The following is a 57,671-nucleotide window of genomic DNA, read 5'->3' on the forward strand; positions in this document are numbered from 1 at the left end:
ACCCCCCCCCCCCCCCCCCCCCACCCCCGCCCTCGGCGGGGGACGGCGGGGGCCCCCCGCGCGGGGGGGGGCGGCCCCCCCGCGTCGTCGCGCGTCAGAGCGGGAAGTTCACGTACTTCGTCTCGAGGTACTCCTCGATCCCCTCGGCGCCGCCCTCGCGGCCGAACCCGCTGGCCTTGACCCCGCCGAACGGGGCGGCCGCGTTGGACACGACCCCGGCGTTGAGGCCGACCATGCCGGTCTCCAGCGCCTCGGCCACCCGCATCGCGCGGTCCAGGCCCTGGGTGAAGGCGTACCCGATGAGCCCGTACTCGGTGTCGTTGGCCAGGGCGATGCCCTCCTCCTCGGTGTCGAAGACCACCACGGGGGCGACCGGGCCGAACGTCTCCTCGGTCAGCAGCCGGGCCCCGGCGGGCACGTCGGTGACGACGGTGGGCGCGTAGAAGTACCCCTGGTCCCCCACCGGCGCGCCGCCGACGACGACCCGCGCCCCGGCGGCCACGGCCTCGGTGACGCGCTGGGCGACGTCGTCGCGAGCGCGGCCGTCGATGAGCGGGCCGACCTGCGCGCCCTCCTCGGTGCCGCGGCCGACGACGAGGGACCCCATGCGCTCGGCGAGCTTGCGGGAGAACTCCTCGGCCACCGGGCGCTGGACGTAGAACCGGTTCGCGGCCGTGCAGGCCTCGCCCTGGTTGCGCATCTTGGCGAGCATCGCGCCCTCGACGGCCTTGTCCACGTCGGCGTCGTCGAACACCAGGAACGGGGCGTTGCCGCCCAGCTCCATGGAGATCCGCAGCAGCTGCTGGGCGGACTGCTCGACGAGCTTCTTCCCGACGGGGGTGGACCCCGTGAAGGTCAGCTTGCGCAGGCGCGGGTCGGCGATGAGCGGGGCGACGACCTTGCTCGTGGTCGACGTCGTGACGACGTTCACGACCCCGTCGGGGACCCCGGCGTCGGCGAGGGTCTGCGCCAGGTACAGGGTCGTCAGCGGCGTCTGGGTGGCGGGTTTGACCACGATGGTGCACCCGGCCGCCAGCGCGGGGGCGATCTTGCGGGTGCCCATGGCGAGCGGGAAGTTCCACGGCAGGATCGCCAGGACCGGGCCGACGGGCTGCTTCATGGTCAGCAGCCGCGAGCCGCCGACGGGGTTCTGCGAGTAGCGGCCGGCGATGCGCGGGGCCTCCTCGGAGAACCACCGGAAGAACTCGTTGCCGTAGGCGACCTCGCCCTTGGCCTCGGCCAGGGGTTTGCCCATCTCCAGCGTCATGAGCAGGGCGAAGTCGTCGGCGCGCTCGGCGACGAGGTCGAAGGCGCGGCGCAGGATCTCGGCGCGGACGCGGGTGGGGGTCCTGGCCCACGCCGGGGCGGCGGCCACGGCGGCGTCGAGGGCGGCGGTGCCGTCCTCGACCGTGCCGTCGGCGATCTCGACGAGGGTCTGGCCGGTGGCGGGGTCCTCGACGGCGACCCGCTTCCCGCCGGTCGCCTCGCGCCACCGCCCACCGATGAACAGGCCGGTGGGGACGGCGGCGAGCAGTTCCTTCTCACGGGTGCTCGTGCTCATGGGGTCGATCCTCTCGGGTCGGCGGCAGGGGTTCAGCGGGAGGCCGCGAAGACGCGGTCCAGCACGTCGAACGCCTGGTGCAGCAGGTCGTCGCCGATGCTCAGCGGGGGCAGGAAGCGCAGCACGTTGCCGTCGGTGCCGCAGGTCAGGACGATGACGCCCTGCTGGGCCGCCTCGGCCGCGACCTGCTTGGCCAGCGCGGCGTCCGGCTCGGTGGTGCCGGGGCGCACGAGTTCCACGGCGACCATCGCGCCGCGGCCGCGGACGTCCCCGACGCGCGGGTCGCGCTCGGCCAGGGCCCGCAGGCGGGTGAACAGCAGGTCCTCGATCTGCCGGGCCCGCTCGAGGAGGCCCTCGTCCTCGACGGTGCGCAGGGTGGCGAGCGCCGCGGCGGTGGCGAGCGGGTTGCCGCCGTAGGTGCCGCCGAGGCCGCCGGTGACGGGGGCGTCGACGATCTCGGCGCGGCCGGTGACGGCCGACAGCGGCAGACCGCCGGCGACGCCCTTGGCGATGGTGACGAGGTCGGGCTCGATGCCCTCGAGGTGGCTGGCGAACCAGGCTCCGGTGCGGGCGACGCCGGTCTGGACCTCGTCGGCGACGAGGACGACGCCGTTCTCCTTGGCCCAGGCGGCCAGGGCGGGCAGGAACCCGGGGGCCGGGACGACGAACCCGCCCTCGCCCTGGATCGGCTCGATGACGATCGCGGCGAGGTTCTGCGCACCGACCTGCTTCTCGATGACGGCGATGGCGCGCGCGGCGGCGGTGGGGCCGTCGAGGCCGTCGCGGAACGGGTAGCTCAGCGGCGCCCGGTAGACCTCGGGGGCGAAGGGCCCGAACCCGTTCTTGTACGGCATGTTCTTGGCCGTCATGGCCATGGTGAGGTTCGTGCGGCCGTGGTAGGCGTGGTCGAAGACGACGACGGCCTGCCGCCCGGTGTGCGCGCGGGCGATCTTCACGGCGTTCTCGACGGCCTCGGCGCCGGAGGTGAAGAAGGCGCTCTTCTTGGGGAAGTCGCCGGGGGTGAGGGCGGCCAGGCGCTCGGCGAGCTCCACGTAGGAGTCGTACGGGGTGATCATGAAGCAGGTGTGGGTGAACCGGGCCACCTGCTCGGTGACGGCGGCGACGACCGCGGGCGCGGCGTTCCCGACGGTCGTGACGGCGATGCCGGAGCCCAGGTCGGCGTAGGAGTTGCCGTCGACGTCGACGACGACGCCCCCACCGGCGGCCTCGGCGTAGAACGGCATCGAGGACCCCACCGCGGCCGAGACGGCGGCGCTGCGCCGGGCGGCGAGCTCGCGCGACCGCGGTCCGGGGACCTCGGTGACGAGCCGGATCTCCTGCGGGAGGGCGGGTCCGCCCTGGGTGGCGGGGCGCTGCTGCGCGTCGGGGCTGAGCGTCGTCATGACGCGACGGTAGGGCTCCGCGCCCCTCGACGTCTGTGTCCGGGACGCACAGTGCAGCCGTGCGTGACGGTGCATACTGCACAGCGTGGTGCAGCTCGCCGACCTCCTGGCCACCGGCGCCCTGCACCTGCGCCTGGTCGGGGGGGACCCCGCGGTGACGGTGCGCTGGGTCGCGACGAGCGAGCTGGACGACCCCACCCCGTTCCTCGAGGGCGGTGAGCTGCTGCTGACGACCGGCCTGCGCACGCCGCGGGCCGGCTGGAGCGGCTGGGTCGACCGGCTGGTCGCCGCGGGCGCGGCCGGCGTCGGTTTCGGCGTGGGGCTGTCCCACGCCCACGTGCCCCGCACCCTGGTGGCCGCCGCGGCCGCCGCGGACCTGGCCCTCGTGGAGGTCCCGGTCGCCACGCCGTTCATCGCCGTCTCCCGGCGCCTGGCGGACCTGCTGCGCCGCCACGAGCACGACGCGGAGGCCGCCGCCGCCCGCGTGGGCCGCGACCTGACCGCCGCCGCCGCCGGGCCGGACGGCCCCGCGGCCGTCCTGCGCCGCACCGCGCGGGCGGTCGGCGGGACGGCGTGGCTGCTGGACGACACCGGCGCGGTCCGGGCCGCGAGCGCCCCGGCCGCGCCCCCGGTGGCGGCGCTGGACGGGCTGCGCCGGGTCCGGGCCCAGGGCGCGCGGGCGGCGTGGACCGAGGTGAGCGCCACCGGGTCCCTCGTCCTGCGCGCCGCCGGCGGGTCCCGCTGGCTGCTGGTGGCCGGTGCGCCTGACCTGCCCCGCGCGGCGCGCTCGAGCATCGGCACGGCCGCGGCGCTGCTCGGGCTGCTGACGACCCGCCCGGAGGGCGGCGCGCAGGTGCGGGCCTGCGTCGTCGACCTCGTGGTGACCGGCCGGCCCGACGTGGCCGTGCGCCTGGCCGCCGCGACCGGCACCGCCGTGCCCGACCCCGTCGTCGTCGTCCGCTGGGCCGGGGTCCCCCCGCCGGGGCTGCTGGTGGGCGACCGGTACGCCCTCGCACCGCCCGGCGTGGACACGGCCGGCTGGCCGGGCCGGGCGGGGGTCGGCCGCCCCGGCCCGCTGGCCGGGGCCGACCCCTCCGAGGCCGACCGCGCCTTCGCCCGCACGAGCGCGGACCGCCCGGTCGTGCACGCCGACGCGCGCTCGCTGCCGGCGCTGCTGGACCCCGGCGCGCTGGCCGGGTGGGCTCGGCAGCGGCTGGCCGGGCTGGACGAGCACGGCCTGCGGCCGACGCTGGCGGCGTTCCTGGCCCACCACGGCGCCCGGCAGCAGGTCGCCGACGCGCTCGGCGTGCACCGCAACACCGTGCGGCAGCGGCTGCGCCACGTCGAGGAGGTCCTCGGCGTCCGGCTCGACGACCCCACCGACCGGGCCGAGCTGTGGCTGGCGCTGACCGCCACCGGTGGGAGCACGGGCACCGGCGCAGCGGGCTGAGCCGGCGCTGACAGACTGCGCCCGTGGCCCTCGACCCCGCCGACCTGCCCCCGTCCGCCCTGGAGTTCCTCACCGAGCGGCACCTGGCGACGATGACGACCCTGCGCCGCGACGGCTCCCCGCACGTCGTGCCCGTCGGGTTCACGTTCGACCCCGCGACCGGTGAGGCCCGCGTCATCACCTCCGGCGCGAGCCGCAAGGCCGTGCACGCCCGCCGCGGTTCGCGGTGCGTGGTGGCGCAGGTCGACGGCCGCCGCTGGCTGTCCCTGGAGGGCGTCGGGCGCGTGCTGGACGACCCGGCGTCGGTGCGCGACGCCGAGGAGCGCTACGCCCGGCGGTACCGGACGCCGCGGGAGAACCCGCAGCGGGTCGTGGTCGTCATCAGCGTCGACCGGGTGCTCGGGTCCGTGCCGCCGTGGGACTGACGCCCGCGGCGGGCCACCGGTGGGCGGTCGGGACGGTCAGCGGTCGAAGGTGACCATGAGCTCGACCACGCGGTCCAGGAAGGCGTCCACGGGCGCCTCGCGGTAGCCGCGGGCGCCGCGGCGGGGCCGGAAGAGGGCTCCGCGGACGTCGGCCGCGGTCAGCCGCGCCTCGCCCCGGAAGTGGTCGGCCAGCAGCTCGCACAGGTCGTCGACGTCGCGGGGGTGGTACCCGCGGCGCAGGCCCCGCGCGCGGGGGAACCGGTCGCCGCGGTCCTCCCGCAGGCGTCCGGCGATCGCCGCCCCCAGCGCCGCCCGGCGCTCGGTGTAGGGCCGCTGGTCGGCCTGGGCCAGCGCCTGCGCGCGCTCGCGGTGGGCCAGGACGTCCTCGACGTCGGCCAGCAGGTCGTCGGTGTCGGCGACGTCGTACCCGCCGAACTGCGCCCCGAAGCCGACGGCCCGGACCTGCGCGGACGCGACCCGCCCGGCCGGGACGGCCTTGCGGAGGTGGTCGAGGAACAGGTCGACGTCGGCGACGCGGTAGCCGCGCCGCAGCCGGGCGGCCCGGGCCGGGCGCTCGGCCAGCAGGCGGCTGAGCGAGACGCCCTCGAGCCCGGTGCTCACGCCGTCGGCTGCTCGGGGCCGATGGCGGCGAGCTGGCCGCAGGCGCCGTCGATCTCGCTACCGCGGGTGTCGCGGACGGTCGTGGGGATGCCGCGCGCCTCCAGCGCGGCGACGAACGCCTTCTCCACCGCCGGGTCGCTCGCGGTCCACTTCGACCCCGGCGTGGGGTTCAGCGGGATCGGGTTGACGTGGACCCAGCCGCGGCCGCGGGCGTTGAGCAGCTTGCCGAGGCGGTCACCGCGCCAGGCCTGGTCGTTGATGTCCTTGATCAGCGCGTACTCGATGCTGACGCGGCGGCCGGTGGCCTCGAAGTAGCGGCGCGCCGCGTCGAGGGCCTCACCGACGTTCCACCGCTGGTTGATGGGCACCAGGTCGTTGCGCAGCTCGTCGTCGGGGGCGTGCAGGCTCAGCGCGAGCGTCGCCGCGATCCCCTCCTGGGCGAACTTGTCGATGGCCGGCACCAGCCCGACGGTGGACATCGTGACCCCGCGCGCGGAGATCCCCAGGCCGTCCGGGGCGGGCTGGGTGAGGCGGCGCACCGCGGCGACGGCCGACTTGTAGTTGGCCAGCGCCTCGCCCATGCCCATGAAGACGACGTTGTTGACGCGCCCCTCGCCGCCGGGGACCTCACCGCGGGCCAGCGCCCGGGAGGCGGCCGTCACCTGCTCGACGATCTCGGCCGTCGACAGGTTGCGCGTCAGGCCCGCCTGGCCGGTGGCGCAGAACGGGCAGTTCATGCCGCAGCCGGCCTGGCTGGAGATGCAGATCGTGTCCCGGTTCTTGTACCGCATGAGCACCGACTCCACGAGGGCGCCGTCGTGTAGGCGGTACAGCGTCTTGACCGTGGTCCCGCGGTCGGCCGTGAGCGTGCGGACCTTCGTCAGCAGCGTCGGCAGCAGCGCGTCGGCGATCCTCGCCCGGCTCGCCGCGGGCAGGTCGGTCATCCTCGCCGGGTCGTCCTCGAGCCGCTCGAACCACTGGGTGGCGAGCTGCTTGCCGCGGAACGCCTTCTCCCCCAGCGCGACCATCGCCTCGCCGCGCTCGGCGGGCTCGAGGTCGACGAAGTGCCGCGGCGGCTTGCCGCGGCGGGGAGCCGCCATCACGAGCTTGCCGGGGCCGGCCGGGGCCAGCGGGAGCGGTTCGCGAGGGGGCGTCGGGAGGTCAGTGGGAGTCGACATCGTGACTCCATGGTAAGGGCGTTGCCGGGGCCTCAGGGGCCGACGAACCACACCAGCAGCAGGTGCACGACCGGCGCCGCGGGCAGCAGCGAGTCGAGGCGGTCCATGACGCCGCCGTGCCCGGGCAGCAGGGTGCCCATGTCCTTGATGCCGAGGTCGCGCTTGAGCATCGACTCCGACAGGTCCCCGCCGATGGCGATCACCACGGTGACGACGCCGACGACGACGCCCTGCCACCAGTGGGCGCCGAGCGCCAGCGGCAGCGCGAGCCCGCCGGCGAGCGCGCCGACCACGACGGAACCGGCCGTGCCCTCCCAGGACTTCTTGGGGCTGACCGAGGGGGCCATCGGGTGCTTGCCCCACAGCACCCCGGCGGCGTACCCCCCCACGTCGCTGCCGACCACGACCAGCACGAACACCAGCACCCGCCAGGCGCCCTCGGAGGCGGCGAGCATGAGCATGGCGAACCCGGCCAGCAACGGCCCGTAGGTGACGACGAAGACGCCCCCGGCGACGTCGCGGACGGCGGGGACGCGGACCGGTCCCCCGTGGTCGCCCCCGTCGTCGACGAGGCGGTAGACGACCACCGCGAGCACCGTGAGGGCGTAGGCGACGAACAGCGTCTCCCCCCCGCCCAGGTAAGCCCCGGGCAGCATCGCCAGGGTGCCCACCACGGGCGGCAGAACGGGGATGCGCAGGTGCCGGGCCCGGAAGGCGCGGACCATCTCGACCGTGCCGTACAGGACGGCGGCGCAGGCCAGGACGCCGAACGCCTCCCGGCGCACGAAGAGGCTGGCGACCAGCACGCCCCCCATGGCCACGCCCATGCCGATCGCGACGGGCAGGTTGCGCCCGGCCTTGCGCGGCGGCCTGCGCGTGGTGGGGGTCGTGTCGCTGGTCACGGGGGTGCTCAGACGGCGAGGAGCTCGGCTTCCTTGTTCTTCAGCAGCTCGTCGACGGCGTCGACGTGCTTCTTGGTCACCGACTCCAGCTCCTTCTCGGCGCGGCCGCCCTCGTCCTCGCCGACCTCGCCGTCCTTGACCAGGCGGTCGATCTCGTCCTTGGCGCGCCGGCGCACGTTGCGCAGCGAGACGCGGGCGTCCTCGGCCTTGGAGCGGGCCAGCTTGATGTAGTCCTTGCGGCGCTCCTCGGTCAGCTGCGGCAGCACGATCCGGATGACGTTGCCGTCGTTGCCGGGGTTGACGCCGAGGTCGGAGTTGCGCAGCGCCTTCTCGATCTCGCTCATGGCCCCGCGGTCGAACGGGGTGATGAGCACCGAGCGGGCCTCGGGGATCTGGAAGCTCGCCAGCTGCTGCAGCGGGGTGGGCGCGCCGTAGTAGTCCACCATGATCTTGAAGAACATCGCGGCGTTCGCCCGGCCGGTGCGGATCGCGCCGAAGTCCTCCTTGGCGACCTCGACGGCCTTTTCCATCTTCTCCTCGGCCTCGAGGAGGGTGTCGTCGATCACGGTGGTCCCTTCGTCCTTCGTCCCGGCGCGTCGTGTCCGCCCTGCAGGCCCGCGGACGACGTCAGTCCGCGATCACCTGCGTACCGATCCTCTCACCCCGCAGCGCGCGCGCCACGCCCTGGCCCTCCATCCCGAAGACGATCATGGGCAGGCGGTTGTCCATGCACAGGCTGAAGGCGGTGGTGTCGACGACGCGCAGGTTCTTCCGCAGCGCCTCGGAGTAGGTGATGGTGTCCAGCTTCGTCGCGTCCGGGTCCCGGCGCGGGTCGCCCGTGTAGACGCCGTCGACGCCGTTCTTGGCCATCAGGACGGCGTCGGCGCGGACCTCCAGCGCCCGCTGCGCCGCGACGGTGTCGGTGGAGAAGTACGGCATGCCGGCCCCGGCGCCGAAGATGACCACCCGGCCCTTCTCCATGTGCCGGATCGCGCGCCGCGGGATGTACGGCTCGGCGACCTGGCCCATCGTGATCGCCGTCTGCACGCGGGTGGAGACGTCGGCCTGCTCCAGGAAGTCCTGCAGGGCCAGGGCGTTCATGACCGTGCCCAGCATGCCCATGTAGTCGGCGCGGCTGCGTTCCATCCCGCGCTGGGACAGCTCCGCCCCGCGGAAGAAGTTGCCCCCGCCCACGACGATCGCGACCTGCACGCCCTGCTTGACCGGACCGGCGATCTCCCGGGCGACCTGCGCGATGACGTCGGGGTCGACGCCGACCCGGCCGTTGCCGAAGAACTCCCCCGAGAGCTTGAGCAGGACCCGCTCGTAGGCCGGTCGCGGTTCGACGGTCCCCGCTGCGAGGTCGACGGTCAGGCTGGGCTCGCTCACGCGGGGGCTCCTCGGGTGGTTGCTCTGCGGTCTGGGGCAGTCTGCCCCAGCGGGGTGGTGGAGGTCACGCTGCGTGCACCGCGACTGGTCCGGACGTGCGAACGGGGTGGGAGGACCGTGGTCCCCCCACCCCGTCAGCTCACGCGGGTGGTGCTCAGACGCCGGCGCGGAAGCGGGCGAAGGCGGTCACCTGGGCGCCGGCGTCGGCCAGCAGCTTGGTGATCGTCACCTTCTGGTCCTTCGCGAACGGCTGCTCCAGCAGCACGTTGTCCTTGAAGAAGCTGTTGACGCGACCCTCGACGATCTTGGGCAGCGCGGCCTCGGGCTTCTTCTCCTCGCGCGCGGTCTCCTCGGCGATGCGGCGCTCGGACTCGACCTTCTCGGCCGGGACCTCGTCACGCGTCAGGTACGTCGGGCTCATCGCGGCGGTGTGCATCGCGATGTCCTTGCCCAGGGCGTCGTTGTCGACGTCGAGGGCGACGAGCACGCCGATGGTCGGCGGCAGGTCGGTCGCGGTGCGGTGCAGGTACGCCGAGACGTGGGTGCCCTCGATGCGCGCCACGTTCGGGACGAGGATCTTCTCGCCCATGGTGGCGTTGGCCTCGTCGAGGACCGCCTGGACGGTCTTGCCGTCGAGCTCGGAGGCGAGCAGGGCGGCGGAGTCGGTCGCGCCGACGGCCACGGCCTGGGCCAGCACCTGCTCGGCCAGGGCGACGAAGCCCTCGGACTTGGCGACGAAGTCGGTCTCGCAGTTGAGCTGGACCATGACGCCCAGGCCGCCGTCGACGTGCACGGCCACCAGGCCGTTGGACGCGTCGCGGTCGGCGCGCTTGGCGACGCCCTTCTGGCCCTTGATGCGGAGCAGCTCGATGGCCTTCTCGACGTCGCCCTCGGTCTCCACGAGCGCGTTCTTGCAGTCGAGCATGCCGGCGCCGGTCTTCTCGCGCAGCGCCTTGACGTCAGCGGCGGTGTACGCAGCCACGGTCGTTCCTCTCGTCGGTTCCGTACCCGGTGCCCGGGGACAGCGGGGGTGTCTGGGGGCGGACGCACGGACGCCCCGGGCCTGGGAGGGCCCGGGGCGTCACCACAGGCGTCCTGTGTTCGTACCTGAGGGAGGTCAGGCCTGCGCGGTGGCTTCGGCCGGCTCGCCGGCCTCGGCCGCGGCCTCGGCGGGCTGGCCCTCGGCGGCCTGCGCCTGCGCGACCTCGGGGGCGGTGGAGCCCTCGGCGGTCACGGCGGACTCGGAGCCACCGGTCTGCTCGCCCTCGCTGCCGGCGAGCAGGTCCTGCTCCCAGGCGGCCAGCGGCTCGGCGTCGTCGGTCTTGCCGCCGTGGCGGACCTGCAGACCCGCGGCGACGGCGTCGGCGATGACCCGGGTCAGCAGCGTGACGGAGCGGATCGCGTCGTCGTTGCCGGGGATGCGGTAGTCGACGTCGTCCGGGTCGCAGTTGGAGTCCAGGATCGCGACGACCGGGATGTTCAGCTTCTTGGCCTCGTCGACCGCGAGGTGCTCCTTGTTGGTGTCGACGATCCACACCGCGGAGGGGACCTTGGTCATGTCCCGGATGCCGCCCAGGGTCTTGGTCAGCTTGTCGTACTCGCGACGCAGGACGAGCAGTTCCTTCTTGGTCAGACCGGAGGCGGCGACGTCGTCGAAGTCGACCTCCTCGAGCTCGCGCATGCGGGAGATGCGCTTGTTGACCGTCTGGAAGTTGGTCAGCATGCCGCCGAGCCAGCGCTGGTTGACGTAGGGCATGCCCACGCGGCTGGCCTGCTCGGCGATGGACTCCTGAGCCTGCTTCTTCGTGCCGATGAACAGGATGGTGCCGCCGTGGGCGACGGTCTCCTTGACGAAGTCGTAGGCGCGGTCGATGAACGACAGCGACTGCTGCAGGTCGATGATGTAGATGCCGTTGCGCTCGGTGAAGAGGAAGCGCTTCATCTTGGGGTTCCAGCGGCGGGTCTGGTGCCCGAAGTGCACACCGGACTCGAGCAGCTGGCGCATCGTCACGACGGCCATGGGTGGTCCTCCTCGCGCCGGCCCCCTGGTGGGGCCGATCGGTTGTCCCGCAGCGTGCCGGTCGGCTCGCCGCGCCTGGCCCCCCGAGCGCACCCGACCGCCGGGGTGACCCGGTGGACCGAGAGGGTGCTCCCCCCTGCGCGGGGGCAGGGAAGGGGGACGCGATGTCACCCGGACCGGGCCGTCGCCGAGGGAACGGCGAAGGACGCGCACCGGGTGCCCACCTATCCTACGACGCGTGAGCACCGGCCTCGACCGCAGCACCCCGTCGGCCCCCGCCGCCGGCCCGACCTCGCGGATGCGGCGCTTCGGCCCCACGGTCTTCGCCGAGATGTCGGCGCTGGCCCTGCGCACCGGCGCGGTGAACCTGGGCCAGGGCTTCCCCGACGCCGACGGCCCGGCCTCGCTGCTCGAGGACGCGGTGGCGGCCATCCGCTCGGGGCACAACCAGTACCCGCCGGGCGTGGGGGTGCCCGCCCTGCTGGAGGCCGTGGCCGAGCACCAGGAGCGGTTCCACGGCCTGCGGCTGGACCCCGGCTCGCAGGTGCTCGTCACGGCCGGGGCGACCGAGGCGATCGCCGCGAGCGTCCTGGCGCTGTGCGAACCCGGCGACGAGGTGGTCGTCCTGGAACCGGCCTACGACTCCTACCCCGCCGTCATCGCCCTGGCCGGCGCCGTGCAGCGGTCGGTCCCGCTGCTGCCGGGCCCGGACGGCTTCACCCTCGACCGCTCCCGGCTGGAGGCCGCGTTCGGCGACCGCACCCGGCTGGTGCTGCTCAACACCCCGCACAACCCGACCGGCACCGTCCTGGGCGCCGAGGACCTGGCCGCCGTGGCCGCGCTCGCCGTCCGCCACGACGCCGTCGTGGTGAGCGACGAGGTGTACGAGCACCTGGTCTTCGACGGCGGCACCCACACCCCGGTCGCGGCGCTGCCGGGGATGGCCGAGCGCACGCTGACGATCTCCTCGGCCGGCAAGACCTTCTCGGTCACCGGCTGGAAGGTCGGCTGGGTGACCGGCCCGGCCCCGCTGGTCGCCGCCGTCCGCACGGTCAAGCAGTTCCTCACCTACGTCAACGCCGGGCCGTTCCAGCCGGCCGTGGCCGCGGCCCTGGGGCTGCCCGACGAGTTCTACGCCGGTCTGGCCGCGGACCTGCAGCGCCGCCGGGACCTGCTGCTGGAGGGCCTGCGCTCGGCGGGGTTCGCCGTCGCGGCGCCGGCCGGGACGTACTTCGTCGTCGCCGACCCCCGTCCGCTGGGGTTCGCCGACGGCACCGACCTGTGCCGCCGGCTGCCGGAGCTGGCCGGGGTCGTCGGGGTGCCGGTGGCGGCGTTCTGCACCCCCGGGGGCGTGGCGGCGCAGGCCGTCGAGCCGCTGGTCCGGTTCACCTTCTGCAAGTCCGACGCCGTGCTGCACGAGGCCTGCGACCGGCTGCAGGCGCTGCGCCGGTGAGCGGGCCGTGAGCGCGACCGGCCCCGGCGGCCGGGAGGACCTGCGGGCGGCGCTGGAGGCGGAGCGGGCCGACGCGGTGGCCCGGGTCGCCGGGCTGGAGCGCGAGCTGGCCAGCGCCCTGGAGGTCGCCGCCGAGGGCACCGCGGACGACGAGCACGACCCCGAGGGCTCGACCACCGCCTTCGAGCGCGCCCAGGTCGCGGCGGTGCTGGAGCAGGTCCGCGCCCGCCTGGCCGCCCTGCGGGACGCCCTGGCCCGCCTGGAGGAGCCGGGGTTCGGCACGTGCGCGCGCTGCGGGTCGCCGATCCCGGCCGAGCGCCTGGCGGCCCGGCCGTGGGCGACGACGTGCGTGGGGTGCGCCGCCCGCTGACGCCTGGCGGTGCCGGTACCCGGTCCCGGGATTGACACGATTCACCGAGTTGCGGCGGGATCCTTGTGAAACGTGTCAAAGACTGCGTACGCTGCGGCCACCCCGACGGAGTGGAGTGATTGATGAACGACGCGACCGCGCCGGACCCCCAGACCCCCCCGACCTCCGCGCCCCTGCGCGAACGGGCGCTGGCGACCCTGCGCACCCAGACCATCGAACTGCCGTCGTGGGCGTTCGGGAACTCCGGCACCCGCTTCAAGGTGTTCGGCACCCCCGGGACCCCGCGCGACCCGTTCGAGAAGATCAGCGACGCCGCCCAGGTCCACCGCTTCACCGGCATCGCCCCGCGGGTGTCGCTGCACATCCCGTGGGACCTCGTCGACGACTACGGCAAGCTCGCCGCCCACGCCGCCGACTCCGGCGTGGCCATCGGCACGATCAACTCGAACCTGTTCCAGGACGACGACTACAAGTTCGGTTCCCTGACCCACCCGGACGCGCAGGTGCGCGCCAAGGCCGTCGCCCACCACGCGCGGTGCGTCGACGTCATGCGCGCCACCGGGTCCAAGGAACTGAAGCTGTGGCTGCCCGACGGCACCAACTACCCCGGCCAGGACGACCTGTACGCACGCCAGGAACGCCTCGCCGAGTCCCTGCAGCAGGTGTACGCCCTGCTCGACGACGACCACCGGCTGGTGCTGGAGTACAAGTTCTTCGAGCCGGCGTTCTACCACACCGACATCCCCGACTGGGGCACCTCGCTGCTGCACTGCCTGGCCCTGGGCGAGCGGGCCAAGGTCGTCCTCGACACCGGCCACCACGCCCCCGGGACGAACATCGAGTTCATCGTCGTGCAGCTGCTGCAGGCCGGGCGCCTGGGCGCGTTCGACTTCAACTCGCGGTTCTACGCCGACGACGACCTGATGGCCGGGGCCGCCGACCCGTTCCAGTTGTTCCGGATCATGCACGAGATCGTCCGCTCCGGCGCCCTGGCCTCGGCGCACGGGCCCGACGTCGCCTGGGACCCGGCCGGGCCGGGCGTGAACTTCATGCTCGACCAGTGCCACAACGTCGAGGAGAAGATCCCCGGCCAGATCCGCTCGGTCACCAACATCCAGCAGGCCACCGCCAAGGCCCTGCTGGTGGACCGCGAGGCGCTGGCCGCGGCGCAGCGCGCCGGGGACGTCCTGGGCGCCCACGACGTGTTCATGGACGCCTTCCACACCGACGTCCGGCCGCTGCTGGCCGAACTGCGCGAGTCGATGGGCCTGGACGCCGACCCGATGGCCGCCTTCAAGGCCTCGGGGTACCTCGAACGGACCGCCGCCGAGCGCATCGGCGGCCAGCAGGCGGGATGGGGAGCATGAGCAGCACGGTCCAGGACCTGATCGCCCGGTCGAACGCCCTGGGGGCGGACCCGCGGTTCACCAACTACGCCGGCGGGAACACCTCCGCCAAGGGCACCGCCGTCGACCCGGTGACGGGCGAGGACGTGGAACTGCTCTGGGTGAAGGGTTCCGGCGGGGACCTGGGGACCCTCACCGAGGAGGGGCTGGCCGTCCTGCGGCTGGACCGCGTCCGGGCGCTGCGCGGGATCTACCCCGGCGTGGAGCGCGAGGACGAGATGGTCGCCGCGTTCGACTACTGCCTGCACGGCAAGGGCGGCGCGGCGCCGTCCATCGACACCGCCATGCACGCCCTGGTCGACGCCGCGCACGTGGACCACCTGCACCCCGACGCCGGCATCGCGATCGCCTGCGCCGCCGACGGGGAGAAGCTCACCGAGCAGGTCTTCGGCGACAAGGTCGTCTGGGTGCCCTGGCGCCGTCCGGGTTTCCAGCTCGGCCTGGACATCGCCGCGATCAAGGAGGCCAACCCGCAGGCCGTCGGCACCGTCCTCGGCGGGCACGGCATCACCGCCTGGGGCGACACCAGCGAGGAGGCCGAGGCCAACTCCCGCTGGATCATCGAGACCGCCGAGACCTACCTCGCGCAGAACTCCGTCGCCGAACCCTTCGGCCCGGTGCTGGACGGCTACGGCCCGCTGCCCGAGGCTGAGCGCCGGGCCCGGGCCGCCGCCCTGGCCCCGGTGGTCCGCGGCATCGCCAGCCACGACAGGCCGCAGGTCGGGCACTTCACCGACTCCGGCGTGGTGCTGGACTTCCTGGCCCGCGAGCAGCACCCCCGGCTGGCGGCGCTGGGCACCTCCTGCCCGGACCACTTCCTGCGCACCAAGGTCAAACCCCTGGTGCTGGACCTGCCGGCCACCGCGACGGTCGAGGAGCAGGTCGAGCGGCTGAAGGAGCTGCACGAGGCCTACCGCGCGGACTACCAGGCCTACTACGACCGCCACGCCGACGAGAACTCCCCGGCGATCCGCGGCGCCGACCCGCTGATCGTCCTGGTCCCCGGGGTGGGGATGTTCTCCTACGGCAAGGACGCCCAGACCGCCCGCGTCGCCGGTGAGTTCTACGTCAACGCGATCAACGTCATGCGCGGCGCCGAGGGCGTCTCGACCTACGCCCCCATCGAGGAGGCGGAGAAGTTCCGCATCGAGTACTGGGCGCTGGAGGAGGCCAAGCTCGCCCGCATGCCGAAGCCGAAACCCCTGGCCACGCGCATCGCGCTGGTCACCGGCGCCGCCTCCGGCATCGGCAAGGCCATCGCCACCCGCCTGGCCGCCGAGGGCGCCTGCGTCGTCGTCGCCGACCTGGACCTGGCCAAGGCGCAGGCCGCGGCGGCCGAACTCGGCTCGACCGACGTCGCCGTCGGCGTCGCCGCCGACGTGTCGGACCCCGAGGCCGTCCGCGCCGCGGTCGACGAGGCCGTCCTCGCCTTCGGCGGGCTGGACCTCGTCGTCAACAACGCCGGGCTGTCCATCTCCAAACCGCTGCTGGAGACCACCGAGAAGGACTGGGACCTGCAGCACGACGTCATGGCCAAGGGGTCGTTCCTCGTCGCCCAGGCCGCCGCGCGGGTCCTCATCGCCCAGGGCCTGGGCGGGGACATCGTCTACATCGCCTCGAAGAACTCCGTGTTCGCCGGCCCGAACAACATCGCCTACTCCGCGGTCAAGGCCGACCAGGCCCACCAGGTGCGGCTGCTGGCCGCCGAGCTCGGCGAGCACGGCATCAAGGTCAACGGCGTCAACCCCGACGGGGTGGTGCGCGGGTCGGGCATCTTCGCCGGCGGCTGGGGCGCCCAGCGCGCCAAGACGTACGGCATCGCCGAGGACGACCTGGGCAAGTTCTACGCCCAGCGGACCCTGCTCAAGCGCGAGGTCCTGCCCGAGCACGTCGCCAACGCGGTGTTCGTCCTGACCGGCGGGGAACTGTCGCACACCACCGGACTGCACGTGCCGGTCGACGCCGGCGTCGCCGCCGCCTTCCTGCGATGAGCCCGGCGACGGAGGAGCAGGCGTTCGCGGCCGTCGACCTCGGGGCCACCAGCGGCCGCGTCATCCTCGGTCACCTCGCCGACGCCCCCGGCGGCGTGCGGCTGCGGCTGCGGCACGTGTCCCGCTTCGGCAACGGCCCGGTCCGCACCCGCGACCAGCTGCACTGGAACGTCCTGGAGCTGTACCGCCAGGTCCTCGCGGGCCTGGCTGCGGCCGAGCGGGCGCACCCCGGGCAGATCGCGAGCGTCGGGGTGGACTCCTGGGCCGTGGACTACGGCCTGCTGGCCGGGCAGCGGCTGCTGGGCGTGCCCTTCCACTACCGCGACGCGCGCAACGAGGCCGGGGTGGCGGCCGTCCACGCCCGGGTGGACGCCGCCGGGTTGTTCGCCCGCAACGGCCTGCAGCACCTCCCCTTCAACACGCTGTTCCAGCTGGCCACCGAGGGACCGCTGCTGGAGCTCGCCGACCGGTTCCTGCTGATCCCCGACCTCCTCGGGTTCTGGCTCACCGGGGCCGTGGTCGCCGAGCGCACCAACGCCTCCACCACGGGGCTGCTCGACGCGCGCACCGGGGAGTGGGACGTCGACCTCGCCCGGACCCTGGGGATCGGTCCGCACCTGCTGCCCCCGCTGGTCGACCCCGGGACGCGCGTCGGGCGCCTGTCGCCCGAGGTCGCCGACGCCGTGGGCCGGGACCTGGAGGTCGTGGCCGTCGGTTCGCACGACACCGCCTCGGCCGTCGTCGCCGTCCCGGCCACCGGGACCGGCTTCGCGTACATCTCCTGCGGCACGTGGGGGCTGGTGGGGCTGGAGCTGAAGGACCCCGTCCTGACCGACGAGGCCCGCGAGGCCGGTTTCACCAACGAGGGCGGGGTCGACGGGCGCACCCGGTTCCTGCGCAACGTCATGGGGTTGTGGCTGCTGAGCGAGTCCCTGCGGCACTGGGACCCCGCGGCCACCGACGCCCAGCGCTCGAGCCGGTTGTCGGACCTGCTCGCCGAGGCCGCCGCGATCACGGGGCCCGTGGCGGTCTTCGACGTCGACGACCCGGCGTTCCTGGCGCCCGGGGACATCCCGGCGCGCATCCGCAACTGGTGCCGCGCCCACGGCGAACCCGTCCCGGACTCCCCGGCGCAGACCGTGCGCAGCATCGTCGAGAGCCTGGCCGCGGCGTTCGCGCGGGCGGTCGCCGACGCCGCCCGGATCGCCGGCCACGAGGTGTCGGTGATCCACCTCGTCGGCGGGGGTTCGCTGAACACCCTGCTGTGCCAGGCGACCGCCGACCGCACCGGGCTGCCCGTGGTCGCCGGCCCCGTGGAGGCCACCGCCATGGGCAACCTGCTCGTGCAGGCCCGCGCCGCCGGCCGGCTCGGCCTGGAGCTGGAGGACCTGCGCGCCGTGGCCCGCAACTCCTCCGACGTCATCCGCTACGAACCGCGATCGAGGACCCGATGAGCCGCACCGTGAAGCGCCAGGTACCCAACGCCCGCGAGATCCTGGAGCTGGTCAGCTTCAAGAAGCCCGAGCTGAACGGGAAGAAGCGGCGTCTGGACGCGGCCCTCACCATCGAGGACCTGCGCCGCATCGCCAAGCGCCGCACCCCCAAGGCCGCCTTCGACTACACCGACGGATCGGCCGAGGGCGAGATCTCGCTGGCCCGGGCCCGCCAGGCCTTCAGCGACGTGGAGTTCCACCCCTCGATCCTCAGGGACGTCTCGAAGGTCGACACCTCCACCACCATCTTCGGCGGCCCGTCGGCCATGCCCTTCGGCATCGCCCCCACCGGTTTCACCCGCCTCATGCAGACCGAGGGCGAGGAGGCCGGCGCCGGGGCCGCGGGAGCGGCGGGCATCCCGTTCACCCTCTCCACGCTGGGCACCACCACCATCGAGCACGTCAAGGCGGCCAACCCCACCGGCCGCAACTGGTTCCAGCTCTACGTCATGCGCAAGCGCGAGATCTCCTACGGCCTCGTCGAGCGCGCCGCCCGCGCCGGGTTCGACACCCTCATGTTCACCGTCGACACCCCCGTGGCCGGAGCCCGGCTGCGGGACAAGCGCAACGGTTTCTCCATCCCCCCGCAGATCAGCCTGCCCACCGTGCTGGACACCGCCACCCGCCCGGCCTGGTGGTTCGACTTCCTCACCACCCGCAAGCTCGAGTTCGCCTCCCTCACCGAGACCGGGGGCACCGTCGGCGAACTGCTCGACTACGCCATGGACCCCTCGATCTCCTACGACGACCTCGCCGAGATCCGCGCGATGTGGCCCGGCAAGCTCGTCGTGAAAGGCGTCCAGAACGTCCCGGACTCGCGTAAGCTGGCCGACCTCGGGGTCGACGGGATCATCCTGTCGAACCACGGAGGCCGCCAGCTCGACCGCGCCCCCATCCCGTTCCACCTGCTGCCCGAGGTGGTCCGGGAAGTGGGCCGCGACACCGAGATCGCGATCGACACCGGCATCATGAACGGCGCCGACATCGTCGCCTCCATCGCCCTGGGCGCGAAGTTCACCCTCGTCGGGCGGGCCTACCTGTACGGCCTCATGGCCGGCGGCCGCGCCGGGGTCGACAAGGCCATCTCCATCCTGTCCGACCAGATCGTCCGCACCATGAAGCTCCTCGAGGTCACCACCCTCGACGAACTCACCCCCGCCCACGTCACGCAGCTGCAACGGCTCGCCCCGCGCGCCCTGTCCTGACCCCTCGTCCTGATCCGTCCTTCCCAGCCCCCGCCGCGCCGCGGGGCTGCCTCACCGTGGAGGTTCACGCAGTCGTGACACCCCAGGACTCCCCCGGGGGCCCGCCGGCCCTCGAACTCAGCGGCGTCTCGAAGTCGTTCGGGGCCGTCAAGGCCCTCGTCCGCGCCGACCTCACCGTGCACCCCGGTTCCATCCACGCCCTCATGGGTGAGAACGGCGCCGGCAAGTCGACCCTGGTGAAGATCGTCGCGGGCGTGCACCGGCGCGACACCGGCGAGTTCCGGCTGGCCGGCCGGCCGGTCGACTTCTCCTCCACCGCCGAGTCGAAGGCCGCGGGCATCGCGGTCATCTACCAGGAACCCACGCTGTTCCCCGACCTGTCGGTCACCGAGAACATCTTCATGGGCCGCCAGCCCACCAACCGCTGGCGCAAGCTGGACCGGCGCGCCATGCACCGCCAGGCCACCGCCCTGTTCGAGCGGCTCGGCGTGGCGATCGACCCCGACCGCCCCACGCTGGGCCTGTCGATCGCCGACCAGCAGCTCGTGGAGATCGCCAAGGCGGTCTCGCTGGACGCCCGGGTCCTCATCATGGACGAGCCCACGGCCGCCCTGTCCGGCACCGAGGTCGCGCGGCTGTTCACCATCGCCCGGGCCCTGCGGGACGAGGGCCGGGCGCTGGTGTTCATCTCGCACCGCTTCGACGAGGTCTTCGACCTGTGCGACACGATCACCGTGATGCGCGACGGCCAGTACGTGTCCACCGCCGCCACCGCCGACACCACCCCCGCGCAGATCGTCCGGGCGATGGTCGGGCGCGAGGTGGCCTCGCTGTTCCCCAAGACCGAGGGCACCACACCCGGCGACGTCGTCCTGCAGGTCGACGGGCTCACCAGCCCCGGCGTCTTCGAGGACGTCTCGATCACGGTGCGCGCCGGTGAGATCGTCGGTCTGGCCGGGCTCGTCGGGGCCGGGCGCAGCGAGGTCGCCCGCGCGGTCTTCGGCGTCGACACCTACCGGTCGGGGTCGGTGACCTTCGCCGGGCAGCGGCTGCGGCCGGGCAACCCCCGCGCGGCCATCGCCGCCGGGATCGCCTTCGTGCCCGAGGACCGCCGCAAGCAGGGCCTGCTGCTGGACATGTCGGTGTCCCGCAACATCACCCTCGTCCTGCGGCGCTCGCTGGCCAAGGCGGGCCTGCTGACCTCCGACCTGGAGTACCGCAGCGCGGCCGAGTGGGCCCGGCGGCTGCAGGTGAAGGCCGCCGACCTCGACAGCGAGGCCGGGACGATGTCGGGCGGCAACCAGCAGAAGGTCGTCATCGCCAAGTGGATGGCCATGCGGCCGAAGCTGCTCGTCATCGACGAGCCCACCCGCGGGATCGACGTCGGCACCAAGGCCGAGGTGCACCGCCTGCTCGACGAACTGGCCCAGCAGGGCCTGGCCATCCTGATGATCTCCAGCGAGCTACCGGAGGTGCTCGGCATGAGCGACCGGGTCTACGTCATGCGGGAGGGCTCCGTGACCGCCGAGCTCGCGCGCGCGGACGCCACCAGCGAGTCGGTCATGACCGCCGCGACGCGCAGCACCGAGGTGGCGGCGTGAGCCCGGCCACCTCCCAGCGCACCGGCCAGCGCACCGGCTGGCTGGGCCGGGTGGGGCGGCGCCGGGAGACGAGCGTCGCCCTGGCCGTCGTCCTCGTCGTGGTCGTCGCGACCGTCGCCAGCCCCAGCTTCGCCACCGGCGCCGACGGGTTCCGCAACCTGCTGCTGACCCCCGCCCTGCTCGTGCTGCTGGCCGTGGGGCAGGCCCTGGTCGTCGTCACCAAGAACATCGACCTGTCCGTCAGCGCGGTCCTAGGCCTGACGGCGTACGCCACCGGCTGGATGTTCGCGAACACGTCCCTGCCCGCCGTGGTCGTCGTCGTGCTCGCGCTGCTGCTCGGGCCCCTCCTCGGCCTGGTCAACGGCGTGCTCGTCAGCGTGGCGCGGGTCCCGTCCCTGGTCATCACCCTGGGGACGCTCTACGCGTTCCGCGGGGTCCTGGTCGCCTGGGCCGGCGCCGACCGCGTCAACGCCTCCGACCTGCCGTCGGCCTTCGTCTCCTTCGGCACCGGGACCGTGCTGGGCGTCCCGTTCATCACCCTCGTCGCCGTCCTCGTCCTGGCCGCGCTGGCCTACCTGCTGCACTCCACCCGCAGCGGGCGGGAGCTGTACGCCATCGGCTCGGACCCGCAGGCCGCGGTGCTGTACGGCCTGCCGGTGACCCGCCGGGTGCTGGCCGCGTTCGTCGCCTCCGGGGCGCTGGCCGGCCTGGCGGGGGTCCTGTACGCCGCCCGGTACGCCACCATCAGCTCCAGCGCCGGGGCGGGCCTGGAGCTGAACGCCGTGGCCGCCGCCGTCATCGGTGGCGTCGCCATCACCGGCGGCTCCGGGACCGTCGTCGGCGCCGCCCTCGGCGCGGTGCTGCTGACCACCATCAACCGGGCCCTGCCCACCGTGGGCATCGCCGACTTCTGGCAGCAGGCCGTCGTCGGTGCGCTGATCATCGGCGCGATCGTGCTGGACCGCCTGCTCGTCGTCCGCACCGCGCGGCGACTGGTCGCCGCCCGGCACCAGGACCACCACGGCGACCACCGCGGGAGCCCGCCACCGGCGGGGACGGCGGACGCGCAGCGACTCAAGGAGGTGGCACCGTGATGCCGACCCTGCAGGACCGGGGCGAGACGCAGCGCCCTCCCACCCCCGGCGCCCCCCGCACCGCGGTGCGGCTGCGCAAGGCGCTCCTGGGGCGCGACACCGCGATCCTCGCGCTGCTCGTCGTCGTCTGGCTGGTCGCCTCCGGCACGGTGGAGAACTTCAACCGCCCGCAGACCGTGTACTACCTGCTGCTGGACGTCTTCCCCATCCTGCTGATCGCGCTGCCCATGACGATGGTCGTGGTGACCGGCGAGATCGACCTGTCCGTGGCGAGCATGATGGGCCTGTCCAGCGTGGTCGTCGGCGTGCTGCACGAGGCCGGGGCCGGGATGCCGGTCGCGATCGGAACCGCCCTGGTCGTGGGGCTGCTCGGCGGCGCCCTCAACGGCTTCCTCGTCACCGTGGTCGGGCTGCCCTCGCTGGCGGTGACGGTCGGCACGCTGGCGCTGTACCGGGGGCTGGCCGTCGGGCTGCTCGGCACGACCGCCGTCACCGGGTTCCCCGAGCAGTGGAAGGACCTCGTCACCGACCGGCTCTTCGGCCGCGGCACCGCGATCCCCGGTGTGGTCCTGCTGTTCGTCGTGCTGGCCGTCGTGTTCGCCGTCGTGCTGCACTTCACCCCGGTCGGCCGCGCCGTGTACGCCATGGGGCTGAACACCGAGGCGTCGCTGTTCTCCGGGATCGGCGTGGGGCGCGTGAAGTTCTGGCTGTTCGTGGTGACCGGCCTGGTGTCCTCCCTGGCGGGGGTCTACTGGACGCTGCGCTACGACTCCGCCCGCGGCGACAACGCCACCGGCCTGGAGCTGTCCGTCGTGGCCGCCGTCCTCGTCGGCGGGGTGTCGATCTTCGGCGGCCGGGGCGCGCTGCCCGGCGTGATCGCCGGGGTCCTGCTCATCGGCGCGCTGCGCAGCGCCCTGCGGCTGGCCGACGTCTCCTCCGACGTCATCAACGTGGCCACCGGCGTCCTGCTGATCCTGTCCGTCCTGGTGCCCGCGGTCTCGGCCGCGCTGCGCCGCCACCGGCCCACCCGCCGCGCCGCGGCGTCCTGACCCACCCCACCCCCGACGCGGGAACCGTTCCCGCGCACCTCCCTGAAAGGGACCGACGATGACGTTCTCCCCCCTCACCTCCCCCACGTCCTCGCGCCGCCGTGCCCTGGCCTCGGTCGCGGTGCTCGCCGCCCTCGGCCTGGGCGCGTCGGCCTGCTCCTCCGACTCCGGCGACACCGGCTCGACCTCCGAGGGGTCGGGCTCCTCGGGGGACTACTCGATCGCCTTCCTGCCCAAGAACCTGGGCAACCCGTACTTCGACACCTCCGACCAGGCCGCCAAGAAGGCCATCGAGGGTTTCGGCGGGGAGTTCAAGGAGGTCGGCCCGTCCGAGGCCACCGCCGACGGCCAGGTCTCCTACATCAACACCCTCACCCAGCAGGGCGTGAACGCGATCGTCCTGTCCGCCAACGACGTCAACGCGCTGTGCGACTCCCTCAAGGAGGCCATGGACGCCGACATCAAGGTCATCACCTTCGACTCCGACGTCGACCCCTCCTGCCGCGACGCCTACGTCTCGGCCTCCAGCACCGACCTCATCGCCCAGAGCCAGGTCGACCTGGTCGCCGAGCAGATCGGCCAGGCCGGCGAGGTCGCCATCCTGTCGGCCAGCGCCAACGCCACCAACCAGAACGCCTGGATCGAGGCGATGAAGACCTACGCGGCGCAGAAGTACCCGAACCTGCAGATCGTCGACACCGTGTACGGCGACGACGACGACCAGACGTCCTTCGACAAGACCGAGGCGCTGCTGTCGACCCACCCGAACCTGAAGGGCATCATCTCCCCCACCACCGTCGGCATCGCCGCCGCCGCCCGCTACCTGAGCACCTCGCAGTACAAGGGCAAGGTCGCGCTCACGGGCCTGGGCACGCCCAACGACATGCGCCAGTACGTCGAGGACGGCACCGTGACCTCCTTCGCGCTGTGGAACCCCGCCGACCTGGGCGTCCTGGCCTCCTACACCGCCAAGGCCATGATCGACGGGGACATCACCGGTGAGGAGGGCGACACCTTCACCGCCGAGGGCCTGTCCAGCGACGAGACCGACTTCACCGTCGAGGCCGACGGGATCGTCACCCTCGGCGAGCCGTTCGTGTTCACCAAGGAGAACATCGGCCAGTTCGACTTCTGACCCGCGGCGCCCGGGCCACCGCCGGAGTCGTCCCGGGCTCCACAGGCTCCCCGCCTCCCCGGGCGGGAGCGTCCGGGACGGCACCGGCGTCCGCCCGGGCCAGGCTGGCGGGGTGCTGAACTCGGTGCTGCCGGCGGGTCTGGTCGTTCTCGCGGCGGCGGGGGTGGCCGCCGCGACGGTGACCGCCGCCCCCGTCCCGGCTCCGCCCCCGACGCCCGCAGGGGTCCGCGCGTGGAGCTGGCCGGTCCAGCCGCCGCGCGTGCTGCGCGGTTTCGAGGACGTGGGCCGGTACGAAGCCGGTCACCGCGGTGTCGACCTCGCCGCCGACCCGGGGCGGGCGGTGGCGGCGGTCGAGGCCGGGACGGTGTCGTTCGCCGGGCCGGTGGCCGGGCGCGGGGTCGTCGTCGTGCTGCACCCCGACGGCACGCGCACCACGTACGAACCGCTCGACCCGGCCGTCGGCCCGGGCGAGCAGGTGCGGGCCGGGGCCGTGCTGGGCGCGCTGGCCGCCGCACCGCAGCACTGCCCGGTCCCCTGCCTGCACCTGGGGCTGCGCCGGGGCGAGACCTACCTCGACCCGCTGACGCGGCTGCGGGCCGCCGCCCCCGTGCTGCTGCCCCTGGGCCGGGCGTGAGACCGGGTCAGCCGGCGTCGGCGAGCTTGCCGCGCAGCTGCAGGACGGCCTTGGTGTGCATCTGGCAGATGCGCGACTCGGTGACCCCCAGGACCCGTCCGATCTCGGCGAGCGTCAGGCCCTCGTAGTAGTAGAGGGTCACGACGATCTTCTCGCGCTCGGGCAGCTGGTTGATCGCCCGCGACAGCAGGAACTTCGTCTCCTCGCTCTCGAACGCGGCGACGGGGTCTTCGGCCTTGGTGTCCTCGAGGGTGTCGACGAGGGAGAGCTTGTCGCCCTTCTCCCCCGAGACGCTGAGCAGCTCGTCGAGCGCCACGACGTTGACGTAGGAGACCTGGCTGAAGATGTGGTGCAGGTCGGACAGCGCGATGCCCATCCGCTCGGCGACCTCCGCCTCGGTGGGGGTGCGGTGCAGCTCCCCCTCCAGGGTGGCGTAGGTCCGCTCGACCTCGCGGGCCTTGCTGCGCACCGACCGCGGGATCCAGTCGATGGCGCGCAGCTCGTCGATGATGGCGCCGCGGATGCGGGAGATCGCGTAGGTCTCGAACTTGATGGCGCGCTCGATGTCGAACTTCTCGATGGCGTCGATGAGCCCGAAGATGCCGTAGGAGACGAGGTCGGCCTGCTCGATGTTCGGGGGCAGCCCCACGCCGACGCGCCCGGCCACGTACTTGACCAGCGGCGAGTAGTGCATGATCAGCTTCTCGCGCACGTACGGGTCGGCGGTGGCCTTGAACTCCTCCCACATCGCCCGCAGGGCGGCCTCGGCGGCCTCCTGCTCCGGGGTCGAGGGGCCCTTGCCCTTGCGGCTGGTGAAGCGGGCGTTGGCCTGCGGCCGGCCCGCCGGCTGCACCTCGTCCGCGGGCTGGGCCGGCTGCTGGTCGGTCGTTCCGGTGGTGTCGATGCCGCGCTCCTGACCGTCGTGGACCACGCGCAGGTCCGACGGGGCCGTGGAGGCGCGCTCGCTCCCCGCTGCTGCTTCCACCGTGCTCCTCCCCCGGACCTCAGGCCCGTGGGTGGGCCTGACGGTGCGAACTCCGCAATCGCTCCACGGAGACGTGCGTGTAGATCTGCGTCGTTGACAGCGTAGCGTGACCAAGCAACTCCTGTACGCTACGAAGGTCAGCTCGTCCGTCCAGCATGTGCGTCGCCGCCGCGTGCCGCAGACCGTGCGGGGAGGTGTGCGGGGCCCCCGGCACCGCAGCCACCGCCCGGTTCACCACGGTGCGGACCTGCCGCTGGTCCAGCCTGCGCCCCCGGACGCCGAGGAACAAGGCCTCACCGGAGTCCGGACCGGCCAGGTGCGGGCGCCCGCGCTCCAGCCACGCCTGCACCGCCCGCAGCGCCGGCGTCCCGAACGGGACCGTCCGCTGCCGGTCCCCCTTGCCCAGCACCCGCGCGGTGCGGTGCTCCACGTCCAGGTCCGGGACGTCCAGCCCCACCAGCTCGGCCACCCGGCACCCCGTGGCGTACAGCAGCTCCAGGACCGCACCGTCGCGCAGCGCGACCGGGTCGGCGCCCGAGCCCTCCTCCCGCGCCCGCACCGCCGGTTCCAGCGCCGCCCGCACCTGCGACTGCGCCAGCACCCGGGGCAGCTCCCGGGACCGCTTGGGGGCCTGCAGGCGCAACCCCGGGTCGGCGGCGGCCCGCCCCGTCCGGTGCGCCCACGCCGTGAACGTGCGCACCGCCGCCGCCCGCCGCGCCAGCGTCGTGCGCCGCAGGTCGGCCGCCGCCCGCGTCTGCCAGGCCCGCAGGTCGGCCAGCCCCAGCAGGTCGAGGTCCAGCGTCCCGTCGTCGCCCGCGGGCACGGTCGTGGTGAGCAGGTCGCGCACGTCCGAGCAGTACGCGCGGACGGTGTGCTCGGACCGGTTGCGCTCGGCGCGCAGGTGGGTGGCGAACGCCGACAGCAGCCCGGTCAGGTCCTCGCGCCCCACCCCCGCACCGTCGCCCGCCCACCGGCGCGGCGCAAGCCGCCGCGCCGGTCGGAGCGGTTCAGTCGCCCTTGACGTTCACGACCTGCCGCAGCGTGTGCCGCACCTCCACCAGGTCGGCGGCGTCGGCCATGACCCGGTCGATGTCCTTGTAGGCGGCCGGGATCTCGTCGAGGAAGGCGTCGGTGTCGCGGTACTCGATGCCCCGCATGGCCTCCCGCAGCTGCTCACGGGTGAACGTGCGCCGCGCCGCGGACCGGCTGTACTCGCGCCCGGCGCCGTGCGGGGAGGAGTCCAGGGACATCCGGTTCCCCTTGCCCACCACGACGTAGCTCGCCGTGCCCATGGAACCGGGCACCAGGCCCGGCCGTCCCGCGTCGGCCCGGATCGCGCCCTTGCGCGACAGCCACACCTCACGGCCGAAGTGCCGTTCGCGCGAGGTGTAGTTGTGGTGGCAGTTGATCCGCTCGCGCTCCTCGACGTCGGCTCCCAGGAACTCCCCGAGGCGCGCGGCGACGCGGTCCATCATCTCCTCCCGGTTGAGCAGCGCGAAGTGCTGCGCCCACCGCAGGTCGGAGACGTACTCGTCGAACTCGGGCGTGCCCTCCACGAGGTACGCGAGGTCGCGGTCGGGCAGCGGGACGAACCACCGCGCGCACAGCTCCTGGGCCACCGCGATGTGGTGGGTGGCCAGCCTGTTCCCCGGCCCCCGGGAACCGGAGTGCAGGAACAGCCACACCGTGTCCGCCTCGTCCAGGGACACCTCGATGAAGTGGTTCCCCGACCCCAGGGTGCCCAGCGCCGTCCGCCACTTCGGGACCAGCTGCTCGCGGAACTGCGCGCGGTGCGGCTCCAGCGCCTCCAGGTCGGCCACGCGCGGCGCGGCGGTCACCGAGACGTCCCGGTTGGCGGCGCCGGCCGACAGCGGGACCGACCGCTCGATCGCCTCGCGCAGCACCGACAGGTCCCGGCCGGCCAGGTCGGCCGCCGTGAACTGCGTCCGGACCGCGATCATGCCGCAGCCGATGTCGACGCCCACGGCCGCCGGGATGATCGCCCCGTCGGTCGGGATGACCGAGCCGACCGTCGCCCCCTTGCCCAGGTGGGCGTCGGGCATCAACGCGATGTGCGGGTGGATGAAGGGCATGGTGGCGGCGGTCTCGGCCTGCCGGCGCGTCTTCTCCTCCAGGATCGACGCCCAGTTCACCAGCTTGCCCGTCAGCCGCTCCACGACTCGTCCCCTCTCCTCCAGCCTGCGCGGCAACGGTTTCCGCGCCAGGCACGAGGAACGACGATACGCACGCACCGACGGGGTTCCCAGCGCTTTTCACCCCACCGCCCCCCGCCGCCACCCCGCGTCGACCCGCAGGGCGTGACCGGACAGTTCCAACCGGCCCAGGATCGACTGGACCCCCGGCACGTCCAGCCCGCTGTCGCGCGCGAGCTGCTCCAGCCCCGCCGCGCCCCGGCGCGGCAGGCACTCGGCCACCCGCAGCTCGTCCCGTTCCAGCCCGTCGAAGGGGCGGGACTCCACCCGCGGGGCCCGCACCGGTTCACGGCCCAGGTCGCCCAGGAGCTCGGCGACCTCCTCCGCGCTCGTGACGCACACCGCACCGCGCTCGCGCAGCAACCGGTGGCACCCCGCGGAGGCCGCCGACGTCACCGGCCCGGGGACCGCGCCCACCGGCCGCAGCAGGCGTTCGGCCCGGTCGGCCGTCGACAGCGCCCCGGACCGCCAGGCCGCCTCCACCACGACGGTGCCGCGGGTCAACGCCGCGATGAGCCGGTTGCGCTCCAGGAACCGCCACCGCGTCGGCGTCGCCCCGGGCGGGACCTCCGAGACCAGCGCCCCCGTCCGCGCGAGCCGGGCCAGCAGCGCCGCGTTCCCCGCCGGGTAGCTGCGGTCCACCCCGCAGGCCAGGACCGCGACGCTCACCCCCTCCACCGCGAGCGCCGAGCGGTGCGCGGCGGCGTCGACGCCGAACGCCCCGCCGCTGACGACGGCGAACCCGCGGTCGGTCAGGCCCACCGCGAGCTCGGCGGCGACGTGCTGGCCGTAGGCCGTCGCGGCCCGTGAGCCGACGAGGGCGGCGCTGCGGCGGGTGACCTCGGCCAGGTCCACGGGACCGCGCACCCACAGGCAGAACGGCGCGCCGAGGGGCCGCTCCCCCGTGGTGTCGACGTCGAGGTCGGCCAGGGTGGTGGGCCACTCCGCGTCACCGGGGACGACGAGGCGGCCACCGGCGGCGCGGACGGCGGCGACGTCGGAGGCGGGGTCGGTCTCGTGCAGCCGGGTCTGCCAGCGCTCGGGCCCGCGGCCGGTGACGACGGCCTCCAGGGCGAGCGGGGCGCCGACCTCGGTGACGAGCCGGGCCGCGGCGGCGTCGCCGGGTTCGGCCAGGCGGCTCCAGGCGGCCCGGGCGAGGCGGTCGTCGTCCAGGGCGGCGCGCAGGGCCGCCGGGACGGGTCGCAGCGCGAGGGTCCGCTGGCCGGGAGCGGGCCGGCGGGTCACGCACCCACCCCCGTCGCGGCGGCCCCGCGCAGGGCCAGGGCGCGGCCGACGTCGTCGCGGTCCGGGGCCGCGGCGCCGCGCAGGTCGGCGACGGTCCAGGCCAGCCGCAGGACGCGGTCGAGGCCGCGCAGGGTGAGGACGCCCCGGTCGAGGGCGCGGTCGAGGTCGCGGGTGGTCTCGTGCGGCAGGCGCAGCGGACCGCGCAGCAACGGGCCCTTGAGCTCGCCGTTGGTGGTGATCCCGTGGCGCTGCAACCGTTCCCGCTGCACGCCGCGGGCCTGGGCGACCCGGGCGGCGACCACGGCCGTGGGCTCCCCCGCCTGCGGTTCGGCGACCTCGGCGCGGGTGACGGCGTGGACCTGCAGCTGGACGTCGACCCGGTCGAGCAGGGGGCCGGACAGCTTGGTGGCGTAGCGGCGGCGGGCCTGCGGGGTGCAGGTGCAGTCGACGCCCTTGCCGACGGCCCGCCCGCACGGGCAGGGGTTCGCGGCGAGCACGAGCTGGAACCGGGCGGGGTAGCGGGCGGTGCCGCGGGCGCGGTGCAGGACGAGCTCGCCGTGCTCGAGGGGCTGGCGCAGGGCGTCCAGGACGCGGGCCTCGAACTCGGGGGCCTCGTCGAGGAACAGCACGCCGCGGTGCGCGCGGGAGACCGCTCCCGGGCGCGGCACGCCGCTGCCCCCGCCGACGAGGGAGGCGACCGAGGCGGTGTGGTGCGGGTCCTCGTACGGCGGCCGGGTGATCAGTGCAGTCCCGGGCCGCCCCCGCAGCGTGCCCGCGATGGAGTGCACGGCCGTCACCTCCAGGGCGGCCTCCTCGTCGAGGTCGGGCAGCAGGCCGGGCAGGCGGGCGGCCAGCATCGTCTTGCCCGCCCCGGGTGGGCCGTTCATGAGCAGGTGGTGGCCGCCGGCGGCGGCGACCTCCAGGGCGAAGCGGGCCTCGGCCTGCCCGACGACGTCGGCGAGGTCGAGGGGGCGCCCGGTGCCGGTGCGCGGGGGCGGGACGAACGCGCGGGGCGGGTCGGGCAGGTCCAGCGGCGGGTCGCCGCGGTAGTCGGCGACGAGCTCGGCGAGCCAGCGCACCCCCCGCACGGCGATGCCGGGCACGAGGGCGGCCTCCTCGGCGGTGCTCTGCGGCACCACGACGCGCCGGACCCCGGCCCGGGCGGCGGCCAGCACGGCGGGCAGGACGCCGTCGACGGCGCGGACGCTGCCGTCGAGCCCCAGCTCGCCGAGGTGGACGGTCTCGGCCGAGGCCGCCGGGGGCAGGACACCGGCGGCGGTGAGGGTGGCGACGGCCACGCTGAGGTCGAACGCCGAGCCGTTCTTCGGCAGCGTCGCCGGTGACAGGTTGACCGTGATGCGCTGCGAGGGCAGCGGGAACCCGGAGTTGGCGGTGGCCGCGCGCACGCGGTCCTTGGCCTCGTTGAGCGAGGCGTCGGGCAGCCCGACGAGGACGAAGGCGGGCAGGCCGGCGGAGATGTCGGCCTCGACCTCCACGAGGTGCCCGTCGAGGCCGATCAGGCCCACGGCCAGGGAACGGGCCAGCGCCATCAGAGCACCCCGCGCAGGTGCTCGACGCGGGCCGGGCCGCGCTCGGCGGGGACGACGGCGACGACGTCGAAGCGGACCCCGCCGGGGGCGGCGCCGGGCCGGGCGCTGAGCCACTCGGCGGCGAGGTCCTGCAGCCGGGCCAGCTTGCGGGGGGTGACGGCTTCGGCCGGGGTCCCCGCGCGGGAGCTGCGGCGGGTCTTGACCTCGCAGACGACCAGGACGTCCCCGTCACGGGCGAGGATGTCGATCTCGCCGCGCCGGCACCGCCAGTTCCGCTCCACGACCGTCATGCCGGCCTCGGTCAGCCACCGTGCGGCCACCCGTTCCCCGTACCGTCCCACCGCGTCCTGCGCACGCACGTGCACCACCTCCGCGCCCAGCCTGCGGCGGGTGCGGCGGTGAGCGGACGCGGCGGGGCGGGCTGTGGACGGCGGGTGGGCTCAGGCGGCCCTGTGGAGACGGCGACGTCGTCGTCGGGCCGTCGTCCACAGCGAGGACGCGCCCCAGCGACCCCCCGGCAGTGGGGCGCGTCCCGCAGGTGCATCGGCGCAGCCCCGAGAAGCGTTACGCATCGCGTCATCCACCGCCTGGATGGACCGGGCCGTCCTCAGCGGTCGCGCAGCTCGGGGGTGTCCGGCACCTCGATGTCGCGCTTCTGCAGCTCCTCGACGTTGACGTCCTTGAACGTCACGACGCGCACGTCCCGCACGAACCGGGCGGGGCGGTAGACGTCCCACACCCACGCGTCGTGCAGCGTGACCTCGAAGTAGGTCTCGCCGTCGGCCGTCCGCACCTGCAGGTCCACCGAGTTCGCGAGGTAGAAGCGCCGCTCGGTCTCCACCACGTAGGAGAACAGCGACACGACGTCGCGGTACTCGCGGTAGAGCTGCAGCTCCATCTCGGTCTCGTAGTTCTCGAGGTCCTCTGCGCTCACGGGACCATCATGCCCGTCGGGCCACCGAGGTGTCGGAGGTGAGGTCCGCGAGCGCGTCGCCGGGGACCGGCGCCGTCCCCGGCAGCTGCACGGCCCCGGGCGCGGGCAGCGCGAGCCCGGGCAGCCGCCAGCTGCGCCGGTGCTGCGCGCAGGCGCCGTGCTCGGCCAGCGCCTGGAGGTGGTCGGGGGCGCTGTACCCCTTGTTGCCGGCCCACCCGTAACGGGGGAAGTCGGCGTGCCGGGCCGCCATGATCGCGTCGCGCGTGGTCTTGGCCAGGACGCTGGCCGCGGCGACGGACGCGCACGTCACGTCGGCCTTGATGCGGGTGGTCACCGGTGGCGCCGCGCACGGCAGGGCGGGGGCGGTCCCGTCCAGACCGTCCAGCCCGTCCAGCAGCGACGGTTCACGCGGGTCGCTGAGGTAGTCCTGGTTGCCGTCGAGGATCACCAGGTCGGGCAGGACGGGCAGCTGGGCCAGCGCGCGACGGCCGGCGAGCCGCATCGCGGCCGTGATGCCCACGGCGTCGATCTCGGCGGGTTCGGCGTGCCCGACGGCCCAGGCGACCGCCCAGCGCCGCACCTTCGGCGCCAGCGCCTCCCGGGCGGCGGGGGTGAGCAGCTTGGAGTCGCGCAGCCTGAGCGGTGCGGTCGGCGTGGACGCGTCGACGACGACCACGCCGAGGCTGACGGGCCCGGCCAGCGACCCGCGACCCACCTCGTCCACCCCGGCGACGAGGGTGTGACCGGCCCGGAGGAGCTGCCGTTCCAGGCGCAGGGAGGGCGCCGCGGCGGGTGAGGGCGTCCGGCGGGTGGGGCGGGAGCTCACGAGACCCCCGACGCCCCGCTGACGGAGTCGAAGTCGTCCGGGGTCCCCAGCCACGACCAGTGCGACAGCGGCCAGACGACGGCGTGGGCCCGCCCGACGACGAGGTCGACCGGCACGAAACCGCCGTGGGGCTTGTCTCGGTTGTAGCGGGAGTCGGCGGACTCGGCGCGGTTGTCGCCCATCACCCACAGCATCCCCTCGGGGACGGTGACGTCGAACTGGGTCGCGCTCGGCACGACGTCCCGGGCCAGGTAGGCGGACTCGTCGACCGGGGTGTCGTTCACCGTGAGCAGGCCGCCCGCGTCGCAGCACACGACGTGGTCGCCGGGCAGGCCGATGACCCGCTTGATGAGGTGGTCGTCGGAGTCCTCCGGCAGCAGGCCCACGAACGTGAGGGCGTCGGCGACGACCGTCCCGACCGCGCCGCGCTGGGTGGGGACCGTCTCGGGCAGCCACCCGCCGGGGTCGGAGAAGACGACGACGTCCCCGCGGTGCAGGTCGAAGGGGCCCGGCGTGAGCTTGCTGACGATGACCCGGTCGCCGATGTCCAGGGTCTGCTCCATGGACTGCGAGGGGATGAAGAAGGCCTGCAGCAGGAACGTCTTCACCACGAGCGAGACGACCAGCGCGACCGCGACGACCAGGACGGTCTCGCGGACGGCGGCGAACAGGCCGCTGGCGGCGGACCGCCTGCGCGGTGCGGGCTCTCCGGGTGCGTCCACGTCCTGCTCCGCCCCGCGCTCGGTGCTCACGACCCGTTCCCCCGTTCGACGGTCCCGGCCGCGCCCAGCGGCCAGGTGACGGCGACCACGCGCCCGATGACGTCGTCCACCGACACGGTGCCGCCACCGGGCGAGCCGAGGTGGGAGCGGGAGTCGACGGAGTCGCTGCGGTGGTCGCCCATCAACCACAGTCTCCCCTGCGGCACGGCGATGTCGAACTCGACCTCGCTCGCAGCGTCACCGGGGTGCACGTACGGCTCGTCCAGCGGTTCACCGTTCACGAGCAGCCGGCCCTGCTCGTCGCAGCAGGTGATCCGGTCCCCGGGCAGTCCCACGACACGCTTGACGTAATCGGCTTCTCCGGGCCGGAACCCGAGCAACCCGGCCGCGGCGGCCCCGAGCCGGGCCAGTCCCTCCGGCGCCGGCGGGGCGTCGGCGAACGTGCCGGTGCCGTTGAACACGACGACGTCCCCGCGCCGGACGTCGTCGGCGTCGACCCGCCAGACGAGCACGCGCTCGCCCGGTTCGAGGGTGGGGCGCATGGAGTCGGAGGGGATCGAGAAGGTCTGCACGACGAAGGTCCGCACCAGCAGGACCAGCAGCAGCGCGACGGCCAGGACCAGGACGGCCCGGCCACCGGTCGTGCCGCGCCGGGTGGACGGCCGCGGTGGGGTGGTCGTCACGGAACTCCTGCCTCGCGGGGACTGCTCACCGCGGACCGCGCGGCTGGGCGAGTCTAGTCAGGGCCCCGGCGGGCGGGGCGGAACGACACGAGCCGGGCCCCCAGCGGGGGCCCGGCTCGTGTCCGGTCCGTCGGTCTCAGCCGCGGCCGGTCGTCGTGTCGCGACGCTCCTTGATCTTGGCGGCCTTGCCGCGCAGGTCGCGCAGGTAGTACAGCTTGGCGCGCTTCACGTCACCGCGGGTGACGACCTCGATCTTCTCGATGACCGGGGTGTGCAGCGGGAAGGTGCGCTCCACGCCGACGCCGAAGCTGACCTTGCGGACCGTGAAGGCCTCGCGGATGCCGCCGCCGGTGCGGCGGATGACGACGCCCTGGAAGACCTGGACACGGGAGCGGCTGCCCTCGATGACCTTGACGTGCACCTTGAGGGTGTCGCCGGCGCGGAACTCCGGGATGTCGCTGCGCAGCGAGGCTGCGTCGATGGTGTCGAGCACGTTCATGGCTCTGCTCTCTCCTCCTGCAGGACGCCACAGGTCATCGGCGCAGGTGTCGGTCCCGCGACGGGTGGTCCGGTGGGGCGGCCCCCTGTGGCGGGCGCACCCCCCGCGGCCCGGAGGCAGCGGTCACCGGCCGTCACGGCGTGGTGGTTTCAACCGACGAGTCTGCCACAACGGGGGTCCGGAGCGAGAATCCCCGATCACCGGGGACCCACCCCAGCTCGGCCAGGACGGCGAGGTCGTGCCGGTCGCAGCGGGCCGGGTCCAGCCGCGCGAGCACGTCGGGCCGCCGGGAGGCGGTGCGGCGCAACGCCTCGTCGCGGCGCCACCGCTCGACCGCACCGTGGTTGCCGCCGGCGAGCACGGCCGGCACGTCCAGTCCGCGCCAGCTGGCCGGCTTGGTGTAGGCCGGGTGCTCCAGCAGGCCGTCGTGCTCGGGGGCGTGGCTCTCCTCGGTCAGCGACGCCGCGTTGCCGACGACCCCCGGGACCAGCCGGACGACGGCCTCGGTGATCGCCAGGACCGCGACCTCGCCGCCGTTGAGGACGTAGTCGCCCAGGGACACCTCCCGCACCCGGATCCGGGTGCGGTAGTGCTCCACGACGCGCGCGTCGATGCCCTCGTAGCGGCCGCACGCGAAGACGAGCCACGGCTCGGCGGCCAGCTCCACCGCCGCGCGCTGGCTGAAGACCTCCCCCACCGGGGAGGGGACCACGAGCACGGGCCCGTCCTCGCGCGCGTCCGCCGGCGGGTCGGCCAGCAGCGCGTCGAGGGCCTCGCCCCACGGCTCGGGCTTCATGAGCAGCCCGGCGCCCCCGCCGTAGGGGGTGTCGTCGACCGTGCGGTGCCGGTCGTGGGTGTGCTCGCGCAGGTCGTGGACCCGCACGTCCAGCAGCCCCTGCGCCTGCGCCTTGCCGATGAGGGAGAGCCGCAGCGGGGCGAGGTAGTCGGCGAAGATCGTGACGACGTCCAGGCGCACTACTCCTCGTCCCCCGGCAGCTCGGCGAACAGCCCGCCCGGCGGGTTCAGCACGACCTTGCGCCGGCGCACGTCCACGGTCGGCACGAGGGCCCGGACGAAGGGCACGAGCACCTCGCGGCCGTCGGTGCCGGTGACGACGAGGACGTCCTGCGCCGCCCCGGTGAGCAGGTCGGCGACGACGCCCAGCGGCGTCCCCGTCACCGTCACCGCGGCCAGACCCCGCAGCTGGTGCGGGTACCAGGCGTCGTCGGTCTCGTCGGCCTCCTCGTCGACGTCGACGAGCAGCAGCGTGTCGCGCAGCGCCTCGACGGCGGTCCGGTCGGTGACCTCGGTGAAGGTCAGCAGCAGCGTCCCGTTGTGCCAGCGCGCCGAGGCGACGGTCAGCGGGCCGGCCGGCGGCTCGGTGCGCAGGACGGCCCCGGGGGCCAGGCGCTGGTCGGGGTCGTCGGTGCGCAGCTCGACGGTGACCTCACCGCGCACCCCGTGCGGGCGCCCGATGCGGGCGACGACGTACTCCACGAAACGACTCCAAGGTGGGGGAACGGCGGAACGCCGGGGCCGCCGGAGCGACCCCGGCGTCCCGGGAACTGCTGGTCCTCAGCGACGGTCCACGTCGACGAGGTCGACGCGCACGGACTTGCCGCCGGCGAGCGCACCGATGACGGTGCGCAGCGCCTTGGCCGTGCGACCCGCACGGCCGATGACCCGGCCCAGGTCGTCCGGGTGCACGCGAACTTCGAGCAACGCCCCGCGCCGCAACGTCTTCGACGTCACCTGCACGTCGTCGGGGTGACCGACGATGCCGCGCACGAGGTGCTCGAGAGCGTCCGCGAGCACCGGGTCAGGACTCTTCGGCCGGGGTCTCGGCGTCGGCGGCGGGCGCCTCGGCCGGGGTCTCGGCGGCCTTCACGACGCCACCGGCGGGCACGCGCGGGGGCTTGGTGTTGGCGGCCGGGACGCGGTAGGTGCCCTCGGTGCCGGGCAGGTTCTTGAACTTCTGCCAGTCGCCGGTCACCTTCAGCAGCGCGGCGACCTGCTCGGTCGGCTGCGCGCCGACACCGAGCCAGTACTGCGCCCGGTCGGACTTGATCTCGATGGTCGAGGGGTCGGTCATCGGGTTGTAGATCCCGATCTCCTCGATCGCGCGACCGTCGCGCTTGCTGCGGGAGTCGGCGACGACGACGCGGTAGAACGGCGCGCGGATCTGGCCCATGCGCTTGAGGCGAATCTTGACAGCCACGGTGTGGGGTGTCTCCCGGTTCTGAAGTGTCGGACGGAACGCTCCGGTGTGGGGACGCCGGGTCGAGCAGTCCATGGACACGCGCGCCCCGGGTGAGAGGGTCCCTGGGCGAACGAGTGCCCGTCCATCATGCCAGAGGTCGCGCACCGTCCACGACACGGCCGCGCAGCACCACCCGCGGGTCCCGCAGCACCCCCAGGTCCCGGCGCGGGTCGCCGTCCAGGACCAGCAGGTCGGCGCTCGCGCCCTCGACCAGCCCGGGGTGACCCAGCCAGCGCCGCGCCGACCACGTGGCGGCGTCGAGGGCGGCCGTGCGGCTCAGCCCGGCGGCGACCAGCTCGAACAGCTCGTCGACGATCAGCCCGTGCGGCAGGACGCTGCCGGCGTCGGTCCCGGCGAACAGCGGCACGCCCGCGTCGTGCAGCGCGGCGACGTTCTCGTACCGCCGGGCGTGCAGGGCCCTCACGTGCGCGGCGTACCGCGGGAACTTCGGCTCACCCCGGTCGGCGATGCCGGGGAACGTGGCGATGTTCACCAGCGTGGGGACGACGGCCACGCCCGCGGCGGCCAGGCGCGGCAGCAGCTCTGCTCGCAGCCCCGTCCCGTGCTCGATCCCGTCCACCCCAGCCGCGAGCAGGTCCTCGACGCCGTCCTCGCCGAACTGGTGCACCGTGACGCGCGCACCGAGCTCGTGCGCGGCGGCGACCCCGGCGGCGAGGACGTCGGCCGGCCAGCACGGGGAGAGGTCACCGCTGGTGCGGTCGATCCAGTCGCCCACGAGCTTGACCCAGCCGTCACCGCGCCGGGCCTCGACGCGGACGTGCTCGACGAGGTCCTCGGGCTCGATCTCGTGGGCGAGCCCGCGCAGGTAGCGCCGGGTGCGGGCCAGGTGCCGGCCCGCGCGCACGATCCGCGGCAGGTCCTCGCGGTCGTCGATCCAGCGGGTCTGCGAGGCCGATCCCGCGTCGCGCAGCAGCAGCGCCCCGGCCGCGCGGTCGGTGAGCGCCTGGGCCTCGCTGACCTCGTCGGGCACCTGCCCGTGCGGGCCGACCCCGACGTGGCAGTGGGCGTCGACCAGCCCGGGAAGGACCCAGCCGGGGAGGGTGGACCCGACCCGCGCGGGCTTCGAGAACGTCAGGCGGTCCCCGACGACCCAGGCCTGCCCGGCGACCTCGTCCGGGCCGAGGAGGATCGGCCCGGGCAGGTGGATCGCGCTCACCGGGGCCTCACTGGCCCAGGTACTTGTCGAACCCCTTCGGCAGGTTCAGGTCGGCCGGGTCGAAGCCCTTCGAGGGGTCGGGCAGACCGAACGCCGACCCGGGCTGGGAGGTCGCCTTCTCGGCGGCCGCGGCCTCCTGCTGGGCTCGCTTGGCGGGGTTGCCGCTCTTGCCCTTCTTGCCCTTGGCCGCCGCGATGCGCGCCTTCTGCTTCTTCGACGCGCCGCCGGGTCCGCCGGGCATGCCCGGGATGCCGGGCAGCCCGCCCCCGCCGAGACCGTTCTTCAGCGAGCGCATCATCTTCTGCGCCTGCCCGAACCGTTCGAGCATGTCGTTGACCGCGGACACGCTCTGGCCGCACCCGGCCGCCACGCGCGCGCGCCGCGAACCGTTCATGATCTTCGGCTGCCGGCGTTCCAGCGGCGTCATCGAGCGGACCATCGCCTCGATGCGGTCGAACTCGCGCTCGTCGAAGGCGTCGAGCTGCTGACGCATCTGCGCCATCCCCGGCAGCATCCCGAGCATCTTCTTCAGCGAGCCCATGTTCCGGACCGCCTGCAGCTGCTGCAGGAAGTCGTCGAGGGTGAAGTCCTCGTCGGCGGCGAACTTCGCCGCCATGGCCTGCGCCTGGTCGGCGTCGAACGCCTTCTCGGCCTGCTCGATGAGGGACAGCACGTCACCCATGTCGAGGATGCGCGAGGCCATCCGGTCGGGGTGGAACGGCTCGAACTCGTCGAGCTTCTCGCCCGTGGAGGCGAACATGACGGGCTGGCCGGTGACGTGCCGGACCGACAGGGCCGCACCACCGCGGGCGTCGCCGTCGAGCTTGGTGAGGACGACGCCGTCGAAGCCGACGCCGTCGCGGAACGCCTCGGCCGTGGCGACGGCGTCCTGGCCGATCATGGCGTCGAGGACGAACAGCACCTCGTCGGGCTGGACGGCGGCGCGGATGTCGATGGCCTGCTGCATCATCTCGGCGTCGACGCCGGTGCGGCCGGCGGTGTCGACGACGACGACGTCGTAGTGGTGGTGCTTCGCGTGCTCGATGCCGCGCCGGGCGACCGAGACCGGGTCCCCCACGCCGTTGCCCGGCTCGGGGGCGAAGACGTCGACGCCGGCGCGCTCACCGGTGATCTGCAGCTGGTTGACGGCGTTGGGGCGCTGCAGGTCGCAGGCCACCAGCAGCGGCCGGTTGCCGTTGCCCTTCAGCCAGCGGCCCAGCTTCCCGGCCAGCGTCGTCTTCCCGGCGCCCTGCAGACCCGCGAGCATGATCACGGTCGGGGGGTTCTTGGCGAACCGCAGCCGGCGGGTCTCGCCGCCGAGGATGCCGACGAGCTCCTCGTTGACGATCTTCACGACCTGCTGGGCCGGGTTGAGGTGCCCCACGACCTCGGCGCCGGTGGCCCGTTCGCGGATGCGGGTGGTGAAGTCCCGCACGACGGGCAGCGCGACGTCGGCGTCGAGCAGCGCCCGGCGGATCTCCCGCACGGTCGCGTCGACGTCGGCTTCGGTCAGCCGCCCCTTGCCGCGCAGCGACTTGAACGTGGCGGTGAGGCGGTCGGAGAGCGTGGCGAACACGTCCGACAGCCTAACCGGCGCTACCGGCCCGGGACCTCCGCCGCGTCCGAGAGCGCCTGGATCGCCATCGCGACGCGCGGCGGGCTCAGCCGCTCCCCCGACGGCTCGGCCAGGTACAGCACGTCGACGGCCTGCGCCGCGTACGTGGCGACGTGCGCGGACCGGATGTCGACGCCCTCCACGGCCAGCGCCCGCCCGAGGGCGTGCAGCAGCCCGGGCCGGTCTGCGCAGCGCACCTCCAGCACCGTCGCGCGGACCGAGGCCCCCGGCAGGATCACCACCCGCGGGTGCGCGACGAGCGAGCGCGCCCCGCCGCCGGGGCGACGGGCCTGGGCGTCGCGCGCGCTCAGCCGCTCCAGCAGCGCGACGTCCCCGGCGACGATCCGGTCCAGGCCCTGCCGCAGCAGGACCGCCGAGGGCGGCTCGCCGGTGGGCGACTCGACCCACCAGGAGTCCACGGCCACCCCGTCGAGGGTGCGCACCAGCGCCGACCGCACGAGGAACCGGTGCCCGGCCAGCAGCCCGGCGAGGTCGGCGAACAACCCGGTCCGGTCGGGGGTGACGACGGTGACGACGAAGAACCCGTCGACCTCGCGGACGTCGACGCGGGTGAGCCCGTCGGCGGCCACCTCGGCGGCGAGCGCCTGCTCGGAGGCGTCGAAGGGCGCCGGGCCGGGGGCCTGCTCCCCGGCCAGGGACTTGGTGGCGCGGGCGACGAGGTCGTCGACCAGGCGCGCCCGCCACGGCGACCAGGCCGCGGGCCCGGCGGCGCGGGCGTCGGCCTCGGTCAGGGCGCGCAGCTCCTGCAGCGTCTCCAGCCGGCCGTCCGTGGCCTCGACGAGCGCGGCGACGGTCTGCGGGTCGTCGGGGTCGCGGCGGGTGGCGAGGTCGACCAGGGTGAGGTGCTCGGCGACGAGCCGGCCCACGACCTCCACGTCGGCGGCGTCGAACCCGGCCCGCGCGGCCACCGCCCGGGCCAGCGGGGCCCCCGTGCGGGCGTGGTCCTGGGCGCCGGGGAGCTTGCCGAGGTCGTGGGTGAGGGCGGCCAGCAGCAGCAGGTCCGGCCGCTCGACCTCGCGCAGGAACGGCTGCGCCGCGACGGCCGTCTCGATGAGGTGCCGGTCCACCGTCCAGCGGTGGACGGCGTTGCGCTGGGGCCGGTTGCGGATGGCCGTCCACTCCGGGATCCACCGCTCGACCAGGCCGACCATGTCGAGGGACTCCCACACCGGCACCTGCGCGGGACCGGCCGCCAGCAGTTCCAGCAGGGCCTCGCGGGCCGGGACCGGCCACGGGTCCGGCAGCGGCGGGCAGGTGGTGACGAGGTGGTCCAGCGTGACCGGGGACAGCGGCAACCCGACCCGCACGGCCGTGGCCGCCGCGCGCAGCGGCAGGACGGGGTCGTCGGCGGGGTCGACGCCCGCCCCCAGGACGACCTCGCCGTCGTGCTCGACGAGCCCGTGGCCCAGGGACCGCAACCGGGGCCGCCGGCCCTGGGCGCGCAGGCGGCGGCTCGGCGTGGACTGCCGGGCGCGCCGGGTCGTGAGGTCGACGGCCGCGGAGATCGTGCGGGCGGCCTGGGCCACCGCGGCCAGCATCAAATCGGCGTCGGCGTAGCCGCAGACGACGGCGGTGGCGTCCTGCTCGGGCAGGACCAGCCGGTCCCCGGGGCGCCCGGAGGAGGCCTGCAGGCCGTCGCGGACGTCGAGCAGGACGGTGTGCGCCTCGTCGACGGCGCCGTGCGGGCGGTCGGTCAGCCAGCTCGCCGCCAGGGCGCGCAGGGTGATGGCGTCGCGCAGCCCGCCGCGGGCCTCCTTGAGGTCCGGTTCGAGCAGGTAGGCCAGCTCGCCGAAGCGGGCGGACCGCTCGGCGAGGGCGTCCAGGACCTGCGGCAGCCGGCGGCGGGCCCCGGCCCGCCAGTCGTCCAGCAGGTGCCCGCGGGTGCGGGCGACGAGGCCGCCGTCACCGGCGACGACGCGCAGGTCCAGCAGGCCGGTCGCGGCGGCGAGGTCGGCGGCCGCGACCTCGCGGCACTCCTTGGTGGTGCGCACCGAGTGGTCCAGGCGCAGCCCGGTGTCCCACAGCGGGTACCAGACGCGGTCGGCGAGCTCGGCGACGTCGTCGCGGCCCAGGGTGCGGCCGTCGTGCAGGAGCACGAGGTCGACGTCGCTGGCCGGCCCGGCGTCGCGCCGGGCCAGGGACCCCACGCACGCCAGGGCCACGCCGTCGCCGAGGGGGCCGAGCGGCTGGACGGCCCGGTCCCACACGTCGCGCAACCGGGACTCGACGAGCTGGACCAGCTCGGCGCGGCGGTGCGGGCCGGGTCTGCCGGCCCGCACCGCCAGCGCGAGTCGCTCGGTGCGCAGGTCGGCGCTCAGGGCCGACCCGCCACGGGAGCGTTCATCGCAGAGGGGCTCCGTTCTGGTGCGGGGTCAGAGCGCGTCGGGGCCGTGCTCGCCGGTCCGGACCCGGACGACGTCGTCGACCGGCACGGTCCAGACCTTGCCGTCCCCGATCCGTCCCGTCTGGGCGCTCTTGACGACCACCTCGACGACGTCGTGGGCGTCGACGTCGTCGACGAGGACCTCAACGCGCACCTTCGGCACCAGGTCGACGGTGTACTCCGCGCCCCGGTAGACCTCGGTGTGGCCGCGCTGGCGGCCGTAGCCGGAGGCCTCCGAGATGGTGAGCCCCTGGATGCCGTAGGCCTCCAGCGCGGACTTCACGTCGTCGAGCTTGTGGGGCTTGATGATGGCGGTGAGCAGCTTCATGCGGAGACCTCCGAGGAACCGGTGGTGGCGTGGCGGGCGTCGGTCGGGCGGGCGGGCGAACCGGCGACGCGGCCACCGCCCCCGGTGAGGGTGCCCCAGTCGTAACCGGACTCGGCGTGCACGACCTGGTCGATGCCGGCCACCTCGTCCTCCTCGTCGATGCGGAAGCCCATCGTCTTCTGGATGACCACGCCGATGACCAGGGTCACGACGAAGGAGAAGACCATGACGGCGATCGCGGAGTAGGACTGGATCCACAGCTGGCCCAGGCCGCCGCCGTAGAACAGGCCGTCGACACCGGCGGGGGCGTCGGCGGTGGCGAACAGGCCGATCGCCAGCGTGCCCCAGAGCCCGCCGACGAGGTGGACGCCGACGACGTCGAGGGAGTCGTCGTAGCCGAGCTTGTACTTCAGGCCGACGGCCAGGGCGCACAGGACGCCGGCGACGACCCCGACCACGACCGAGGTCACCGGGTTCAGCGCGGAGCAGGCCGGGGTGATGGCGACCAGGCCGGCGACGGCACCGGAGGCACCGCCCAGGGAGGTGGCGTGACCGTCGCGGACCTTCTCGGTGACCAGCCAGCCGAGGACGGCGGCGGAGGTGGCGGCGAGGGTGTTGACCCAGGCGACGGCGGCGGTGCCGTTGGCGGCCGTGGCCGACCCGGCGTTGAACCCGAACCAGCCGAACCACAGGATCCCGGCGCCGAGCATGACCAGCGGCAGGTTGTGCGGGCGCATCGGCTCGCGGCCGAACCCGCGGCGCTTGCCCAGGACGAGGGCCAGGGCCAGACCGGCGGCACCGGCGTTGATGTGGATGGCGGTCCCGCCGGCGAAGTCGATGGCCCCGGCGGAGGCGATCCAGCCGCCGACCTCGGAGACGACGCCGTCGAAGGAGAACACCCAGTGCGCGACGGGGAAGTAGACGACGGTGGCCCAGACGCCGGCGAAGACCATCCAGGCGCCGAACTTGGCCCGGTCGGCGATGGCGCCGGAGATGAGGGCCACGGCGATGATCGCGAAGGCGGACTGGAAGCCGACGAACGCCATGGCGGGCAGGGTGCCGACGAGGTTGTCGGCGCCCAGCAGGCCGGTCAGGCCGAAGAACTCGGTCGGGTCTCCGAGCAGCCCACCGCCGACGTCGTCGCCGAAGGCGATCGAGAAGCCGTACAGGACCCACAGGACCCCGATGAGCGCCATCGCGCCGAAGCTCATCATCATCATGTTCAGGACGCTCTTCGCGCGGACCATGCCGCCGTAGAAGAGCGCGAGTCCGGGGGTCATCAGCAGCACGAGCGAGGCGCTGACGAGCACCCAGGCGGTGTCACCGGTATCCATGGGCAACGGGCCTTCCGCAGGGCCGGCGGAGCCGGCGGGGAGTCGGGGCGAACGAGGTCAAAGGTGACCGGACCTCGTTACGACCCCCGTCCCGCCGTGTTTCGCCCGTGTGACGGACCCGCCTCCGGTGTGAACTTCAGGTAACGCGCTCAGCTGAGCAGCGCGTCCACGAACGCCTCGGGCTCGAAGGGGGCGAGGTCGTCGGCGCCCTCCCCCAGCCCCACGAGCTTGACCGGCACCCCCAGCGACTTCTGCACCGCCACGACGATGCCGCCCTTGGCGGTCCCGTCGAGCTTGGTCAGGACGATGCCGGTGACGTCGACGACCTCGGAGAACACCGCGGCCTGCCGCAACCCGTTCTGCCCCGTCGTGGCGTCCAGGACGAGCAGCACCTCGTCCACCGGGCCGTGCCGCTCCACGACCCGCTTGACCTTGCCGAGCTCGTCCATGAGGCCGACCTTGTTCTGCAGCCGGCCGGCGGTGTCGATGAGGACGACGTCGACCTCAGCCTCGATGCCCTGCTTCACCGCGTCGAAGGCGACGGCCGCCGGGTCGGCCCCGTCGCGGTCGGAGCGGACGGTCGGGACGCCGACCCGCTCGCCCCAGGTGGCCAGCTGCTCGGCGGCCGCGGCGCGGAACGTGTCCGCCGCCCCGAGGACCACGTCCTTGTCCTGGGCGACGAGCATCCGCGCGATCTTGCCGACGGTGGTCGTCTTCCCCGTGCCGTTGACGCCGACGACCATGACGACCGCGGGCCGGTCGCCCTGGCGCTCGGTGGTCAGCGAGCGGTCCACGTCGGTGCCGATGGCGGCCAGCAGCTCCTCGCGGAGCATCCCGCGCAGGTGCTCGGGGTCGCGGGTGCCCAGGACCTTCACCCGCTCGCGCAGCGCGTCGACGATGCGGGTCGTCGGCTCGAACCCGATGTCGGCCAGCAGGAGGGTCTCCTCGACCTCCTCCCAGGTGGCCTCGTCCAGGGTGTCGCGCGAGAGCAGCGCCAGCAGGCCCTGCCCGAGCGCGGAGTTGGACCGGGCGAGCCGTTCGCGCAGCCGGACCAGCCGGCCCAGGACGGGGGCGGGCCGCTCCAGGAGCGGGCCGTCGGGCAACCCGACGTCCTCCACGGTGCGGGTGGGGCTGTCGCGCGGGACCTCGGCGTCGTCCCCCACCCCCGGCAGCGGCTCGTCCCCGCCCCGAAGACCGGCCTGCCGCCCCGGCCGCGGCGGCAGCGACCGGCGCCGACGGCCCGGCCGGACGAGGCCCACGACCGCGCCCACCGCCGCGAGGGCGATGACCACGACCAGGCCGATGACGATCTCGAGCGTCTCCACGAGGCCCGATCTTCCCAGACCCCCGGACCGGCGCCGGTCAGCGGGCGCGGGCCGCCCGGTGCTCGTCGCGGCCGGCGCGCACGGTGCGGCGCTGCGCCTCGAGCCGTTCGGCGAGCTGGCGGGCCGCGCGCTCGCGGTGGTGGCGCAGCACCGGCAGCACGCGCTCGGCGGCGGCGTCGACGCGCGCCATGAACCGGCTGCCCCGACGGCGCAGCGTCGGGGCGGCCACCGACAGCAGGACGACGAGCGCCAGGCCCACCGTCAGCGCGAACGTCACCAGCAGCGTCGTGACCATCACGAGCTCACCCCCTCCGGCCCAGCGGCCCGGCTCAGCACGGCTCTCACCACGCGTCCCACCTTGCCCCGCTGGTCCCGGCCTCACCACCGGGGCCACGCCGTCGTTGCCGGTCCGTGACCGGATGCTCATCGCGGCGTCACCGTCAGGCGGGGCGGGCGTCCCGCAGCCGCTGGCTGACGACCGTGCTGATGCCGTCGCCGCGCATGGTCACCCCGTAGAGGGCGTCGGCGATCTGCATCGTCCGCTTCTGGTGGGTGATGATGATCAGCTGGCTCGTGGCGCGCAGCTCCTCGAACAGCGTGATGAGCCGGGACAGGTTCGCGTCGTCGAGCGCGGCCTCCACCTCGTCCATCACGTAGAACGGGCTGGGGCGGGCCCGGAAGATCGACACCAGCATCGCCACCGCGGCCAGCGACCGCTCCCCGCCGGACAGTAGCGAGAGCCGCTTGACCTTCTTGCCCGCCGGCCGGGCCTCGACCTCGATGCCCGTCGTGAGCATGTCGGAGGGGTCGGTCAGCACCAGGCGGCCCTCCCCGCCGGGGAACAGCCGCGGGAACACCTCCTCGAACTGCTGCGCGACCTCGGCGAACGCCTCGGAGAAGACGCGCTCGACGCGCTCGTCGACCTCCTTGACGATGTCCAGCAGGTCCCGGCGGGAGTTCTTCAGGTCGTCGGACTGGGTCACGAGGAACTGGTGGCGCTCCTCCATCGCCGCGTACTCCTCCAGCGCCAGCGGGTTCACCTGCCCCAGCTGCGACAGCGCCCGCTCGGCCGCGCGGCGGCGCCTGTCCTGCTCGGCGCGCACGTACGGCCGCGGCTGCGGCGGCGTGTCGGGCTCGGGGTCGCCCGGCGCCGGCGGCGAGGGCGGGACGAGCTGGTCGGGCCCGAACTCCTCGACGAGGACGTCGGGGTCGGTGCCGAGCTCCTCCAGGGACCGCTGCCGCAGCTGGTCGATCCTCCACCGCTGCTGGGCGCGGGCGACCTCGTCGGCGTGCCGGGTGTCGCCGAGGCGCTGCTGCTCCTCCTTGAGGGACTCCACCGCGCGGCGGGCGGCGGTGACCTCCTCGTCGAACCGGGCCCGCGCGGCCTCGGCGGCCTCGCGCAGCCGCGCGGCCTGGGCGTCGGACGTCTCCCAGAGCGCCAGCGCCCGCTGCGCGCCGTCGCGGACGGTGACGGCCACGCGGGACTGCTCGGCGCGCCGGGCGCGGCGGGCGGCGGCGCGCTCGCGGGCGGCGAGCTCCTCGGCGGCCTGCCGCTCCAGGGCGTCGGCCCGCCCGGCCAGGGCCCGCGCGCGCTCCTCGCCGGTGCGCAGCGTCAGGCGCGCCTCGGTCTCGGTGCGGCCGAAGCCGCGGGCGACCTCGGCGAGCCGGTCCCGCTCGTCGGTGGAGACGTCGCCGTCCTGCTCGGGGGCGGCCGAGGCGGCCTCGAACCGCGCGGTGAGCTCGGCCAGCTCGGCGCGGTCGGCCTCCAGCCGGGCGGTGACCTGCTCGCGGGTGGCGCGCAGCCGCTCCGCCTCCGCCGCGGCCGAGCGCACCGCGGAGCCGAGCTGGCCGAGCTGCTCGGCGACGGCGTTCATCCGGGCGTCGGAGTCGTGCAGCCGGTCCAGGGCCGCCTCGACCTCCTCGGCCGCGGCGGCCCGCGCGGTGCGGGCCTGCTGGAGGGCGAACTGCCCGCGCTGGACGCGGTGCTCGGCGGCGGCCAGCGCGTCGGCGGCCTCGTCGACGGCGGCCTGGACCTGCAGCAGGCTCGGGGTGGAGGAGGAGCCGCCGGCGGCGACGTGCGCGCCGATCAGGTCGCCGTCGCGGGTGACGGCGACCAGTTCCGGGGACGTCTCGGCGAGCGCGCGCGCCGCGGGGAGGTCGTCGACGACGACGACGTGCCCGAGCAGCCGCGCCAGCGCCGGGCGCAGGTCGTCGGGGGCGGTGAGCAGGTCCAGGGCCGCCCGGGTCCCGGCCGGGGCCGCGGGGACCGGGGCCGGGCCGGTGGAGGCCACGAGCATCCCGGCCCGGCCGGCGTCGTCGCCCTTGAGGTGCTCGATGGCCCGGGCGGCGTCGGCGGGCGTCGCGACGGCGACGGCGTCGGCGGTGGCGCCGAGCGCGGCCGCGACCGCCTGCTCGTAGCCCGGTTCCACGCTGAGCAGCGCCGCGACCGACCCCAGCACGCCGCTGAGGGCGGGCCCGGCGGCCAGCAGCGCCCCGGTCCCGTCCTTGCGGGCCAGGCCGATCTCCAGGGCCTCCTTGCGGGCCGACCAGGTGGCGCGGTCGCGCTCGGCGGCCTGCAGGTCGGTGCGGGCGGCCTCCAGGGCCTCCTCGGCGGCCTCGAGCGCGGCGGCGGCGGCCTCGTGGGCGGCGTCCAGCCCCTCCTCGCCCTCCTCGACCCCGGCGACCTGGGTCTCCAGCGCGGTGAACTCCGTCTGCGCCCGCCGGCGGCGGGCCTCGGCGTCGGCCAGCGAGCCGGAGAGGCGTTCCAGCTCCGCCTCGGCCGCCTCGACGCGGCTGCCGCGGGCCGCGACCTGCCCCCCGAGCCGGGCCAGCCCCTCGCGGCGGTCGGCGGCGGCGCGCAGGGCGGCCGCGACCCGCTGGTCCTCCTCGCGGGCGGCGCGGTCGGCCTCGGCGCGGGCGGCCAGGACCTCCTCGAGGGCGGCGCGGTCGGCCCTCACCCGGGCCGTCAGCTCCGCCTCCTCGGCCCGCACCCGCTGGGCGTGCGCCAGCAGCTCGTCGGGGTCGCGCCGGCCCGTCTGCTCCTCGGGCTCGGCGGCCAGCAGCCGCAGCCGCTCGGCGGCCAGCGCCTGCACGCCGCGCAGCCGCTCGGCCAGGGCCTGCAGCCGGTGGTGGGTCTCGACGGCGCGGGCCAGGTCGGGGGCGGCGGCCGCGGCGGCGGCCCCGGCGGCCTCCAGCCGCGTCGCGGCCTCGGCGAGGTCGGCCTCGACCTGCGCCTGGCGCACCTTCAGCGCCGCCTCGTCGGCCTCGTCGCGCTGCAGCGAGCTGGAGGCCTGCACGAGCTCGTCGGCCAGCAGCCGCAGCCGCGCGTCGCGCAGGTCGGCCTGCACGACCTGCGCGCGGCGGGCCGCCTCGGCCTGGCGGCCCAGCGGTTTGAGCTGGCGCCGGATCTCGCTGACGAGGTCGGCCACGCGCGTGAGGTTGGCCTCCATCGCGTCGAGCTTGCGCAGCGCCTTCTCCTTGCGGCGCCGGTGCTTCAGGACGCCGGCGGCCTCCTCGACGAACGCGCGGCGCTCCTCGGGGGAGGCGTGCAGCACGGCGTCGATCTGCCCCTGGCCGACGATGACGTGCATCTCCCGGCCGATGCCGGAGTCGGACAGCAGCTCCTGGACGTCGAGCAGCCGGCACGTCTGGCCGTTGATGGCGTACTCCGACCCGCCGGTGCGGAACATCGTCCGGGTGATCGTCACCTCGGCGAACTCGATGGGCAGCGCCCCGTCGGTGTTGTCGATGGTCAGCGACACCTCGGCCCGGCCGAGCGCGGACCGCCCCTGCGGGCCGGTCGTGCCCGCGAAGATGACGTCCTCCATCTTCCCGCCGCGCAGGCTCTTGGCGCTGCTCTCCCCCATGACCCAGGTCAGGGCGTCCAGGACGTTCGACTTCCCCGAGCCGTTGGGGCCGACCACGCACGTGATCCCCGGTTCCAGCCGCAGCGTCGTCGCCGAGGCGAACGACTTGAACCCCTTGAGGGTGAGGGTCTTCAGGTGCACGACGTGGGAGCCTAACGAGGCGGGGGCCGTGATCCGGTGAGGCGAGCCGCGGCGCCCGGCCGCGGGTCATCACGACCTGGAATGACAGGAACCGCGACACGCAGAGCGCTCGATGGGTGACCGTCCGGGGCGGTACAACGGGAGGACCGCTCCCGTCCCGGAAGGACCCCCGTGCCGACCCGCCCCGCCGGTCGTACCCGCCCCACCCGCCCCACCCGGTCCGACTCCCCGCGGTCGCGCGCCTTCCCGCGCCCCCGCCGGGCCCCCGGTCCCCTCGTCGCGGCCGGCCCCGGGCAGGACGTCCCCCTCCGGCTCCTGGTGACCCTGGCGCTGCTGTGCGCCATCGGGCCGTTCGCCGTCGACATGTACCTGCCGACGTTCCCCGACCTGGCCGCGGACCTGTCCACCAGCGCCGCCCGGGTCCAGCTCACCCTCACCACGTTCATGCTCGGCATGGCGGCCGGTCAGCTCGTCCTCGGTCCGCTCTCGGACCGCCTCGGCCGTCGGCGACTGCTGCTGGCGGGCACCTTCGTGACCTTCCTGGCCGGTGTCGTGTGCGCCCTGACGCCCTCGCTGGCCGTCCTCGTCGTGGCCCGCCTCGTGCAGGGTGTCGCCGGGGCGGCCGGTGTCGTCATCGGCCGCGCCGTCGTGGCCGACCTCGCCACCGGTCGCGCCGCGGCCCGCGCCTTCTCGACCCTGGGCGTCATCGGCGGCGTCGCCCCCGTCGTCGCGCCGCTGCTCGGCGGCCTCGTCGCCGGTCACGGCGGCTGGCGCGGCATCTTCGGCATCACCGCCCTGGCCGCGGCCGCCATGGTGGTCGCGGCCTGGTTCGTCGTCCCCGAGACGCTGCCGCGCGAACGGCGGCACGCCGGCGGCGTCCGCGACGTCGCCCGCACCGCCCGGGCCGTGCTGTCCCGCCGCGGGTACGTCGGCTACGTCGGGTCCCTCGTGCTGGTCTTCGGGACCGTCTTCTCCTACGTCTCGGCCTCGCCGTTCGTCCTGCAGAACGTCGTCGGACTGTCCACCGGGACGTTCTCGCTGGTGTTCGCGGTCAACGCGCTCGGCATCGCCGCCGGCGGGGCGGTCTCCACGCGGGCGCTGCGCCGGTTCGACCCCGCGCAGGTCCTCACCACCGGGGTCCTCCTCCAGCTGACCTGCGCCGCGGGGCTGTTCGTCACCGTCCTGGCCCTGGACGCCTGGACGCCGGCGGTCCTGGTGCTGCTGTGGTTCACCGTCTTCAGCTGCGGCCTGATCTTCGGCAACGCGACGGCGCTGGCGGCCGACGAGGTGCGCTTCGCCTCCGGCACCGGGTCGGCGCTGCAGGGGGCGCTGCAGTTCACCGTCGGTGCGCTGGTCTCCCCGCTGGTGGGCCTGGCCGGGGAGCACTCGGCGGTGCCGATGGTCTCGATGATGCTGCTGTGCACGGGGCTGGCGACGGCGTGCCTGTTCTGCGTGGCGCGCCCGGCCACCCGCGCCCGCCGGGCGGGGGCGGTCAGCCCGTCGTGAAGCCGTCGGCGCCCTCGGCGGGTCCCCAGTGGTCGCTGACCCGGGTGACCCGGCCGGGGCGGCCGTGCTCGGAGGGGTCGGCGCGCAACCGCGCCAGCAGCGACCGCAGGGCCCGCCGCTCGCCCTCGGCGACCACCTCGACGTGCCCGTCGGAGGTGTTGACGGCGCTGCCGGCCAGGTCCAGCTCGCGGGCCTGCCCGGCGACCCAGGCGCGGAACCCGACGCCGGTGACGCGGCCGGTGACGAGGGCGGTGAGACGTTCCACGGGTCGCTCCAGGGGTCGGGTGGGTGCGCGGTGGTGCCGGACCGCGCGGCCGGGTCAGGCGTAGACCGGGCCGCCGCTGATGCCGAAGAACTCCTCCAGCGTCACGACGCCGCGTCCGGCCATGCGCGCCAGGAGGTCGGTCCCCACCCAGCGCCAGTGCCAGGGCTCGGGGGCGTAGCCGGTGATCTCCGTCTTCCTCTCGGGGTAGCGCAGCAGGAAGCCGTACCGCCCCGCGTGGGCCTGCAGCCAGGCCGCCTCGGGGGTCTGGCCGAAGCAGTTCTCCAGCTGGCACCCCGGCTGGGAGCTGCCGCCGAAGTCGACGGCCAGGCCCGTCTGGTGCTCGCTGTACCCCGGGCGGGCCGACACGCTCTCGGCGTCCTCCACCCCGTCGCGGCGCACGGCCGCGTCGTGCACCGACCGCTGCCGGGCGTGGGAGCGGTACCCGCTGGTGATGCTCAGCGAGACCCCGTCCCGGTCGGCGGCCTCCAGCAGCGCCCGCAGGTCGGCGGCGACGACCGCCGCGACCTCCTTGCCCCGGACGACCGCCAGGGGCGGGGCGTACTCCACGGGGTCCAGCGGGTGCTGCTTGTTGACCACGACCCACGGGCTCGCGGCGTCCGTGGTGGACGGGCCGGGGTCCACCGCGGGCGCGGGTTCGGCCGCGGCGACCGGCACGGGGTCGTGGACGGCGGGGTCGGCGGCGCTCACCCCGGGGTCGGGGGACCCGAGCCGGGAGGCCAGGACCCCGCCCCCGGTGGCGGCCGCGACGACCCCGGCGAGCAGCGCGCGGCGGGCCAGGACCGCCTCGCGGGTGAACCGGCGGCGCCCGTCGGGCAGCACCTGCGGCGCGAAGGGCGAGCGCTGCGGTCGTGTCCCGGTCCCCGGCCCGGCTGGTGTCATGGGCCGATGGTCCCAGCGCGGCGCGCGCAGGTCACGCGCCGCGCCGGGCGGACCGGGCGGGTCAGGAGACCCCGAGCGCCTGCTTGAGCGGGTCGATCGCGAAGTACACGACGAACAGCGCGGCGACGACCCACATCACCGGGTGCACCGCGCGGACCTTGCCGCGGGCCACCTTCATCAGCACGAAGGCGACGAACCCCGCACCGATGCCGGCGCTGATCGAGTACGTGAACGGCATGAGCACGATCGTCAGGAACGCCGGGACCGCGATCTCCAGGTCGGCCCAGTCGATGCCCTTGACCTGCGTCATCATGAGGAACCCGACGACGACCAGGGCCGGGGTCGCGGCCTCGTGGGGCACGATCGCGGCGACGGGCGCCAGGAAGGTCGTCAGCAGGAACGCGATCCCGGTCACGACGCTGGCCAGACCGGTGCGGGCGCCCTCGCCCACGCCGGTGGCCGACTCGATGAAGCTGGTGTTGCTGGAGACCCCGCCCGCACCGCCGGCGGCGGCGGCCAGGGAGTCCACGACGAGGATCCGGCGCATGCGCGGCGGGTTCCCGTCGGCGTCCAGCAGGTCGCCCTCGGCGCCGATGGCCACGACCGTGCCCATGGTGTCGAAGAAGTCGGCCAGCAGCAGCGTGAAGACGAGCAGGACGACGGTGACCCAGCCGATGCGCTCGAAGGACCCCAGCAGCGAGAAGTGCCCGAGGGTGGCGAAGTCCGGCGGGGAGACCCAGTTCCCGGGCAGCTCGGGGACGTTCAGCCCCCAGGCGCGGGGGTTGGCCACCGAGCCGTCGGCGCCGGTGCGCGGCCCGAGGTGGGCCACCGCCTCGACGACGACGGCCAGCACGGTGGCCGCGACGATCCCGACGAGGATGGCGCCGCGGACGCCGCGGGCCATCAGGACGAGCATGAGGACCAGGCCCACGACGAAGACCAGCGTCGGCCAGCCGGCGAGGAAACCGCCGATGCCCAGTTCCAGGGGCGTCCCGCTGCCGGCGCGGACGAACCCGGCGTCGACGAGCCCGACGATGGTGATGAACAGCCCGATGCCGACGCTGATGGCGATCTTCAGGGGGGCCGGGACGGCGCGGAACACGGCCTCGCGCAGACCGGTGAGCACCAGCACGAGGATGATCAGGCCCTCGAGGACGACCAGGCCCATCGCGTCGGGCCACGTCATGCCCGGCAGGCTCGCGACGCCGAAGGCGAGGAAGGCGTTCAGCCCCAGCCCCGTCGCCAGGGCCAGCGGGTAGTTCGCCACGACGCCCATGAGCAGCGTGACGATCCCGGCGACCAGGGCGGTGCCCGCGGCGACGGCGGCCAGGTTCGGGCTGGTGCCGCCCCCGAGGTAGTGCCCGGTGCTGTCGGGCTGGGTCCCGATGATCAGCGGGTTGAGCACGACGATGTAGGCCATCGTGAAGAACGTGGCGAGGCCGCCGCGCACCTCCCGGCCGACGGTGGACCCGCGGGCGCTGATCTCGAACCAGCGGTCGATCGCGGACGTGGGGGCGGGAGCGGCCATCGGAACCTTCGGGGTCGGTCGATCGTTCGGACGGGCCACGCCCTCGGAGCCGACGGGCATCCTGCCAGAGAACCGGGCCCGGGCCGACCCTCAGTGGACGGGGGCGACGGGCGAGATGACGATCTCCCGGGGCGGCACGTGCACCCCCACCCACGTCGAGGACAGGGCCTCGTGCAGGACGGCGCCGGCCGCGCCCAGCGCCGCGGCCCGCTCCCCCACCTCCTCCAGGCGCACCTCGACCGGGTGGACCTCGCGGGTCATGGCGACCCCCAGCCCCGCGCGCACGGCCGCCCGGACCCGCTCACCGGCCAGCCGCAGGCCGCTGCCGCCCAGGACCACCTCGCTGACGTCGACGACGTTGACGACGCCGACGACCACCCGCGCGATGGCCCGGGCGGCCGCGTCCAGCTCCGCCGCCGCGACGGCGTCCCCGGCGCCGGCGAGCAGGCTGAGCCGGTCGTGGTCGTCCAGGACGGTGCGCGGGGACAGCCGCAGCCCCGCGGCGCGCGCCGCCTCGGCACCCACCCGGTCGGCGTAGCGGGCGACGACGGCGGCCGGGGCGGCGACGGCCTCCAGGCAGCCGGTGGCCCCGCAGGAGCAGCGCGGTCCGGTGGGGTCGGCCACGACGTGCCCGACCTCCCCGGCGTTGCCCGACTCCCCGCGCACCACCTCGTCGCGCAGGACGACGCCGCCGCCGATGCCGGCTCCCACGTGCAGGTGCAGGAAGCTGCGCCCGACCCGGGGCGAGCGCCACAGGTCACCCACGGCCGCGGCGGTGGCGTCGTTCTCCACCAGGACCGGCAGGCCGGTGGAGGTGGTCAGCAGGTCGGCGATGGCGACCCCGTGCCAGCCGGGCAGGTTGATCGCCGAGGTGCGCACGGGGCCGGCGAAGTCGAGCGGGCCGGGGACCGCGACGCCGACCCCGAGGACGGCGTCGGGGTGGGCGCAGCCGTCGACGAGCCCGCGCACGGCACCGGTGGCGTGCTCGACGGCGGTCCGCACCGACGGCGACGGGTCCGGCGACCGGCGGCGGACGGCGTCCAGGACGGTGCCGTCGAGGTCGAGCAGGACGGCGTCGACGTGCTCGCGCTCGAACTGCAGGCCCACCGCCAGGGCCGCGCCGGGGCGGACCGACAGGGCGGTGCGGGGTTTGCCGCCGCTGCGGGGGCCGCCCCGGGCCCGGGTCTCCCCCTCCTGGACGAGCCCGCGGTCCAGCAGCCGCCGCACGATGTTGGACACCGTCTGGACGGTGAGCCCGCTGGCGACGGCCAGGTCGGTGCGGGACGTGCCGGGGTGGCGGCGGATGCCGTCGAGCACCACGGCCTGGTTGTAGTCCCCCACCCACGGCAGGTTCGTGCCTCGTCGCACCCGCGCCTCCTCGCGCTCGGCCGCCCCGGAGGGGGCGCTGTGGGATCGTTCTCAGAATGATGCGACGCATCCGTTGACACAGTCAATCCAGTGGATTTACGTTCCTCGCAACGGCCTGACGGGCCAGGCGCCAGCGCGGGACCGTCGAGCCACCACAGATCGGACACCGCCACGAGGGAGTGGGTTGTGCGTCGTCGTAACTTCCTGACCATCGCCGGCCTCGGCGCCGGAACAGTGCTCGGAACCGCCGCCTGCGGGGGCAGCTCCGAAGGCGGCGGGGACTCCGCCGGCGGGGCGATCAAGGTCGCCTACCAGCAGTGGGGCTCGGGCACGGTGATGAAGGACTACCTCACCACCGTCAAGTCGGCCTTCGAATCGGCCAACTCCGGCAAGACCATGGAACTCGTCCCGATCGTCGCCTCCGAGAACGACTACTACACCAAGCTCCAGCTGATGATGCGCTCCCCGCGCACCTCGCCGGACGTCGTGTACGAGGACACGTTCCTCATCAACTCCGACATCACCGCCGGCTACCTCCAGCCGCTGGACTCCTGGCTGGGGAAGTGGGAGGAGTGGGGCCAGTTCCAGGACGTCGCCAAGGGCGCCGCGAAGGCCGCCGACGGCAAGACCTACGGCATCCCGGACGGCACGGACACCCGCGCCCTCTGGTACAACCGGGACCTGTTCACGCAGGCCGGCCTGCCCGCCGAGTGGACTCCCGCCAGCTGGGACGACATCCTCGCCGCCGCCCGCCAGATCAAGGGCAAGCTGCCGAACGTCACCCCGCTGAACGTGTACTCGGGCAAGGCGGCCGGTGAGGCAGCCTCCATGCAGGGCTTCGAGATGCTGTTCTACGGGACCGGGTCCACCTTGTACGACGTCGACCAGGACAAGTGGAACGTCGGCAGCCCCGAGTTCCGGGACTCGCTCCAGTTCATCAAGACGATCTTCGACGAGAAGCTCGCCCCGGACCCCTCGATCGCCCTGGACGCCCAGGTCAGCACCCGCGTGCAGGAGGAGTTCCTGCCCGGCGGGACCCTGGCGATGAACCTCGACGGCTCCTGGGTCTCCAGCACCTGGCTGGACACCGGCGGCGCACCGTGGCCGCAGTGGAACGACGTCATGGGCCAGGCGCCCATGCCGACGAAGGACGGCTCCGGCGACGGCAAGATCTCCATGTCCGGCGGCTGGACGTGGGCCATGACGAAGAACACCTCCAACGCCGACGACGCGTGGAAGGTCATCTCCACCCTGACCTCCTTCGAGAACAACCTCCGCTACAACATCAACGCCGCCGCCGTGGCCGTCCGCACGGACGTCGCCGAGGACCCCGAGTACACCGGGTCCAACCCGACGCTGGAGTTCTTCTCCAGCCTCGTCCCGGTGACCCAGTACCGGCCGCAGAACACCGAGTACCCGCGCGTCTCCAACGAGATCCAGGTCGCCATGGAGGCCGTCGTCACCGGCCAGGCCAGCCCGTCCGAAGCCGCCGACGCCTACGACGAAGCCGTCAAGGCCATCGTCGGCGAGGACAAGACCGCGACGCTCTGAGTCGCAGAGGGAAGGAGGACCCGTGGCCACGCTGACCCGCCCCGGCCCGCCCACCAGACCGGAACTGCGCCGCCGGACGCACCCGGTCAAGGTCGACATCGCCCGGGCCCTGCCCCTCACCCCCGCGGTGGTGCTGCTGCTGGTGTTCCTGGCCGGCCCGATCCTGTGGTGCGTGTGGGCCGCGTTCACCAACACCGCGCTCACCGGCGCGGGATCGGGCAACACCCAGTTCGTCGGCCTGGACAACTTCCGGGCCGCGTTCGGCAGCGACAGCTTCCGCAACTCCGTCGTCCTCACCCTGGTCTTCACGGTCCTGTCCGCCGTCGTCGGGCAGAACCTCCTGGGGCTGGCGCTGGCGCTGCTGCAGAAGCGCGCGGCGAAGGTGGTGCGCACCCTCGTCGGCATCACCGTCATCGGGGCCTGGGTCATCCCCGAGGTCGTCGCCGGGTACCTCTGGTACGCGTTCCTCGCCCAGGACGGCACGCTCAACGAGATCATCGGCGTCCTGGGCCTGGGCCAGAACTGGCTCTACACCCTGCCCATCATCGCGGTGTCCCTGGCCAACGTGTGGCGCGGCACGGCGTTCTCGATGCTCGTCTACAACGCGGCGCTGTCCGAGATCCCCGCCGAGATCGAGGAGGCCGCCGAGATGGACGGGGCCACCGGCTGGAAGCGACTGCGGTTCGTCACCGTCCCGATGATCAAGCGCACCGTGACGACGAACCTCATGCTCATCACCCTGCAGACGCTGTCGGTGTTCGGCCTCATCTACACCATGACCCGGGGCGGGCCCGGCACCAAGAGCCAGACCCTGCCGCTCTACATGTACGAGCAGGCGTTCTCCTTCAGCCAGATCGGCTACGGCACCGCCATCGCCCTCGTCCTGCTCGCGGTCGGCGGCGTGTTCTCCATCGTCTACATGCGACTGCTGCGCGAGGACTGACCCATGAGCACCCAGACCCCCGCCCCCGCGCTCACCACGTCCAAGCTGTCGGCCGGCGCGCAGAGACCGGTCGGTCCCCGCACCCGGGTCAGCGGCGTCGTCGTCAACGTCGTCACCGCCGCCCTCGGCGTGCTGTTCCTCATCCCGCTGCTGTGGGTGCTCTTCGCGGCCTTCAACGCCGAGGCCGGCCTGAAGCTGGAACTGCCGGGGTCGAACCTCAGCCTCGACAACTTCCGGGCCGTCCTGACCCCGGAGACGACCTACCGGCCCATGTGGAACGGGCTCGTGCTGTGCGTCGGCTCGACCGTCCTGGCGATCTTCGTCGCGACCCTGGCCGCGTACCCGCTGTCGCGCTTCGAGACGCGGTACAAGCGGCCGTTCCTGCTGACGATCCTCTTCTCCACCGGCCTGCCCATCACCGCCATCATGGTGCCGGTGTACGGGCTGTTCGTGCAGCTCAACCTCGTCGACACCCTCGGCGGCACCATCGCGTTCATGGCGACCACCGCCCTGCCCATGTCGATCTTCCTCATGAAGAACTTCATGGACGGCGTCCCCCTCACCCTGGAGGAGGCCGCTTGGACCGACGGCGCCAGCTCGATGCAGACGCTGCGCCACATCGTCCTGCCCCTCATGTGGCCCGGGATGTCGGTGGTGACGATCTTCACCTTCATCGGGATGTGGGGGAACTTCTTCATCCCGTTCGTGCTGCTGCTGTCCCCCGACCGGCTGCCCGCCTCGGTGAGCATCTTCACGTTCTTCGGCCAGTACGGGTCGGTGCAGTGGGGCCAGCTGGCGGCCTACTCGATCCTGTACACGCTGCCGGTCGTCGTCCTGTACGTGCTGCTGTCGCGCCGCCTGGGAGGTGCGTTCAACTTCGGCGGCGCGCTCAAGGGCTGACCGGACCGGACCCTCCCGCTCGACGCGCGGCTCGAGCGGGAGGGCGGCCGGTCACCAGTGCGCCGAGCGCGGCACCGGCTGGCACGCCGGGCAGGAGAACGAGGACCGGTTCATGAACGGGTCCCGGCGCACCAGCGCACCGCACCGCGGGCAGGGACGGCCGACCTGCCCGTACACCGCCAGCGACCGGTCGAAGTACCCCGACGCCCCGTTCACGTTGACG

At 74.3% G+C, this 57,671-nt stretch carries 54 protein-coding genes (1 of these 54 running past the window's edge); 17 read left to right on the forward strand and 37 right to left on the reverse strand.

The annotated features are described in order from the left end of the window. Positions 1-94: 94 nt before the first annotated feature. Positions 95-1,561 (reverse strand): NAD-dependent succinate-semialdehyde dehydrogenase, encoded by a 1,467-nt coding sequence (locus ACRYRX_RS09875; protein ID WP_432511687.1) that lies wholly within the window; start codon positions 1,559-1,561, stop codon positions 95-97. Between the two features lie 32 nt (positions 1,562-1,593). Further along, on the reverse strand, positions 1,594-2,964 hold the full coding sequence (gabT, locus tag ACRYRX_RS09880; RefSeq protein WP_432511688.1) for a 4-aminobutyrate--2-oxoglutarate transaminase: 1,371 nt from the start codon (positions 2,962-2,964) through the stop codon (positions 1,594-1,596). A gap of 85 nt (positions 2,965-3,049) precedes the next feature. Between gabT and ACRYRX_RS09885 the strand changes: the two genes are divergently transcribed. After that, positions 3,050-4,414 carry a helix-turn-helix domain-containing protein gene (locus ACRYRX_RS09885; protein WP_432511689.1) on the forward strand — a complete coding sequence of 455 codons (1,365 nt, stop codon included), beginning with the start codon at positions 3,050-3,052 and terminating at the stop codon, positions 4,412-4,414. 23 nt (positions 4,415-4,437) lie between these two features. After that, positions 4,438-4,839: a pyridoxamine 5'-phosphate oxidase family protein gene (locus ACRYRX_RS09890; RefSeq protein ID WP_432511690.1), complete on the forward strand. Its 402-nt coding sequence runs from the start codon at positions 4,438-4,440 to the stop codon at positions 4,837-4,839. 36 nt (positions 4,840-4,875) lie between these two features. On the opposite strand, the gene ACRYRX_RS09895 is transcribed toward ACRYRX_RS09890, so the two are convergent. The 7 genes from ACRYRX_RS09895 to rpsB form a co-directional block, all read right to left on the reverse strand. After that, entirely contained in the window at positions 4,876-5,460 is a 585-nt protein-coding gene (locus ACRYRX_RS09895) for a DivIVA domain-containing protein (protein ID WP_432511691.1), read from the reverse strand. Next, a complete protein-coding gene (gene rlmN, locus ACRYRX_RS09900) occupies positions 5,457-6,638 on the reverse strand; it encodes a dual-specificity RNA methyltransferase RlmN (protein ID WP_432511692.1) in 1,182 nt (393 codons plus the stop codon). Before rlmN ends, ACRYRX_RS09895 begins: the two co-directional genes overlap by 4 nt. A gap of 32 nt (positions 6,639-6,670) precedes the next feature. Next, on the reverse strand, positions 6,671-7,540 hold the full coding sequence (locus ACRYRX_RS09905; RefSeq protein WP_432511693.1) for a phosphatidate cytidylyltransferase: 870 nt from the start codon (positions 7,538-7,540) through the stop codon (positions 6,671-6,673). 8 nt (positions 7,541-7,548) lie between these two features. Further along, on the reverse strand, positions 7,549-8,106 hold the full coding sequence (gene frr, locus ACRYRX_RS09910) for a ribosome recycling factor (RefSeq protein WP_432511694.1): 558 nt from the start codon (positions 8,104-8,106) through the stop codon (positions 7,549-7,551). A gap of 61 nt (positions 8,107-8,167) precedes the next feature. Next, positions 8,168-8,929, reverse strand: coding sequence for a UMP kinase (gene pyrH, locus ACRYRX_RS09915; RefSeq protein WP_432511695.1), 762 nt, complete (start codon positions 8,927-8,929; stop codon positions 8,168-8,170). Positions 8,930-9,083: 154 nt separating this feature from the next. Then, on the reverse strand, positions 9,084-9,911 hold the full coding sequence (gene tsf / locus ACRYRX_RS09920; RefSeq protein WP_432511696.1) for a translation elongation factor Ts: 828 nt from the start codon (positions 9,909-9,911) through the stop codon (positions 9,084-9,086). A 135-nt stretch (positions 9,912-10,046) separates the two neighbouring features. Then, positions 10,047-10,949, reverse strand: a complete 903-nt coding sequence (rpsB, locus tag ACRYRX_RS09925; RefSeq protein ID WP_432511697.1) for a 30S ribosomal protein S2 — start codon at positions 10,947-10,949, stop codon at positions 10,047-10,049. Between the two features lie 298 nt (positions 10,950-11,247). Between rpsB and ACRYRX_RS09930 the strand changes: the two genes are divergently transcribed. The 11 genes from ACRYRX_RS09930 (at position 11,248) to ACRYRX_RS09980 (ending at position 24,380) form a co-directional block, all read left to right on the forward strand. Then, a complete protein-coding gene (locus tag ACRYRX_RS09930; RefSeq protein ID WP_432511835.1) occupies positions 11,248-12,402 on the forward strand; it encodes a pyridoxal phosphate-dependent aminotransferase in 1,155 nt (384 codons plus the stop codon). 7 nt (positions 12,403-12,409) lie between these two features. Continuing rightward, positions 12,410-12,772: a TraR/DksA family transcriptional regulator gene (locus tag ACRYRX_RS09935; protein ID WP_432511698.1), complete on the forward strand. Its 363-nt coding sequence runs from the start codon at positions 12,410-12,412 to the stop codon at positions 12,770-12,772. 122 nt (positions 12,773-12,894) lie between these two features. After that, entirely contained in the window at positions 12,895-14,139 is a 1,245-nt protein-coding gene (gene rhaI, locus ACRYRX_RS09940) for an L-rhamnose isomerase (protein ID WP_432511699.1), read from the forward strand. Further along, a complete protein-coding gene (locus ACRYRX_RS09945) occupies positions 14,136-16,169 on the forward strand; it encodes a bifunctional aldolase/short-chain dehydrogenase (RefSeq protein ID WP_432511700.1) in 2,034 nt (677 codons plus the stop codon). Before rhaI ends, ACRYRX_RS09945 begins: the two co-directional genes overlap by 4 nt. Continuing rightward, the gene (locus tag ACRYRX_RS09950) at positions 16,166-17,623 is read left to right on the forward strand and encodes a rhamnulokinase (RefSeq protein ID WP_432511701.1); all 1,458 of its coding nucleotides are present in this window, start codon (positions 16,166-16,168) and stop codon (positions 17,621-17,623) included. The genes ACRYRX_RS09945 and ACRYRX_RS09950 overlap by 4 nt, the downstream gene beginning before the upstream one ends. After that, positions 17,620-18,867, forward strand: coding sequence for an alpha-hydroxy acid oxidase (locus ACRYRX_RS09955; RefSeq protein ID WP_432511702.1), 1,248 nt, complete (start codon positions 17,620-17,622; stop codon positions 18,865-18,867). The genes ACRYRX_RS09950 and ACRYRX_RS09955 overlap by 4 nt, the downstream gene beginning before the upstream one ends. A 74-nt stretch (positions 18,868-18,941) precedes the next feature. Then, positions 18,942-20,468: a sugar ABC transporter ATP-binding protein gene (locus ACRYRX_RS09960; RefSeq protein WP_432511703.1), complete on the forward strand. Its 1,527-nt coding sequence runs from the start codon at positions 18,942-18,944 to the stop codon at positions 20,466-20,468. Then, positions 20,465-21,562, forward strand: coding sequence for an ABC transporter permease (locus tag ACRYRX_RS09965; RefSeq protein ID WP_432511704.1), 1,098 nt, complete (start codon positions 20,465-20,467; stop codon positions 21,560-21,562). Before ACRYRX_RS09960 ends, ACRYRX_RS09965 begins: the two co-directional genes overlap by 4 nt. Continuing rightward, on the forward strand, positions 21,562-22,611 hold the full coding sequence (locus ACRYRX_RS09970) for an ABC transporter permease (protein ID WP_432511705.1): 1,050 nt from the start codon (positions 21,562-21,564) through the stop codon (positions 22,609-22,611). Before ACRYRX_RS09965 ends, ACRYRX_RS09970 begins: the two co-directional genes overlap by 1 nt. A gap of 58 nt (positions 22,612-22,669) precedes the next feature. Continuing rightward, positions 22,670-23,746, forward strand: coding sequence for a rhamnose ABC transporter substrate-binding protein (gene rhaS, locus ACRYRX_RS09975; RefSeq protein ID WP_432511706.1), 1,077 nt, complete (start codon positions 22,670-22,672; stop codon positions 23,744-23,746). Between the two features lie 112 nt (positions 23,747-23,858). Further along, complete coding sequence (locus tag ACRYRX_RS09980; RefSeq protein ID WP_432511707.1) at positions 23,859-24,380, forward strand: murein hydrolase activator EnvC family protein; 522 nt, start codon at positions 23,859-23,861, stop codon at positions 24,378-24,380. Positions 24,381-24,387: 7 nt separating this feature from the next. On the opposite strand, the gene whiG is transcribed toward ACRYRX_RS09980, so the two are convergent. From whiG to smc, 23 genes are all read right to left on the reverse strand, one after another. After that, the gene (whiG, locus tag ACRYRX_RS09985; RefSeq protein WP_432511837.1) at positions 24,388-25,233 is read right to left on the reverse strand and encodes an RNA polymerase sigma factor WhiG; all 846 of its coding nucleotides are present in this window, start codon (positions 25,231-25,233) and stop codon (positions 24,388-24,390) included. Positions 25,234-25,384: 151 nt separating this feature from the next. Continuing rightward, positions 25,385-26,299: a tyrosine recombinase XerC gene (locus ACRYRX_RS09990; RefSeq protein ID WP_432511838.1), complete on the reverse strand. Its 915-nt coding sequence runs from the start codon at positions 26,297-26,299 to the stop codon at positions 25,385-25,387. Positions 26,300-26,372: 73 nt separating this feature from the next. Continuing rightward, positions 26,373-27,542, reverse strand: a complete 1,170-nt coding sequence (locus ACRYRX_RS09995) for an RtcB family protein (protein ID WP_432511708.1) — start codon at positions 27,540-27,542, stop codon at positions 26,373-26,375. Between the two features lie 96 nt (positions 27,543-27,638). Then, the gene (gene dprA / locus ACRYRX_RS10000; RefSeq protein WP_432511709.1) at positions 27,639-28,823 is read right to left on the reverse strand and encodes a DNA-processing protein DprA; all 1,185 of its coding nucleotides are present in this window, start codon (positions 28,821-28,823) and stop codon (positions 27,639-27,641) included. Further along, positions 28,820-30,373: a YifB family Mg chelatase-like AAA ATPase gene (locus ACRYRX_RS10005; protein WP_432511710.1), complete on the reverse strand. Its 1,554-nt coding sequence runs from the start codon at positions 30,371-30,373 to the stop codon at positions 28,820-28,822. Before ACRYRX_RS10005 ends, dprA begins: the two co-directional genes overlap by 4 nt. Continuing rightward, positions 30,373-30,741, reverse strand: a complete 369-nt coding sequence (locus ACRYRX_RS10010; protein WP_432511711.1) for a YraN family protein — start codon at positions 30,739-30,741, stop codon at positions 30,373-30,375. The genes ACRYRX_RS10005 and ACRYRX_RS10010 overlap by 1 nt, the downstream gene beginning before the upstream one ends. A 239-nt stretch (positions 30,742-30,980) precedes the next feature. Next, positions 30,981-31,307 carry a DUF2469 domain-containing protein gene (locus tag ACRYRX_RS10015; RefSeq protein ID WP_011981967.1) on the reverse strand — a complete coding sequence of 109 codons (327 nt, stop codon included), beginning with the start codon at positions 31,305-31,307 and terminating at the stop codon, positions 30,981-30,983. Between the two features lie 7 nt (positions 31,308-31,314). After that, the gene (locus tag ACRYRX_RS10020; RefSeq protein ID WP_432511712.1) at positions 31,315-32,133 is read right to left on the reverse strand and encodes a ribonuclease HII; all 819 of its coding nucleotides are present in this window, start codon (positions 32,131-32,133) and stop codon (positions 31,315-31,317) included. Then, on the reverse strand, positions 32,130-32,885 hold the full coding sequence (lepB, locus tag ACRYRX_RS10025; RefSeq protein ID WP_432511713.1) for a signal peptidase I: 756 nt from the start codon (positions 32,883-32,885) through the stop codon (positions 32,130-32,132). Before lepB (ACRYRX_RS10025) ends, ACRYRX_RS10020 begins: the two co-directional genes overlap by 4 nt. Further along, positions 32,882-33,538, reverse strand: coding sequence for a signal peptidase I (gene lepB, locus ACRYRX_RS10030; protein WP_432511714.1), 657 nt, complete (start codon positions 33,536-33,538; stop codon positions 32,882-32,884). The genes lepB (ACRYRX_RS10025) and lepB (ACRYRX_RS10030) overlap by 4 nt, the downstream gene beginning before the upstream one ends. Before the next feature lie 136 nt (positions 33,539-33,674). After that, on the reverse strand, positions 33,675-34,037 hold the full coding sequence (gene rplS, locus ACRYRX_RS10035) for a 50S ribosomal protein L19 (protein WP_432511715.1): 363 nt from the start codon (positions 34,035-34,037) through the stop codon (positions 33,675-33,677). 133 nt (positions 34,038-34,170) lie between these two features. Then, the gene (trmD, locus tag ACRYRX_RS10040) at positions 34,171-35,013 is read right to left on the reverse strand and encodes a tRNA (guanosine(37)-N1)-methyltransferase TrmD (RefSeq protein ID WP_432511716.1); all 843 of its coding nucleotides are present in this window, start codon (positions 35,011-35,013) and stop codon (positions 34,171-34,173) included. Further along, entirely contained in the window at positions 35,013-35,534 is a 522-nt protein-coding gene (gene rimM / locus ACRYRX_RS10045) for a ribosome maturation factor RimM (protein WP_432511717.1), read from the reverse strand. Before rimM ends, trmD begins: the two co-directional genes overlap by 1 nt. Positions 35,535-35,612: 78 nt before the next feature. Continuing rightward, a complete protein-coding gene (locus ACRYRX_RS10050) occupies positions 35,613-35,852 on the reverse strand; it encodes an RNA-binding protein (RefSeq protein ID WP_432511718.1) in 240 nt (79 codons plus the stop codon). A 4-nt stretch (positions 35,853-35,856) separates the two neighbouring features. Then, on the reverse strand, positions 35,857-36,255 hold the full coding sequence (gene rpsP / locus ACRYRX_RS10055; protein ID WP_432511719.1) for a 30S ribosomal protein S16: 399 nt from the start codon (positions 36,253-36,255) through the stop codon (positions 35,857-35,859). A gap of 127 nt (positions 36,256-36,382) precedes the next feature. After that, the gene (locus tag ACRYRX_RS10060; RefSeq protein WP_432511720.1) at positions 36,383-37,474 is read right to left on the reverse strand and encodes an amidohydrolase family protein; all 1,092 of its coding nucleotides are present in this window, start codon (positions 37,472-37,474) and stop codon (positions 36,383-36,385) included. 7 nt (positions 37,475-37,481) lie between these two features. Beyond that, positions 37,482-39,050 carry a signal recognition particle protein gene (ffh, locus tag ACRYRX_RS10065; RefSeq protein WP_432511721.1) on the reverse strand — a complete coding sequence of 523 codons (1,569 nt, stop codon included), beginning with the start codon at positions 39,048-39,050 and terminating at the stop codon, positions 37,482-37,484. Positions 39,051-39,070: 20 nt separating this feature from the next. Beyond that, complete coding sequence (locus ACRYRX_RS10070; protein ID WP_432511722.1) at positions 39,071-41,389, reverse strand: [protein-PII] uridylyltransferase; 2,319 nt, start codon at positions 41,387-41,389, stop codon at positions 39,071-39,073. A 93-nt stretch (positions 41,390-41,482) separates the two neighbouring features. Continuing rightward, positions 41,483-41,821: a P-II family nitrogen regulator gene (locus ACRYRX_RS10075; protein WP_432511723.1), complete on the reverse strand. Its 339-nt coding sequence runs from the start codon at positions 41,819-41,821 to the stop codon at positions 41,483-41,485. Continuing rightward, positions 41,818-43,155, reverse strand: coding sequence for an ammonium transporter (locus ACRYRX_RS10080; protein WP_432511724.1), 1,338 nt, complete (start codon positions 43,153-43,155; stop codon positions 41,818-41,820). Before ACRYRX_RS10080 ends, ACRYRX_RS10075 begins: the two co-directional genes overlap by 4 nt. A gap of 149 nt (positions 43,156-43,304) precedes the next feature. After that, on the reverse strand, positions 43,305-44,480 hold the full coding sequence (gene ftsY / locus ACRYRX_RS10085; protein ID WP_432511725.1) for a signal recognition particle-docking protein FtsY: 1,176 nt from the start codon (positions 44,478-44,480) through the stop codon (positions 43,305-43,307). Positions 44,481-44,517: 37 nt separating this feature from the next. Beyond that, entirely contained in the window at positions 44,518-44,778 is a 261-nt protein-coding gene (locus tag ACRYRX_RS10090) for a hypothetical protein (protein WP_432511726.1), read from the reverse strand. A gap of 142 nt (positions 44,779-44,920) precedes the next feature. Continuing rightward, positions 44,921-48,487 carry a chromosome segregation protein SMC gene (smc, locus tag ACRYRX_RS10095; protein ID WP_432511727.1) on the reverse strand — a complete coding sequence of 1,189 codons (3,567 nt, stop codon included), beginning with the start codon at positions 48,485-48,487 and terminating at the stop codon, positions 44,921-44,923. Between the two features lie 171 nt (positions 48,488-48,658). Here smc and ACRYRX_RS10100 point away from each other — a divergent pair, with 171 nt between their 5' ends. After that, complete coding sequence (locus ACRYRX_RS10100) at positions 48,659-49,993, forward strand: multidrug effflux MFS transporter (protein WP_432511728.1); 1,335 nt, start codon at positions 48,659-48,661, stop codon at positions 49,991-49,993. Here ACRYRX_RS10100 and ACRYRX_RS10105 read toward each other — a convergent pair. From ACRYRX_RS10105 to ACRYRX_RS10120, 4 genes are all read right to left on the reverse strand, one after another. Beyond that, the gene (locus ACRYRX_RS10105; RefSeq protein ID WP_432511729.1) at positions 49,980-50,258 is read right to left on the reverse strand and encodes an acylphosphatase; all 279 of its coding nucleotides are present in this window, start codon (positions 50,256-50,258) and stop codon (positions 49,980-49,982) included. The genes ACRYRX_RS10100 and ACRYRX_RS10105 overlap by 14 nt on opposite strands. Before the next feature lie 54 nt (positions 50,259-50,312). After that, positions 50,313-51,158 carry a M15 family metallopeptidase gene (locus ACRYRX_RS10110; RefSeq protein WP_432511730.1) on the reverse strand — a complete coding sequence of 282 codons (846 nt, stop codon included), beginning with the start codon at positions 51,156-51,158 and terminating at the stop codon, positions 50,313-50,315. 61 nt (positions 51,159-51,219) lie between these two features. Then, complete coding sequence (locus tag ACRYRX_RS10115; RefSeq protein ID WP_432511731.1) at positions 51,220-52,686, reverse strand: NCS2 family permease; 1,467 nt, start codon at positions 52,684-52,686, stop codon at positions 51,220-51,222. Between the two features lie 90 nt (positions 52,687-52,776). After that, entirely contained in the window at positions 52,777-54,054 is a 1,278-nt protein-coding gene (locus tag ACRYRX_RS10120) for an ROK family transcriptional regulator (protein ID WP_432511732.1), read from the reverse strand. A 186-nt stretch (positions 54,055-54,240) separates the two neighbouring features. Here ACRYRX_RS10120 and ACRYRX_RS10125 point away from each other — a divergent pair, with 186 nt between their 5' ends. The 3 genes from ACRYRX_RS10125 to ACRYRX_RS10135 are packed head-to-tail and all read left to right on the forward strand — an operon-like array spanning position 54,241 to position 57,448. Further along, positions 54,241-55,605, forward strand: a complete 1,365-nt coding sequence (locus ACRYRX_RS10125; RefSeq protein WP_432511733.1) for an extracellular solute-binding protein — start codon at positions 54,241-54,243, stop codon at positions 55,603-55,605. A gap of 22 nt (positions 55,606-55,627) precedes the next feature. Beyond that, on the forward strand, positions 55,628-56,548 hold the full coding sequence (locus ACRYRX_RS10130; protein WP_432511734.1) for a carbohydrate ABC transporter permease: 921 nt from the start codon (positions 55,628-55,630) through the stop codon (positions 56,546-56,548). A 3-nt stretch (positions 56,549-56,551) separates the two neighbouring features. Continuing rightward, positions 56,552-57,448 (forward strand): carbohydrate ABC transporter permease, encoded by an 897-nt coding sequence (locus ACRYRX_RS10135; protein ID WP_432511735.1) that lies wholly within the window; start codon positions 56,552-56,554, stop codon positions 57,446-57,448. A 51-nt stretch (positions 57,449-57,499) separates the two neighbouring features. On the opposite strand, the gene mutM is transcribed toward ACRYRX_RS10135, so the two are convergent. Further along, positions 57,500-57,671 carry the 3' portion of a bifunctional DNA-formamidopyrimidine glycosylase/DNA-(apurinic or apyrimidinic site) lyase gene (gene mutM / locus ACRYRX_RS10140; protein WP_432511736.1) on the reverse strand. Its footprint extends 755 nt past the window's final position, so the window shows 172 of its 927 coding nt (coding positions 756-927); the start codon falls outside the window, past its right edge; the stop codon is at positions 57,500-57,502.

The organism is Kineococcus lubricus (assembly GCF_050871965.1).
Taxonomy (GTDB): domain Bacteria; phylum Actinomycetota; class Actinomycetes; order Actinomycetales; family Kineococcaceae; genus Kineococcus.

Excerpts from the sequence above, each read along its gene's own strand:
- rhaS (WP_432511706.1), top strand. The coding sequence starts at position 22,670 with ATGACGTTCTCCCCCCTCACCTCCCCCACGTCCTCGCGCCGCCGTGCC.
- ACRYRX_RS10115 (WP_432511731.1), bottom strand. The coding sequence starts at position 52,686 with ATGGCCGCTCCCGCCCCCACGTCCGCGATCGACCGCTGGTTCGAGATC.
- gabT (WP_432511688.1), bottom strand. The coding sequence starts at position 2,964 with ATGACGACGCTCAGCCCCGACGCGCAGCAGCGCCCCGCCACCCAGGGC.
- ACRYRX_RS10075 (WP_432511723.1), bottom strand. The coding sequence starts at position 41,821 with ATGAAGCTGCTCACCGCCATCATCAAGCCCCACAAGCTCGACGACGTG.
- ACRYRX_RS09955 (WP_432511702.1), top strand. The coding sequence starts at position 17,620 with ATGAGCCGCACCGTGAAGCGCCAGGTACCCAACGCCCGCGAGATCCTG.
- ACRYRX_RS09945 (WP_432511700.1), top strand. The coding sequence starts at position 14,136 with ATGAGCAGCACGGTCCAGGACCTGATCGCCCGGTCGAACGCCCTGGGG.
- ACRYRX_RS10080 (WP_432511724.1), bottom strand. The coding sequence starts at position 43,155 with ATGGATACCGGTGACACCGCCTGGGTGCTCGTCAGCGCCTCGCTCGTG.
- ACRYRX_RS09950 (WP_432511701.1), top strand. The coding sequence starts at position 16,166 with ATGAGCCCGGCGACGGAGGAGCAGGCGTTCGCGGCCGTCGACCTCGGG.
- ACRYRX_RS09875 (WP_432511687.1), bottom strand. The coding sequence starts at position 1,561 with ATGAGCACGAGCACCCGTGAGAAGGAACTGCTCGCCGCCGTCCCCACC.
- rpsB (WP_432511697.1), bottom strand. The coding sequence starts at position 10,949 with ATGGCCGTCGTGACGATGCGCCAGCTGCTCGAGTCCGGTGTGCACTTC.
- ACRYRX_RS10110 (WP_432511730.1), bottom strand. The coding sequence starts at position 51,158 with ATGACACCAGCCGGGCCGGGGACCGGGACACGACCGCAGCGCTCGCCC.
- rplS (WP_432511715.1), bottom strand. The coding sequence starts at position 34,037 with ATGAACGTGCTCGACACCATCGACGCAGCCTCGCTGCGCAGCGACATC.
- ACRYRX_RS10005 (WP_432511710.1), bottom strand. The coding sequence starts at position 30,373 with ATGGCGCTGGCCCGTTCCCTGGCCGTGGGCCTGATCGGCCTCGACGGG.
- ACRYRX_RS09970 (WP_432511705.1), top strand. The coding sequence starts at position 21,562 with ATGCCGACCCTGCAGGACCGGGGCGAGACGCAGCGCCCTCCCACCCCC.
- ACRYRX_RS10135 (WP_432511735.1), top strand. The coding sequence starts at position 56,552 with ATGAGCACCCAGACCCCCGCCCCCGCGCTCACCACGTCCAAGCTGTCG.
- rhaI (WP_432511699.1), top strand. The coding sequence starts at position 12,895 with ATGAACGACGCGACCGCGCCGGACCCCCAGACCCCCCCGACCTCCGCG.
- rlmN (WP_432511692.1), bottom strand. The coding sequence starts at position 6,638 with ATGTCGACTCCCACTGACCTCCCGACGCCCCCTCGCGAACCGCTCCCG.
- ACRYRX_RS09930 (WP_432511835.1), top strand. The coding sequence starts at position 11,248 with ATGCGGCGCTTCGGCCCCACGGTCTTCGCCGAGATGTCGGCGCTGGCC.